This window comes from Micromonospora sp. NPDC047527 (assembly GCF_040643015.1).
GTDB lineage: Bacteria > Actinomycetota > Actinomycetes > Mycobacteriales > Micromonosporaceae > Micromonospora.
This window is the reverse complement of sequence record NZ_JBEYTK010000011.1, coordinates 98,230-155,226: the sequence shown is the minus strand read 5'-3', so window position 1 is coordinate 155,226 and position 56,997 is coordinate 98,230. Positions and strand designations below refer to the sequence as shown.

Sequence of the window (56,997 nt, the reverse complement as noted above, 5' to 3'; positions counted from 1 at the left end):
GAGCGAGGCCGGCCGGTCGCTGTCGGGCTGACCTGGGTGTCCACAACGCACACGCTCGGTATCCACAGGGGTGACGGTGCGGGTTCCCCCGCCAGCGGCCGGGCCATATGATGGCACCCGGCTCTGGGGAGGGGTCGCCGCGAGGCGCACGCCACCTGCCATGACTCAGGAGAGGCAGCCGGCTGTGGCCAGCATCGACGACGCCGAGCGGACCGACGCCCCACGTTCCCGGTCCCGGCTGCGCGGTGGGTTGGTGACGGTCGGCACGGTGACCGCGCTGCTGGCCGCCATGGGGCTGACCGTCCTCGGGTTGGGTGCGGCGGACAACGCGGTGGCCAACTACGACGCGAGTTCCTGGCTGTGGAGCGCGGCGCGCAGCGAGCTGGCCCGGGTCAACGGGGTGACCGCCCGGGTGGACACGCGTACCGAACTTCCTGGTGCCCGCCGGCATCCGATGCAGGTCACCCAGACCGATCGGCTGTTGATCCTGCGTGACCTGCAGACCGGGCAGGTCAGCTCACTGGATCTGGCCACCCTGCAACTCACCGCGACCACCCCGACCACCCCTGGCCTGGGCGTGAGCGTCGCCCTGCACGAGGACGCGGCGTTCGTCGTCGACGCCGTGCAGGGGATCGTGCGTCAGCTCGATCCACGGTCGTTGAGCCCGGTCGGCGAGCCGGTGCGCTATCCCCCGGGCATCACCGGCGGCACGTTCGACGGCGAGGGTCGACTCTGGATCGCGGTGCCCAGCGAGGGCACCGTGTCGGCGATCACCGCCGCGAAGCTGCCGTCCGCGCCGGCCTCGGCCGCGCCGGCGAACGGCGGGCTCCGCCCGGAGCGGGTCGAGACGTACGACGTGGCCGATGCCAGCCACGAGCTGGTGGTCTCCACCCTGGATGACGGGGTGGCGGTGCTGGACCGTACGGCCGGGAGGCTGGTGCGGGTGCAGCGCGGTGAGGTCCGCCGGACGCCGTTGACACTGCCCGGCCCGGCGGCGCTGCCGGCCCGCACGTCGGGCCCGCGCGTGCCGGTGACGGTGCCCGCCGAGCGGCGGGTGCTGGTGGTGGGTGAGGCCGGTGAGGAGCAGGCGTTCACGGTGCCGGGCGGCGGTGATCGGCTCAGCCCGGCGGTGGCCTGGGCGGACCGGTTCTACTGCGCGGACGAGGCCACCGGCACCATCTACTCCTTCGACGCGGGCGGTCAACTGGTCGACACCGTCCAGGGCAAGACGACCGGGCCGTTGGAGCTGGAGGTGCGCGAGAACCACCTCTTCATCAACTCGCCCGACTCGGCGACCGCCCGGGTGGTGGACGACAAGCACCAGGTGCGCGAGGTCAACAAGTACGCCAACGACGTGCTGGGCGGCGACCCGCCGCCGGCTCCACCGCCGCCGCCTCCGCCGAAGAAGCCCCAGGTGAGCAAGCCGGGTGCGCCGCGCAGTGTCACCGCCGCCGCCGGCAACGCTCAGGCCCGGGTGAGCTGGCGGCCGGCCGCCGCGAACGGCGCCGAGATCATCAGGTACGTGGTGCAGGGCGCCGGTCAGCGCCTGGAGGTGGGCGCCAACCAGCGTGCGGTGGAGGTCAAGGGCCTGACCAACGGCGAGACGTACCGGTTCGCGGTGCACGCCGTCAACGCCAAGGGCGACGGTCCGGCGCGCAACAGCAACCCGGTGACCCCGACCGCCGCGGTGCCCGACCCGCCGGCGAGCGTCACCGCGCAGGAGCGACCGGACGGCACGGTGCTGGTCAAGTGGCCGGCCGCGAACGGGCAGGGCAACAAGATCGCCAAGTACACGGTGGCGGCCAGTTCGGCGGGGACGAACGCGCCGGCCGGTGAGTCGACCAAGACGGAGCTGGTGGTGCCCGCCGGGGAGTTGGAGTTCGGCACCCAGTACGCGTTCACGGTGGTGGCCGTCAACGACAAGGGCGCTGGTTCGGCGGCGTCCCCGGTGAGCAACACGGTTGTGCCGTTCGCGGCGCCCGGCCGCCCGCTCGACCTGCGGGCCGCCACGGTCGCCGACCAGCCGGGCGCGGTGACCGTGCAGTGGTCGCCGGCCGAGGCGAACGGCCGTCCGGTGACGAAGTACCTGGTGGACGTCGGCGGCAAGGCGAGCGAGGTGACCGACACCCGCACGACCGTCACCGGGCTGGGCGACGGTCAGAACGTCACGGTGAAGGTGAAGGCGGTCAACGAGGCGGGGCCCGGCCCGGAGGCGACCGCCACGGCCCGGACGGTCGCCGCGCCACGGGTGACGGTGACCGGCTCGTCGGCGACCGCCACGTCGGCGACTGTGACGTTCACGGTGGACGCGGGCGGTGGGAAGGCCACCTGCTCGGTGAGTACACCGGGTGAGCCGGCGACGGCGGGCGCGTGCTCCAGCATCACGGTGTCGGGGCTGACGCCGGGCACGGCGTACACGTTCACGGTGACCGCCACGAACGCCGCTGGCAACGGCACCGCGAGGAAGGCCCAGCCGACCGACCCGCTGTACGGCATCGCGACCTGTCGCAACGGCGCGTCCGGGCCGGAGTCGACCTACTGCGACCGGGACGTGAGCGGTCGCAACGGCAACGAGGTCTTCTCGGTCCCCCGGCAGGACAACGACAGGCAGGTGGGCTGGGCGAGGCCGGGCACGCGCCTGGAGGCGTACTGCAAGAAGTCGGGCGAAGAGGTGTACGCCTACATCTACAACAGCGAGAAGCGCAGCACCTGGTGGGTGCAGGTCAACTACGAGGGGAAGAACTACATTCCCTGGGCCTGGCTCAACCTGGAGGGCGGCGACAACATCAACGTCCTGCCCACCTGCTAGACCTGTCAGGCAAGGAGCACCGCCGACCGTGAACACCCACGAGCCGCTCACCCAGCCGGAGGTGCAGGGTTTCGCCGCCCTGGCCGCCCGGTTGGCCGAGAACGTCAACGCGGTGGTGCTCGGCAAGCCGCAGGTGGTTCGGCTGGCGTTGACCGCGCTGTTCGCTCAGGGCCATGTGCTGTTGGAGGACGTGCCGGGGGTCGGTAAGACGACCCTGGCGCGGGCGATCGCGGCCACGGTGAAGGGTGAGTGGCGGCGGATCCAGTTCACTCCCGACCTGCTGCCCTCGGACGTGTCCGGGGTGACGATCTTCAACCAGGCGAGCAGGGACTTCGAGTTCCATCCGGGGCCGGTCTTCGCCAACATCGTCATCGCCGACGAGATCAACCGGGCGTCGCCGAAGACCCAGTCGGCGCTGCTGGAGGTGATGGAGGAACGCACGGTCACCGTGGACGGGGTGCGGCATCCGGTGCCATCGCCCTTCCTGGTGGTGGCCACCCAGAACCCGGTGGAGATGGACGGCACCTACCGGCTGCCCGAGGCGCAACTGGACCGGTTCCTGGTGAAGCTCTCCGTCGGCTACCCGGACGAGGCGGTCGAGGTGGAGGTGCTGCGCGGTGCGACCGTACGCTCCCCCGAGGCGCTCGCGCCGGTCACCGACACCGCCACCGTCGGGGAGATGGTCCGGATGGCGCGGCGGGTGCACATCGCGGAGCCGCTCTACGCGTACGCGGTCCGGCTGGCCGCCGCCACCCGTACCCACCCGCAGGTGCGGGTCGGGGTCAGCCCTCGGGGCGTGATCGCGTTGACCCGTGCGGCGTGCGCGTACGCGCTGATCGACGGTCGGGGTTGGATCATGCCGGAGGACCTGAAGGCGCTCGCCGAAGCGGTGTTCGCGCATCGGCTGCTGCTCACTCCGGACGCCCAGGTGCGCGGGATGACCGCCGGGGAGGTGCTGCGCCAGGCCATCGCCTCGGTGCCGGTGCCGCTGCCGTCGGGGCAGCCCGCACCGGTGCAGGGTTGACCGGCAGAACCGCCATGGGGATCACCGCCCGGGGGGTCGGGCTGCTCGTCGCCGCCGTCGTTCTGCTGGGGGTGGGCTTTCGGTTCGCGTACCCCGAGTTGGCGGTGTTGGGCGCGGCGGCCGGCGCGGCCGTGGGCTACGCGGCGCTGACCGCGGCGTGGCGGCCCCGGCTGCTGGTGACGCGTAGCGCCGACCCGGACCGGGTGGCGCGCGGCGAGCCGGCGAGTATGACGTTGACCGTCCGCAACGCCGGGCGGCTGCGCTCGGCGAACCTGCTGGCCGAGGACCGGTGCGGCGAGCGCACGGTGCCGGTGCCGGTGCTGCGGCTGCGACCTGGCCGGGACACCGAGGTCCGCTACGACGTGCCGACCCACCGTCGTGGGGTGGTGCCGGTGGGGCCGCTGCGGGTGACCCGGCGGGATCCGCTGGGGTTGGTGGCGCTGGCCCGCCCGTACGGCGAGACGACGCCGGTCTGGGTGCACCCCCGGATCCACCCGCTGACGGCGGTACCCACCGGTGCGGGGCGCAGCCTCGACGGCCGGGTGGACGGGGTGCCGCACGGGTCGATCACCTTCAACTCGCTGCGGGAGTACGTGGTCGGTGACGAGTTGCGGCGGGTGCACTGGCGCACCAGCGCCCGGGTCGGCGAGCTGATGGTGCGTGAGAACGTGGACACCAGCCTGCCCCGGTTGGTCGTACTCCTGGACAACCGTGCCGTCGCCCACCCGCAGGTGGTGGACGGGGTGGCGGAGTCGTTCGAGTCGGCGTGCGAGGCGGCGGCCTCGGTCGTCACCGCGGCGCACCGCGCGGACCTGCCGGTGCTGCTGCTCCTGGTCGGCGCGGAGCCGGAGCGCGGCGACCCGGGCGGGGCCGCCGGGCCGGCGCTGGGGCCACTGGACCGGCTCGCCGCCGCTGAGCTGTCCGGCGACGGCGACGCGTTGCGGGCGACCACCACCCGGTTGCGGCAGGACCGGCTCGGCGACACGTTGATCTTCCTGACCGGGCCGGCGGGCCGGGGCGAGTTGGGGCACGTCGGGGCGCTGCGCGGCGCGTACCCGTCGGTGGTGGTCGGGGTGTTCGGCGCGACCGAGCCGACGGCGACCGGCGCGACCGGCCTGGTGGTGGTCGACGCGGCGGACGGCGCGCAGTTCGCCGCCGAGTGGGACGGGGTGCGCCGGTGGTGACGGGCGTGGGCCAGCAGCGGCTCGGCGGCGCGGGCACCGTCGGCCCGGCGGGCCCGGCGGCCCCGGAACCGGACCCGCCGCTCGACGGCTCGACACCTTCGGGTGCCGGCAGGGTCGGGCGGGCGCTGCGGGCGGCTGTCGTCCCGCTGGCGCTGATCGGGCTGACCGCGCTCGCCGGGGTGGTGCTCGGCCGGGTGTACGCGGGCGAACTGCTGACCTGGCTGGTCGCCGGTGCCGCAGCGGGGTCGGTGCTGGTCAGCGTGGCCGCCCGGCGGCTGCCGTCCTGGCTTGTCGCACCGGTGTCGGTGGCCGCGATGGCCGGTTGGACGCTGTGGTCGCTGCGGCTGGCCGCCGCCCACGCCGACCTGCCCGGCGGCCTGCTGGAGGTGAGCGCGGACGCGGCGCGCAACGGCATCCCCCGGTTGCTCACCGCGATGATTCCGGTGGAGCCCAGCCCGGACACGGTGCTGGTGCCGGTGGTGGCGGCCTGGCTGGCGGGCCTGGCCGGCGCGGAGGTGGCGTTGCGCACCGGTCGGGTGCTGCTGGGCTACCTGCCGGCGGCGGGGCTCTACGCCGCCGCCCTCTACGTGGTCGGCCCGAACGCCGAACCGGCGATCGGCGCGACGCTGGCGTTCGTCGCGGTCGCGGCGGTCGGCCTGGCGGCGTCGACGGGCGCGGCGCCGGCCGGCGGCGATCCGGTCGCCGGCCTCGCCCCCGGGGTACGTGCCGCGGTACGGCTCCGGCTGACCGCGACGGCGGCGCTCGGCGTGGCCCTGGTTATCGGGCTGATCGCGCTGCTCGGCCCGGTGATCGCCGGCCAGGTCGACGGCCGGCCGGTGGATCCACGCCGGTACGTGGAGCCTCCACAGGTGGAGACGCTCGACGAGAACCCGCTGATCCGGATCTCCGGCTGGGCGCTGCACCCGGAGCAGAAGCTCCTCGACGTGAGCACGGTGCGCGACGGCACCCCGACCGGCGGCGGTTCACCGAGCGCGGCCGGCACCGCGCCGGGCGACGGGACCGACGACCCGGCCCAGGCGAACGACACCGGCCGCAGCATTCGGATCCGGTTGGCGGTGCTCAGCGACTACGACGGGGTGACCTGGCGGGTCGGCGCGACGTACCGCAACGCCGGTCGGATCCTGCCGGCCACGGCACCGGCGCGGGACAGCACGGTGGAGACCGTGCGGCAGCAGATCACCGTTGCCGAGCTGAGCGGCGGGCTGCTACCCGCCGTGGCGACGCCTCGGGAGGTCAGCGGCGCGCGGGTGGCGTACGACCCGGAGACCGGGACGCTGATCCGGCCGGAGGGGCTGACCCCGGGGTTGCGGTACACGGTGACGTCGGCCCGGGAGCGCCCGGACGTCAACCTGCTGGCCACGGCGAACGTGCCAGCCGGCGAGGAGGTGGCCCGGGTGCTGCGGGTCGCCGACGGGGCACCCGACCCGCTGCGCCGGCTCGCCACGCAGCTCGCCGAGGAGAACGGCGCCCCGTACGCGCGGGCCACGGCGATCGAGCAGTTCCTGGCCGAGCACTACCGGGTGGTGGCGGACGCGCCGAGCGGGCACGCGTACCCGAATCTGGGTTTCTTCCTCTTCGGGCCGCGCAACGGCGGTGGGCAGGAGGGCACCTCGGAGCAGTTCGCGGCGGCGTTCGCGGTGCTCGGGCGGCTCTCCGGGCTGCCGACCCGGGTGGTGGTGGGCTTCGAGTCCAGCGGGCAGGGGCCGGTGCGGGCCGGTGACGCGTACGCCTGGCCGGAGGTGCTGTTCGACGGGCTGGGTTGGGTGGCGTTCGACCCGCTGCCCCGCCCGGACAACGAGCCGAGGCCGGTGGAGGAGGACTTCCGCCCGACGCCGGATGATCCGCCTCCGTCGGAGGCGCCGGCACCCACGGTGGAGCCGACCGCGTCGCCGGAGCCGGTGGCCGCCCCCGACGGGCCGGACGGGCGCGGCGTGTCCACCCCGGTGCTGGTCGCCGGTGGCAGCGGCGGCCTGCTGCTGGTGGTCGGTGCGCTGCTGCTCACCCTGCTGGCGATGCGCCGCTCGCTGACCCGGGCCCGACTCGGCCGGGGTGACCCCGGCGAGCGCATCGCCGGCGCCTGGCGGGAGGTCACCGACGCGCTACGGCTGGCCGGCCGACCGGTCGGCGACGACCTGGCGGCGACCGAGGTGGCGGACCAGGCTCGGCAGGCTCTGCTCGACGCCCGCAGCAGACAATCCGGCGGGAGTGTCCCCGGGGTCGACGACCTGGCCGCCCTGCTCAACCAGGTGGCCTTCGCGCCCGACGCCGCCACCGCCGCCCAGGCCGACCGTGCCGGTGCGGCGGCCACCACCTACGTGGACGGGTTGCGCGCCGCCCGCCCCTGGTGGCGACGGCTGCTCTGGTCCATCCACCCCGGCCCGCTGCGCCGCCGCTGACCCGGCGCCGATATTCACGCCTGAATCGGCTTGACCCTGACGCTGCGTCAACCCTCCATGCTGGCTGCCATGAGCATTCCGGCAACAACCAGTCAGGGCCAGAGACCCGCGATCCACGTGCAGGGGCTGGAGAAGTCGTACAAGGAGCTGCGTGTGCTGCGCGGCGTGGACCTCGCCGTGGCGCGGGGCAGCATCTTCGCCCTGCTCGGCTCGAACGGCGCCGGCAAGACCACGGTGGTGAAGATCCTGTCCACGCTCCTCAGGGCCGACGCCGGGACCGCCCTGGTCAACGGCTTCGATGTCGCCACGCAGGCCGCCGAGGTGCGCGAGTCGGTCAGTCTCACCGGCCAGTTCGCGGCGGTCGACGAGATCCTCAGCGGGCGGGAGAACCTCGTCCTGATCGCCCGGTTGAGGCACCTCAGGGACCCGGGCGTCATCGCGGACGACCTGCTGCGGCGCTTCTCGCTGACCGAGGCGGGCGCCCGGCGGGTGGCGACGTACTCCGGTGGCATGCGCCGCCGCCTGGACATCGCGATGAGTCTCATCGGGAACCCGCCGGTGATCTTCCTTGACGAGCCGACGACCGGGCTGGACCCAGAGGCGCGCATCGAGGTGTGGCAGGCCGTCAGGGAACTCGCCGAGGGCGGCACGACCGTGCTGCTCACCACGCAGTACCTCGACGAGGCCGAGCAGCTCGCCGACCAGATCGCGATCCTCCACGAGGGCCGGATCATCGTCGACGGCACCCTCGACGAGCTCAAGCGGCTCCTCCCGCCCGCCGAGGTCGAGTACGTCGAAAAGCAGCCGACCCTGGAGGACGTCTTCCTCACCCTCGTTGGTGCCAGAGCAGACAAGGAACAACGATGAACAAGCACTTCCTCGGCGACACCGCCGTCCTGCTGGGTCGTTCGCTGCGGCACATCAGCCGCAGCCCTGACACCATCATCACCACGGCGGTCATGCCGATCGCCTTCCTGCTCCTGTTCGTGTACGTCTTCGGCGGCGCGATCCAGACCGGGACCGACTCGTACGTGAACTACCTGCTGCCCGGCATCCTGCTGATCACGATCGCCTCGGGCATCTCCTACACCGCGTTCCGGCTCTTCCTGGACATGCAGGGCGGGATCTTCGAGCGCTTCCAGTCCATGCCGATCGCCCGACCGGCCGTGCTGTGGGCCCACGTCCTGACCTCACTGGTCGCCAACGTGATCTCGCTCGTGGTGGTCGTCCTCGTTGCCCTGGCCATGGGCTTCCGCTCGGGCGCCGGAGTGCTCGCCTGGCTGGCGGTCGGCGGCATCCTCATCCTGTTCACCCTGGCGCTGACCTGGATCGCCGTGATCCCGGGCCTCAGCGCGAAGTCGGTCGACGGCGCGAGCGCGTTCTCCTACCCGCTCATCTTCCTGCCGTTCGTCAGCTCGGCCTTCGTGCCCACCGACACCATGCCCGGCCCGGTACGCGCCTTTGCCGAGCACCAGCCGGTGACCTCGATCGTCAACGCGATCCGCGACCTGTTCACCGAGCAACCGGTCGGTGCCGACATCTGGACCGCCCTCGCCTGGTGCGTCGGCATCCTCGTCGTCGCGTACGTGTTCGCCACCGTCTCCTACCGCCGCAGAATCTCCTGAGGTGATGCGGGTCGGGTCGCGAGGAATTGAGGGCAGGATCAGAGCATGCTGACGATCGGTCAACTGGCCGCGTACGCGGGCGTCACGGTGCGGGCGGTGCGGCACTATCACCAGGTCGGGCTCCTGCCCGAGCCGGAGCGGGACGCGTCGGGTTATCGGCGCTACGGCGCGAGTGCGGTCGTGTCCCTCATCAAGATCCGTACCCTCGCCAACGCCGGCGTGCCGCTGTCCCAGATCGGTCGGATGCTGGAGGCCGACGCGGCGGCCTTCACCGAAGCGGTCCAGCGGATCGACAGCCACCTGCTCGACGAGATCGAACGGCTCGAAACCAGCCGCAAGCAGATCGCGCAGCTCACCGCCGGGGACAGTCTGGCGCTCCCGCCGCAGGTGGTCTCATACCTCGATCGGCTCCGGGACATCGGGGCGTCGAAGCGGATGGTGGAGGCTGAGCGGGACGGGTGGATCCTCGTCGCGGCCCGCTGGCCCGATGGCGTCGTCGAGTGGATGCCGTCGAAGCTCGCGCAGCTCGACGACCCGCAGGTCGTCCGGCTCTATCGGGTCCTGTCGGAGATCTTCGACAGCGACGCGGGCGGGGACGCGCTACTGGAGGAGGCCGCCGACATCATGGCCGCCCTCGCCGAGCAGGCCCACAGGTCCGGCGACGTCCTCGACGACGAGGCGCAGGGCGATCTGCCTGACCTTCTGGACGCGCTCGCCGTCGAGACCGACCCGCGAGCGGAGCGACTGCGGGACCTGATGCGCGAGCGTGGCTGGTCCGATTGGACCCGGATGGAGCGGCTGGCAGAGCCGCCCGCCTAGGACCAGGTCAGGCGGTCAGGCGGCGGACGAGCTTGCGCAGGCCGGCCTGCCAGCCGTCCGGGTCCTCGGCGCGGCGGCGCGCGTAGTCGGCGACCTCCGGGTGCGGCAGGATCAGGAACCGCTCCTCGGCCAGCCCGGCGATGGCCGCGTCGGCGACCTGGTCGGGGGTGAGCACCGCGCCGGACGCCTCGATCACCCGGGCGCCGAGGTGGCCGTCGCGGATCCCGTCGGCGAGCATCGGGGTGTCCACGCCCTGCGGGCAGAGCGCGCTGACCCGGATGCCCCGGTCCCGGTAGGTGATGGCCAGCCACTCGGCGAACCCCACCGAGGCGTGCTTCGTCGCGGTGTACGCGGCGTCGCCGACCGCGGTCAGCACGCCCGCCGCCGAGCAGGTGTGCAGCAGGTGCCCGCCGCCGCGGGCGAGCATCCCCGGCAGCACCGCCCGCGTCGAGTAGACGTGGGCGAGGACGTTGACCCGCCACGCCCGGTCCCAGGCGGCGTCGTCGACCTCCACTCCCCCGCCGGTGGTCACTCCGGCATTGGCGCAGAACAAGTCGATCCGGCCGAAGCGGCGCTCGGTGTCGTCGACCAGTGCGCGCACCTGTGCCTCGTCGGTCACGTCGAGGGCGGTGGCGTGCGCGACCGGGCCGATGCCGTCGGCCACCGCCTGGGCCGCGTCGGCGTTCAGGTCGGCGATGACCACGGCGGCGGCGCCCTCGGCGGCGAACCGGCGGGACAGGGCCGCCCCGATGCCGCCGGCGCCGCCGGTGACCACCACGATCCGGTCGGTGAGGTTCACGCGGACGCTCCTGAGGGCTCGGTGCCGAGCTGGGCGATGAGGGTGGTCAGTGCGGCGACGCCGCCGGCGGTCACCTCCGGGGTGGGCAGCAGCGCGAAGATCGGCACGTCCACCCCGGCGTCGGCGTAGGACTGCACCTGGGCGCGGCACCGCTCGGGTGAGCCGTGCAGCACCAGCGCGTCGACCACCTCGTCGGGCACGGCCGCGCTGGCCCCGCGCCGGTCACCGGCGGCCCACGCGTCCCACATCGGCGCCAGCACCTGGTCGCGGCCGAGCCAGCGGTGGAACTCGGCGTACGCTCCGACGGTGAGGTAGCTGGTGATCAGCCGGCGGCCGAGCGTGCGGGCGTACGCGGCGTCCTCGGTGGGGCAGACGAAGATCCGGGCGGCGACCTCGAACCCGGGACGGCGCTCGCCCAGCTCGGCGAGGGCGCGGGGCACGTCGTCGGCGCTGAGCCAGTTGAGGATGACCCCGTCGGCCTCCGCGCGGGCCAGCCGGAGCATCCCCGGGCGCAGCGCGGCGAGCAGGATCGGCGGCGGCACGGCCGGCGGCCGTTCGAGGGTGAACCGCCGCACGGTGAAGGTGTCGTAGACCTCGTCCACCGTCTCGCCCCGCAGCGCGGCGCGCAGGAAACGCAGGACGTCCCGGGTACGCCGGAACGGCTCGTCGAACCGCACCGCGTTCCAGTCCCGCACGAGCACCGGCGAGGACGCGCCGATGCCGAGCGAGAACCGGCCGGGCGCGGCCTCGGCCAGCGCCGAGGCGCTCATCGCGAGCAGTCCGGGGCCGCGGGTGAAGACCGGGGTGATCGCGGTGCCCAGCCGCAGCCGGGGCTGCCAGGCCGCCGCGAGCGCCAGCGGGGTGAACGCGTCGGCCCCGGCGACCTCGGAGGACCAGACGTCGGTGAACCCGGCGCGGTCGAGCGTCGCGTAGACCGCGCCGTGGTCGGCCAGCGGGATCCCGCCCATCGGCACCGTCATGCCCCATCGATTCGTCACCGATCGATCGTGCCCGTTGACGGGGCCCGCGAGCAAGATCCCCGTCCTGGGCAGAATCGCCGGTTCCGGGGATCGACAGTCGTCGGCATCCCCGCGACGGCACGTTCCGAGCCGTCCGCGCGGGGCGGTGCGTGGTCGGCTCGGCCGGCTAATCTCGGCGGGTGACCTTCTCCCTCGTCGCCCGCTCCGCCGACGGTCGCCTGCACGGTGTGGTCGTGGCCAGCAAGTTCCTCGCCGCCGGGGCACTCGTGCCGGCCGCCGAGGCCGAGGTCGGCGCGCTTGCCACCCAGGCACACGTCAACCTCGCCTACCGCCCACAGGGGTTGACCCTGCTGCGCACCGGGGTGGCCGCCGCCGACGTGGTGGCCGGGCTGGTCGCCGCCGACGGCGACCGTGCACACCGTCAGCTCGGTGTGGTGGGGGCCAGCGGTCCGGGCGCGACCTGGACCGGCCCGGCCTGTCATCCCTGGGCCGGCGGGCGGGCCGGCGACGGCTGGGCGGCGCAGGGCAACATCCTCACCGGCCCGGAGGTCGTCGACGCGCTGGCCGACGCGTGGCTCGCCGGGTCGGCGCTGCCGTTCGCCGAGCGGCTGGTCGCCGCGCTGCGCGCCGGTGACGAGGCCGGCGGCGACCGGCGCGGCCGGCAGAGCGCCGGCCTGCTGGTGGTCGAGCGCGGCGGGGGGTACGCCGGCACCAGCGACGTGCTGGTCGACCTGCGGGTGGACGACCACCCGGAGCCGGTCGCCGAACTGGGCCGGCTGCTCGCCGTGCACACCCTGCTGTTCAGCCGGCCCGACCCGGCGACCCTGCTCGACCTGAGCGGCGCGGTCGCCGAGGAGGTGGCGGCGTTGCTCACCGCGTTGGGTCACCCGGTGGCCGCCGACGGGCCGGAGGAGGCGCTGTTCTCCTGGGCCGCGGTGGAGAACCTGGAGGAGCGGCTGGTCCCGGGGCGCATCGACCCGGTGGTGTTGACGCACCTGCGTGGCGTCGCCCCGCACGTGCCCGCGCCCCGTCCGGCGAGCTGATCCGCCGGCGACCACGCCGAAACACGGTCCCCCGGTCGGCTCAGCCCTTGACCCGGGGCACCAGCCGGTGCACGACGGTGAGCACCAGCGCCATGACCACCGCCATCGTGCCGGCGATGCCGGCGGCGCTGCCCGCGTACGCGACGAAGAGTGGCCGACGGCTCAGCTCGGTCGGCCAGGTGTCGCGCAGGCCCACCAGCCACGCCAGGGCGAGCCCGCAGGCGATCAGGGCCAGCACGCCGGCCATGCCGAGCACCGCGCTGGCGACCCGGTGCGCGTCGCCGGGGGCAACCTCGGCCTGTTCCCGCTGGGTGATCAGCAGCACCAGCCCGGCCAGCGCCGCCCAGACGCCCACCACCAGGTACGCGGCGACCGCGTCGCTGGGTCGGTGCCAGCCGGCGGAGAGGGTGGCGACCCCGGCGGCGGCGGCGTAGGCCGCGCCGATGAACGCGCCGGCGGCCCGTACCTTGCGGGGCAGGACCAGCATCAGCGCGACCGCCACCGACGCGGCCACGGCGGTGTGCCCACTGGGGAGGCTGTTGCCCACCCCGGCGCGCTCCGGGTCGACGCCGTAGTCCGGGCGAGCCAGCCCGTACTTGAGCAGTTGGGTGGAGACGTTCGCGCCCGCGATGAGCAGGGTGGCGGTGACGGCCAGGGCGATCCGCCCCCGGATGAGCGCGATGAAGCCGATCATCGCGGTGGCGGCCAGCAGGGACACCACCGACATCGCGTTGAGCAGATGGTCCACCGGGCCGTCGATGCGATCCTGACCGATCTGGTTGCCGGTCAAGGCGACCGTGTCGACCCACTGGCCGATCCCGGTGTGTACGGCCACGCGCCAGACGGCGAGGAAGGCGGCCGCCTGGACGAGGGCCAGTACGACCAACCAGACCGCGGTCCAACCCCGTGCCGTCGCGCGCATCCGCACACCGTAGCGGCCGGAGCGGGCCGGTCGGCTGGTGGCCCACCGCCTGTTGACGGTTAGGTTGGGACGGGGATGAGGAGGTTGCCGTGGACGGCACACCGGAGCGGCAGTCCGGCCAGGTCAGGCCCGACCCCGACCGGCGGGAGGCAGCCGAGCCCGACGGGGTGGCGCCGGCCGAGTCGTTGGCGGATCTGCTGGGCGGGCGGCGCGGAGCCATCGACGCGACCCTGCCGCCGGTGGCGTTCGCGGTGGGCTGGCTGATCGGCGGCGAGTCGCTGTGGGCCGGGGTCGGCGCGGCGCTGGCTGTCGGCGCGGTGGTGGCGGGCGCACGGCTGCGGCGGGGTGACCGGCCCCGTTCGGTGCTGATCGGGCTGCTCGCGGTCTGCGTCGCGGCACTGGTCGCGGTCCGTACCGGCCGGGCCGAGAACTTCTTCCTGATCCAGTTGCTGTCGAACGCGGCGAGCGCCCTCGCGTGGGCGGTCAGCATCGTGGTGCGCTGGCCGCTGCTCGGGGTGGTGGCCGGCGCGGCGCTGGGTCAGCGTGCTCGCTGGCGGCGGGACCCGGCGCTGCTGCGCGGGTACGGCCGGGCCAGTTGGGTGTGGACGGCGACCTACGTGCTGCGGTTGGCGGTGTTCGTGCCGCTGTACCTGGGCGGGCAGGTCCTCGCGCTCGTGGTGGCCCGGGTCGCGTTGACCTGGCCGCTGGTGGCGGCGGCGTTGGCGGTGAGCTGGGTGGTGCTGCGCCGGTCGTTGCCGGCGGGGCACCCGGGGCCGCGTCACCCGGTCACCGAGGGCCCGGAGGCTCCGCGCGGTGGGCCGGGGCGGGGCTGAAACCCGGCGGCAGCAGCACTCGCGGGCAGAAAAGTGGAGAGGCCGCCACGGGGGGAGCGGCCTCTCCGGTCAGGTACGTTACTCCGTCGTAGCCGTGGGTGTGATCCCGCGTCGGCCCGAATTTCTGGGCTTTTTCGCGGCAACCTCCACTCCGGGCGGTGGGGTGGGCCGGCCGATCCGCTGCGTTGGCCAGATGACCGGCCCACCCCGGCCTGACCGTGGGTGTCAGGCCGTCCGCCGGCCGGGTTCCGTCGTTCCCCCGAACCCGGCCGAACCCCGGGGTGGGCAGGGCACGTCCACCCACCCCGGGTCGTTGTCAGCCGTTCGGGAACAGGCTCCCGTAGTCGGCGTACGCCATGGCGACGTCGGCCTGTGCCCAGAACCGGTGGTAGTTGAAGCTGGGCTCCGCACCACCGTCCAGGTACGCCTGCACCTTGGGCCAGTCCGGGTCGTTCTTGTAGAAGGACCGGATGTCGAGGAAGCTCTTGCCGGCGGCGATGGTGTCGCCGTTGGGCATCTTCCCGGTCCAGCCCGGCGGGACGTAGAGGCCCTGCCCGCTGGCCGCGTCGTAGGTGTCGTCGAAGCGCCGGTAGTCGCCACGCTTCTCGGTGGTGGAGACACCCTTGGCGTCGCTGGCGGCGTGGAGCGCGTCGAGCAGACCCTTGGCGGTCGTCTTGGCCGCCGTGTCACCCGACTTGGCCGCGTACGCGATCAGGGTCCGGGCGTAGGCGGCGGCGACGCCGACGTCCTGGCCCTTGACGGTGACCTCGACGTGCAGGTTGGAGTTGGGCTGCGGGTTGCTCGGGTTCCAGGTGGTCGGCTGGCCGGTCCACTTCATGTCCGACGGGATCGACCAGTTGGTGCCGACGGTGGTGTTGGCGATCGCCCACGGCACCCACTTGTCCAGCAGCGCCTTGGCCTTCGCGTTGCCGGTCTGCAGGTACAGCTCGGCGATCCGCTGCATCGACCAGGCCTGCATGCCGAACCACTGGTTGGACGGCGGGTCGTTGTAGACCGGGTCGACGTCGTAGAACATGCCGTAGAAGGTGCTGGTGCCGGCCGGCGGCTGGCCGTAGTTGCCGCCCCAGCTGTTGGTCGCGCCGCCGGCGATGCCGCCCTCGGCGGACTGCAGCCAGGTGTAGAACTCCAGCTGCCGCTCCAAGCTCTTGGTCCAGTCGGTGACCGCGGTCGGCGACTGCGGCTTGAGCTCCGGGGTGTTGGTCAGCGCCCAGGCCGCGAACGGGTTCTGGTAGCCGAAGTGGTTGTGGCTGGAGCCGATCCGCCAGGACCAGTTCTGGCTGGTCTCGTACGCGCCACCCCAGGCGTAGTACCAGGACATGAGGTAGTGCGCGGAGTCCTTGCCGCTGCCGGCGGGGCAGGCGCTCGCCCCGACGCAGTTGCCGATCTTCTTGAAGTACTTGTCGAACATCGAGTAGCGCAGGTAGTCGCCCATCTTGGCGGCCTTCGCCACGGTGGCCGCGACGTCGGCCTGCTTGCCCTGCGCCTTGGCCCAGGTCAGCGCCCAGTACGCGGCCTGCACGGCGCGAGCGTCGGCGTCCGGCGCGTTGGTGTACTTCCACTGCTTGGCCGGAGCGGCAGACTCCTTGACGAACAGGTCGAGGTAGCCGTACTGGCCGCCTGCGGTGAAGGTGTCGCAGGACGGCTGCGGGATCGTCTCCCAGACCGATTCCTGCGTGCCCCGCTGGAAGGTGTTGATGTACGCCGGCCGGGTGGTCTTGTCGCCGCAGCGACCGAAGCCGTACGTGTTGTCCACGTCGATCAGCCAGTGCATGCCGTAGATGTCACCGGTGCCGTAGGTGGACTGCAGCTCGCCGCGCAGCGGGTCCTGGCCGACCGACACGTTCGCCTCCAGGGCGGACGGGTACTGGCTGGGCAGGTCGTGCTCGGCGGCGTACTGGGCGGTGCCCGCCGCGCCCGCGGTGGCCTGGTCGGCGTGGCTCGGGATGATGTACTTCTCCATCACGGTCCAGGCGTTGTTGAACGGCGCCCAGTTCTGGGTGACCCGCCCGTAGTTCGCCTCCAGCCAGAGCCAGAAGCTGAACGCCTCCGAGGTGGTTTCGTGCCCGTGGTCGGGCGCCTCGACGATCAGCGTCTCCACCGAGTGGTACGGCACGCCCTCGGGGCTGAAGTAGCCCGAGTTCTTGATCTTGCCGTACTGCTCGAGGAAGCGGGCGATGTAGGTGTTGTCGCCGCCCGGGGTGTCGTTGTCGATCTCGGTGGCGGTGACCGCCAGCGGGGCGAGACCGGTGGCGGAGGCGGTGATGGTGGCGGTGCCGCCGACGGTGTCGGCGTCCTCCGCCGCGGCGACCGTGACGGTGACCCCGGTGTTCCAGTTGCTGGGAGTCAGCGTGACGGTGGCCGGCGAGACCGTGACGTCGGTGTCGCCGGTGCGGGTGAGGGTGACCGGCACGTTGGCCGTCGGCGCGGCGCTGAGCTTCAGGTTGAAGGTGGCGGTGCCACCCTCGCTGACGCTCACCGCGGACGGGGTGGCGACCAGCGTCGGGCCGGTGGCGGCGGTGACCGTGAACGCCTTTTCGTCGACCGCGACGCCGTTGGCGTTGTCGTACGCCTTGGCCTGGACCGTGTAGCTGCCGGCCGGGAGGTCTTCCTGGGTGTAGGCGTACGGAGCGGTGGTGTCGGTGTTGATCAGCAGGCCGTTGCGGTAGAACTCGACCTTGCTGATCGTCCCGTCCGGGTCGCTGGCGGTGGCGGTCAGCGGCACGTCGGCCGGCGCGGTGAACGGCCCGGTCGGCAGGCTGAGGGAGACCGTCGGCGGCTGGTTGGCCGGGGTGCCGTTGCAGGGGGTGCCGTTGAGGGTGAAGGAGGTGGGCTTCGGGTTGCTCCCCGAGTGGGCGCCGTTGAAGCCGATGGTGGTGGAGGCCCCGGTGCCCAGGTTGCCGTTCCACGACTCGTTGGTCGCGGTGACCTCACTGCCGGACTGGCTGTATCTGGCCGACCAGCCCTGGGTCACGCGCTGACCGCTGTTCGGGAAGGTCCACTTGAGCGTCCAGGCGGTGACCGGGTCGCCGAGGTTCTTGATCGTCACGTTCGCGGTGAAGCCGTTGTTCCAGTCGTTTGTCGCATAGACCACGTCGCAGGCCGGTGCGGCCTGCGCGGCGCCGGCCGGCAGGGTCACCCCGCCGACGGCGAGCGCGGCGGCGGCGAGGATCGCCACTCGGCGGCGTCGTGCCAGTTGTCTCATGTGCGCGGTGTCTCCTCGGACCAGGCCGGGATGGTCCCGGCGAGGCGCCTGCCCGCGGGTGTGGTGGTGCGCGGGGGATTCGAGGCGCCGGGATGGTGGTCGCCCCGGGCCCGGCCGGGGGTGCGGCGGTGCGGCCCGCGCGGGAGGGGGTCCCGCCGGCTGCGATCGGGTGCCGCGACCGGTGTTGATGCTGCCGGCTGCCCTCGGCGGACCCACGCCACGCGATCTGGCTCTGTCGCGTTGAATCGACAGTGTGCCATGGAAGCGCTCCCACAACAAGCGCGCGGCGGGGAGGATCAGCCACTTGTTTCGATCTCGTTTTGGGTCTTTCACAAAGGCGTGACGGGCGTTACAGTCGCAACATCGGTCGATGGGAGCGCTTCCATCGACAAAGGTTCCAACTAGAAGATCACCGGGGTTGTCCTTGTGGCGAGCCCGGGGAACCCGAAGGCCGACGGCGGGCCAGCCCGGACACCGCCGTCAGCCATCATCCCGTCACTGGGAAGGGAGGTGGAACCAGAGCCACTCGCGTGGCCCGGCTCCCGCGCGACACGCACGGCAGGACCCAACATCCGCCCGTGCGTGTGCAGTTACGGTGGGGACGGGGGTTGCCCTCCCCCGTCCCCACACTAAACCCCCGTACACGATGGGAAAAGAGGCCGACGGGACAGGCGCGACACGCCGCCCGGTCGGCCTCGTTCGCTGTCCGGGGCTCACCTCCGCCTCAACCCGGCAGCACCCGCCCGTCAGGACGGCCGGCTGCCCGGGCCGGCCTCCCCTGGCCTATCATGGGAGCGCTCCCGAATCTCGGCGGTGGCCCCGTATCCACGAGGAGAATCCATGTCGATACCCACTGGGCCTGGCCCGCTGCGCTTCCCCCGCGACTTCGGCTGGGGGGCGGCCACCTCCGCCTTCCAGATCGAGGGCGCCGCCAAGGAGGACGGCCGAGGCGAATCGGTCTGGGACACGTTCAGCCGCGTCCCCGGGCGAACCCGAAACGGCGACACCGGCGACGTGGCCGCCGACCACTATCACCGGTACGCCGAAGACCTCGACCTGATGCGCGACCTCGGGCTGCGCAGCTACCGCTTCTCCATCTCCTGGCCGCGCATCCAGCCCGACGGCACCGGCGCGCCCAACCAGCGCGGGCTGGACTTCTACCGCCGTCTGATCGACGGCCTGCATGAGCGCGGCATCGCACCGATGGCGACCCTGTTCCACTGGGACCTGCCGCAGGCGTTGCAGGACGCCGACGGCTGGGAGTCACGCGACACCGCCCACCGCTTCGCCGACTACGCCGACGCGGTCTTCTCCGCCCTCGGCGACCGGGTGCCCGTCTGGCTCACCATCAACGAGCCCAAAACCGTGGTGCAGAACGGCTACCTCATCGGCCACCACGCGCCCGGCCGGCAGGACCCGGACGCCGCCTACCTGGTCGCCCACCACCTGCAACTCGCCCACGGCCTGGCGGTCCGCGCGCTACGCGCCACCACCAGCACCGGCCGGATCGGCCCCGCGCTCAACCTGCACCCCTGCTACCCCGCCGACGACTCCCCCGAGGCGGCCGCCGCCGCCCAGCTCTACGACGGCTACGAGAACCGCCTCTACCTCGACTCCCTGCTCAAGGGCAGCTACCCGCAGGACGTGCTGGCCGACCTGGGCTCCCGCAGCCGGATGGTCCGTGGCATCCGCGACGGCGACCTGGCGGTGATCTCCTCGCCGGTCGACCTGCTGGCCGTGCAGTACTACACGCCGATCTACGTCACCGCCGACGGGCGCAGCGAGCAGCGCTGGCCGACCACCGAGGCCGAATGGCAGCAGATCTACCCCGACGGGATGTACGACATCCTGACCCGGGTCACCCGTGACTACGGCCCGATCCCGCTCACCGTCACCGAGAACGGCCTGCCGACCCCGGACACCCTGGCCACCGACGGCACCGTCGACGACGCCGGCCGGATCACCTTCCTGCGCGACCACCTGGCCGCCGCCCACCGCGCCCTCGCCGACGGGGTCCCGCTGGAGAGCTTCCACGTCTGGTCCCTGTTGGACAACTTCGAGTGGGCCGAGGGGTACGACCAGCGCTGGGGTCTGGTCTATGTGGACTACCCGACCCAGCGGCGCGTGCTCAAGCGCAGCGCCCACTGGTACCGCTCCGTCATCGCCGAGGGCGGCTTCTGAGCGGGCCGCCCGGACGGCCGGGCCCGGACGGCTCGGCTCCGGTGAGCCGGTGACCGTCCGGGTCACGCCCGGACCGCTCAGCGGGGCAGCGCCTGCTGCAACTCCGCCCGCAGCGCGGGGGTGAGCATCTCCCCCGCCTGCTTCGCGAGCCGGGCCATCTCGTAGCCCACCACGCCGATGTCCGCGTCCCCGGCGGCCAGCGTGGCCAGGATCGACCCGTCGCGCACCTGCATCACCAGGAAATAGCCTCGGCCCATCTCGACCACCGTCTGCTTGACGATGTCGCCGTCGAACAGCTGCGCCGCACCGGCGGTGATGCTCATCAGCCCGGAGGTCACCGCGGCGAGCTTGTCCGCGTTGTCGCGCGGCAGGTGATCGGAGATCGCGACCAGCAACCCGTCGGAGGAGACCACCACCGCGTGCGCCACGCCGGGCACCCGCTCCGCGAACGCGCTCACCAACCAGCTCAGGTCCCGCGCCTCCTGACTCAAGGTTGTCACTGTCGTCGTCCCCCTTCGTCGTGCCCCCAGGAGGGTGACACGGGTATCTCGGTGGTGTCCTCGGCCTCGGCACGCCGTACCCCGCTGTAGAGCCGGGAAAGCATGCCGCCGACAGCCGACGGGTCCAGGTCGACGCGCGCCGGCGCCGACGTCGGCTGGGCCGAACGGGTGACCGCCGAGAGCTGCGCCATCGGCACCCGCATCGGCAGACCCCGCTCGTTCGTGCCGGCGGTCACCGGCGTGGCGGGCGGCACGGCCGGCCCGGGGACCGTCGGCCCGACCGGACCCTGCCGGGACCACCAGCCGCTGTCCGAGGCGTCGGCTTGGACGCCCGCAGGGGCCAGCACGTCCTCGGCGCGCACCGGCACCGGGCGGGCCTGCCGCGGCACGGCGGCTGCCGGCGGGCGACCGGCCACCGGCAGGTCCAACGGCGCGACGGCCGGCCCGCGCGGGCCGGCCGGCCGCAAGTCCCCGCCCGTTCGCTGCGCTCCGACGCCCCGCGCGGTGCTCGCCGCCAGCATCCGTGCCGGCATCGGCGGACCCAGCTCCACCGCGCCGGCCGGAGCCAGCAGGGTGGCGGGCAGCACCAGCCGGGCGACCAGGCCGCCCTGACCGCCGTCGAGCTGCACGCGTACGCCCAGCCGGGCGGCCAGGTGGCTGACCACGAACAGGCCCATCCGCTCGACCGCCGCGACGTTCGCGGCTGGCGGGCTGGCCAGCACCGCGTTCGCCTCGGCCAGAGCCGCCGGGGTCATGCCGAGGCCGTTGTCGACGATCTCGATCAGCGCGGCCGACGCCTCGACCCGGGCGGTCACCATCACGACGGTGTCCGGACGGGAGAAGGCGGTCGCGTTCTCCAGCAGCTCAGCCAGCATGTGCACCAGCTCACCGACCGCGTGCCCGACCACGTTGACGTCACCCACCGGCTCCAGGCGAACCCGCTGGTACTGCTCGATCTCGGCGGCGGCGGCCAGCAGCACGGAGCCGAGACCGACCGGGCGATTCCACCGGCGGGTGGAGTCCGTGCCGGCCAGCACCAGCAGGCTTTCGTCGTTACGGCGCATCCGGGCGGCCAGGTGGTCGAGCTTGAACAGGTTCTCCAACTGCTCCGGGTCGCTCTCCTCGCGCTCCAGATCGTCCAGCAGCTCCAGCTGGCGTTCCACCAGCACCTGGCTGCGTCGGGCCAGGTTGACGAACATCCCGTTGACGTTGCGCCGCATCCGCGCCTGCTCGACGGCGACGGTGACCGCGCTGCGGTGCACCGCGACGAACGCCTCGGCCAGCTCGCCGATCTCGTCGAGCGAGCGCACCACCGCTGGCGGGACCTCGATGTCGGTCACCCCGCCGGTGACGGTCCGCAGCCGGTCCAGCGCGTCCGGCAGCTCGATCTGCGCGATCCGCAGCGCCTGACTACGCAGCAGCCGCATCGACCGGGCGACCGACCGGCCGACGAGCAGCGAGATCAACAGGGCGGCCAGCAGCACCGTGACGATTCCGCCGACGACCAGCAGGGTGGCCCGCAGCTGGCCGGAGCTGGCGTCGTCGGCCTGCCGTACGGCGTCGTCGAGCACCCCCGCCTCGAGCTGCCGCAGCAACTCCTGGCGTTGCTGGCTGGCCGACCACCACTGCTCCGACGGCAGCAGTTCCGGTGCCGCGTCACCGACCGGCAGGCTGCGCTCCTCCAGCTGGGTGGCGACCACGAACATCGGGTTCACCGAGGTCTCGTCGTACCGGCGGATCTGGTCGTTGGTGGCGGCCACCCGGAACGCGCCCAGCGCGGTCAGCTGCTGGGCGCGCAGGTCGCTGAGCAGCACCCGGTCCTCGGTGCCGTACCGGCCGGCGCGGCCAGCGGCGTAGAGCTGGGCCCGGACCCGGGACGACAGCTCCTTGACCCGGGCCAGCTGGACGTAGCGCAGCACCGCGTCGCTCAACGCCGGATTTTCCTGACCTGGCGTCGGCTCGTCGAGCAGATCGAGCAGCGCGTCGATGGCCCGGTGGTAGTTGCTCAGGACGGTGTCGTTGCTCAGCACCGCCGGCGGGATGGCCACCCGGATGTTGACCACCTGTTCGTACGCCTCCAGCGCCTCGGAGAAGGCGACCCGCCAGGACGCGTCGGCGTTGGCGAGCGGCTCGGCGGCGCGACGCAGATCCTCGACGGCCCGGTCGGCGGCCGACTGCAACGGCCTCAGGGCGGTGGCCGCGGCCTCCCGGTCGCCACCCCGGCGCAGCTCACTCAGCTCACCCGCCGAACGGTCGCGCTCCTGCTGGAGCTGGTGCACCACGGCGGTGATCTGCCGGCCGATGCCGACCTGCCGGGCGAAGTCGTTGAGCGCGGTCGTCTGTCCGACAAGGGCGCTGGTCTGCACGCTGGCCAGCACCAGGAACGCCACCGACGGCACCACCAGGACGGTGGCCAGCTTGGTGCTCATCCGCCAGTCGCGCAGCCGGAACGGCGAGCGACGTCGATGCGGAATGACCCGGACGTCGAAGCGGCGTCGGCGATGGTTCGACACGTCGCCCTTCGCCGGGTCCGGACCTACCGCCACCCTGCCTCCTCCATCGTGCCGCGTCCACCGCGACCCGGGGAGCGCAGTCCATCCAACCAGGCTCGGGAGCGCTGTCAACGGTCCGGGCAGGGCGAAAGTTCAGGAAGGATACTGGGGGTCCGACCGTCCTGTCGTCGTCGGCAGGACCAGCTCATCCGTCCGGCCGATGTCGGCGAGCTCCGCCGCGTCACCGAAGCGGCCCAGCGCCACCAGAGCCGCACCGGTGGCGCCGACCTCGGGGTTGCGTTGGTGCGACACCGGTCGCGGCGCGAGCGTGGTGGCGAACGCCTGGCGCCACCACACCGAGGCAGCCACCGCGCCACCGCCCAGCACCACGTCGACCGGACTGTCGATCGTGGACTCCAACACCGCGAGGTCGTCGGCGACCAGCTCACAGAGCCCTTGCATGAGGCCGGCCAGGATGTCCACCGCTGTGGTGCTGAAGCTCAGCCCACGCAGCTCGCCCGTGCCGGCCGGTGCGAGCCCGGGCGCCCGGTCGCCGCCGAAGCGCGGATCGGTCGGCCGACCACCGCCGGGCGGCACCAGCGCCAGCGCCGCGTCCAGCTCGTCGCCCCGCGGCAACCTCAACTCCCGGTCGGCCCAGGCGAACAGGTTGCCGCCGCTGGAGTACGCCGCCCCGGTCACCACGTGGTCGTGGTCAACCCGGTAACGCCAGAGCCGTTCGGGCAGCCGGGGCATGGGCTCGCCGGCCGGGATCCGCTGCATCAGGCGTACGGCGGCGGAGGTGCCGACGGTGATCGCGGCCCGGCTCGGGTCGACGCAGCCCGAGCCGACGTTCGACGCCCCGCCGTCGCCGACCGGCGGTGACCAGCGGGCCTCGGTCAGTTGCGGCCAGCGTCGAGCCCAGTCGGGCCGGAGTCGGCCGTGCCAGCTCAGCTCCACCAGGGACGGCAGCTCACCGGGTCGCGCGCCGGCCATCGTCAGCGCCTCCTCGTCCCAGCGCAGGCTGCCCAGGTCCAGCAGGCCGGTGCCGGAGGCCTGGGAGACCGACATGGGTGCCGCCTCCAGCAGCTCGCCCAGGACGTACTCGGGCAGGCCGACGAACCGGCTGATCGAGGTGCCGGAATGCTCCCGCAGCCAGGGCAGGCGCACCGACCAGTAGGAGCGGTGCCACCAGCAGCCGGTGCGCTGGTGGAAGTCGTCCGGGTCGGTCGGGCCCGCTGCGCCGTCGGCCGGCGTCGGTCGCGTGTCGAGCCAGGTCACCACCGGGCCGAGCGGGCTGCCGTCGCGGCCCAGCGGAAGCACCGAGTGCCACTGCGCCGAGATCGCCACCAGGTGTACGTCCCGCAGGTGCCCCGCCTCGGCCAGCTCGTCCAGGCACTCGACGAGCAGGCTCAGGTAGTCGGGCCCGGACAGCGTGCCGGTGCCGTCGTCGCCGAGGGCGAGGGCGACCTTCCGCCGAGCCAGCGCGCCGGGCAGCGGTTGGGCATCGCTGCCCAGCACCAGCCCGCGTACCGATGAGGTGCCCAGGTCGAGCGCGAGAATGTTCATCGCCGGTCAAGTTACCCGCTGCCGGCCGGGCGGGAACGGCGGTCCGGCCGGGCACACCGGTAGGGCCGAACGGGTTCCAGGCCCGCCCGTGACCGCGTAGGGTGGTCGCATGCTCGCGCACCTGACCTGCTGGTGGCCCGCCAACCTGGCGGCCACCCCCCGCGCGTAGCTTCAATCACGCGGCCGCCATCGAGGCGGCCGCCGGAACTCCCGGCCCGGATGGCCGCCCCCGCTGGCGGCGCCCGGCCTACGGAGATTCTGATGACCCACCTGACCGACCTGCTCGCCGCCGTCACCAGCGGTGCCGACCCCGGCCCCTTCGCGCTGGTGCGCCGCGAGGGCGCCGACGAGCTGGAGCTGTTCACCGGTCCGGTCGGCACCGTCGACCGGCTGGCGGACATCCCGCTGCCGCCCGGTACGCCCGGTGCGCGGACGCTTGCCGTGGTGCCGTACCGGCAGATCGCCGAACGCGGCTTCGCCTGCGTCGACGACGGCGCTCCGCTGGAGTGCCTCCAGGTCCGCGAGCACCGGCGGATCCCCCTGGCCGAGGCGCTGGCCGCGCTGCCCGACGAGCCGGTCCGCACCATGGACGCCGCGTTCGACGTCACCGACGACGAGTACGCCCAGATCGTGCAACGGGTGCTCGCCGAGGAGATCGGCCGGGGCGAGGGCGCCAACTTCGTCATCCACCGCACCCTGCACGCCACCGTGCAGGGTGCGCCGCTGGTGGCCGCGCTCGCCGCGCTGCGCCGGCTGCTGGTCGCCGAACGCGGCGCGTACTGGACGTTCGTGGTGCACACCGGCACCCGGACCCTGGTCGGCGCCAGCCCGGAACGGCACGTCAGCGTCGACGACGGGCTCGTGATGATGAACCCGATCAGCGGCACCTTCCGGCCTGACGGCGGCGCACCGGACACCGCGGCGCTGCTGCGTTTCCTCGCCGACCCCAAGGAGGTCGAGGAGCTGTACATGGTGCTCGACGAGGAACTGAAGATGATGGCCACCGTCGCCGAGCACGGCGGCCAGGTGATCGGCCCGTACCTCAAGGAGATGTCGCACCTGGCGCACACCGAGTATCTGCTGGCCGGGCGGGGCACCCGCGACGTGCGGGAGGTGCTGCGGGAGACGATGTTCGCGCCGACCGTCACGGGCAGCCCGATGGAGAACGCCTGCCGGGTGATCGCGCGGCACGAGGGTCGCGGCCGGGGCTACTACGCGGGGGTGTTGGCCCTGCTCGGCCACGACGAGGCAGGCCAGCAGACGCTGGACGCGCCGATCCTGATCCGGACCGCCGAGATCTCGCCCACCGGACGGCTGCGGGTGCCGGTCGGCGCGACCCTGGTCCGGCACTCGACGGCGGCCGGCGAGGTGGCCGAGACGCACGCCAAGGCGGCCGGGGTGCTGGCCGCGCTCGGTCTCGGCCCGGCGGCGCCCGTCGGCGACCGCGGGCCCGTCGCGCGACTGGCCGACGATCCGGCGGTACGCGCCGCGCTCGCCGCGCGCAACGCGCCGCTGGCCCGGTTCTGGCTGGACCAGCGGGCGCCGGACGCGCCAGGGCTGCCCGGTCTGGCGGGCCGCCGGGCGTTGATCGTCGACGCCGAGGACACCTTCACCGGCATGCTGGCCCACCAACTGGGCGCGTTGGGTCTCGCGGTTACGCTGCGGCCGTGGCATGCCGTGGGGCCGGTCGACACCTACGACCTGGTGGTGGCCGGGCCGGGGCCGGGTGACCCGGGCAGCCCGGACGAGCCGAAGATGGTGGCGTTGCGGGGGTTGCTGGCCGGGCTGCTGGCGAGCGGGCGGCCGACCCTCGCGGTCTGCCTGGGGCACCAGGTGCTGGCCGGGCTGTTGGGCCTGCCGCTGCACCGCCGCCAGGCGCCCTATCAGGGGTTGCAGCGGGAGGTGTCGCTGTTCGGCCAGACCCGCCGGGTGGGTTTCTACTCGACGTTCACCGCCCGTGCCGACATCGACCACCTGGACACCGCGTACGGGACGGTGGAGTTGGCCCGGGAGGCCAGCGACGGCGCCGTGCACGCCCTGCGCGGGCGCGGCTTCGCCGGGGTGCAGTTCCACCCGGAGTCGGTGCTCAGCCCGGACGGGCTCGCCGTGCTGGCCGAGCTACTGGCCGACCTGCTGCCGGCTGCCCCGGCGGGCATAGCCACCACCGTACGGGGGTAGGGCTGCGGGGGCCGGTGGTGCGAGCGGGCTGAGAGCCCCCGCCCGCGCCACCGGTCTCCCGCCACGGCTGCGCGGCCCCGCCGGTGTCACCGGGTCAGCCCGCCATGCCCTGCTTCAACGCCGCGCCGATCAGCACCGCCCGGCGGGCGGTGAGAGCGCAGGCGCCCAGCGCCACCGCGTCCGGGGCGATCTCACCGTTGTTGCTGGTGTGCGAGGCGCCGTACGGGTTGCCGGCGATGAACTGGCTGGAGTCGGTGTACCCGGGGGCGACCACGACCCCACCCCAGTGGTAGAAGACGTTGAAGAGCGAGGTCAGCGTGGTCTCCTGCCCGCCGTGCGAGGTCGCCGTGGAGGTGAAGGCGGAGTAGACCTTGTTGGCAAGCGCGCCCTGCGCCCAGAGCGGTCCGGTGGTGTCGATGAACTGCTTCAACTGGGCGGCGACCATGCCGTACCGGGTCGGCGCACCCATGATCACCACGTCGGCCCAGGACAGGTCGTCGATCATCGCCTCGGGCACGTCCTGGGTCTCCAGGTGGTGCGCCTGCCAGCCGGAGTTGGAGCGGATCGCCTCGTCCGGTGCCAGCTCCCGCACCTTGCGCAGGCGCACCTCGGCACCGGCTTCCCCGGCGGCCTCGCACGCGGCCTGCGCCATCTGGTACGTGATGCCGGTGGCGCTGTAGTAGATCACCGCTACCTTCGTCTGGGCAGCCATCAGATGTGTCTCCTTCGTCGCGGATCAACTCCCGCGACTACCCCTGCTTTCCCGAGACAAACGAGGTCCCGGCCCATCGGGCCTCCAGGCTCCGCTGGTCAGTGGACCAGCGCCGCCATCAGCCGGTCCAGCTCGGCCGCCGGGTCGGCCGTGAGCCCGGTGTGCACCGGCCCGGTCTGGATCATCGTGCTGCGGGGTGCGGCAAGCCAGTGGAACCGTTCGCCGAGCCGCATCCGGGTCGCCGGCCCGTCACCGGAGCAGGTCCGGTCCCAGGAGCCGAGCACCGCGGCCACGGCCGGCAGGTCGACGTCGGGGGCCAACGCGCGGACCCGGTCGGCGTCCAGGTGCGTCCGCGCGGCCAGGAAGTCGCGCTGCTGGCAGTAGAGCAGCACCCCGACGTTGATCTGCTCGCCGCGCTCGATGCGCGGCACCAGCCGGATGACGGCGTACTCGAAGGGGTGTCTCACGCGCCGCTCCCCGCCGGTAGCCAGTCCGCCGTACGGGCGACCCGGCGCGACAGGTGCGCCACGTACGCCTCCCGAGCCACGTCGGCCGAGTCGAAGTCGGCCGCGGTCAGCCACTCCGGGGGCACCAGCGCCAGCACCTCGGCGAGCAGATCCGGGGTGACCCGGGGCGCCAGCTCGGCGTCGGCCTCGGCGACCCGGTCGGCGTACGGCGCCAGCACGTGATCCTCGGCCCGGTAGGGCCGGTGCACGGCGGCTTCGGCCGTTGGCCAGTTGTGGTGGAAGTACAGCGCGGCGCCATGGTCGATCAGCCACAGCTCCCGGTGCCAGATCAGCAGGTTCGGGTTGCGCCAGCTCCGGTCGACGTTCTGCACGTACGCGTCGAACCAGAGCACCCGGGAGGCCAGCAGCGGGTCCACGGGGTGCGCGACCGGGTCGAAGCCCAACGCGCCGGGGAGGAAGTCCATCCCCAGGTTGGCGCCGCCACTGTTGCGCAGCAGCTCCTGCACCTCCTGGTCGGGCTCGGCCCGCCCGATCACCGGGTCGACGTCGAGGACCACCAGTGACGGGACCCGCAGTTCCAACCGGCGGGCCAGCTCGCCGCAGATCACCTCGGCGACGAGCGCCTTCGGGCCCTGCCCGGCCCCTCGGAACTTCGCCACGTACGTGCCGAGGTCGTCGGCCTCCACCACGCCCGGCAGCGAGCCACCCTCGCGCAGCGGGGTGACGTAACGGATCGCGGCGACCTGACGGAGCACGCCGCCCACCCTACTGTGACGGCCGCTCGGCCACCCGAGGTGCCGTCAGTCGAGCTTGTCGCGCAGGTCGTCGACCTGCTGCTGAAGGCGGTTCACCGCGCCCTCGTTGTTGACGAAGGTGGTGATGCCCGCGGCGAGGCCCAGACCGATCAGCACCGCCAGGATGCTCAGCACGAGGCCGCCGATGGCCACTCCCCGACCGGTCACCCCGGGCCGCCGGCTCATCTTCAGGCCGACGATGCCGAGGATGACGCCGATGATGCCGAGGATCAGCCCGATCCAGGCGAGGATCGCGGTCAGCACGCTGAGCAGGCCAGCCACCCCGAAGACCAGGGCGAAGGTGGCGGCGGCGCTGGTCTTGGCGTTGGTGGACGCGGGCGCCCGATGTGTCCGGGACCCGGCCGGTGCGCCGGCACCCCGGGCCGGCTCGCTTGCGGCAGTCATGGGACTCCCCTCCGTACGCGCGGTGCGCGTACTTCCGGCGGGCGCATTCCCACTGCTTCGGCCGCTAAGCCCTCGTCGCTGACCTTCGCGAGGCCAGTGGGTGGCACGCGGGTGTCGGTGGGTGGGCCTAGGCTGCGCCCGAAGACCGAGAGGGGTGCGATGACAGCCGACCTCAGCGCGGCCGACGCGCTGGCGCTGCGGATGACCAGCCTGCTGCTGCGCCCGCATCCGAGCACCCGACCCGGCTCCGTCGCCGAGGTGGTCGAGTGGTTCGGCGCGATGCAGGCACAGGACCTGGCCAGCGGCCTGTGGTCGCTGGGTGCCCGACTGCCGGGCCACACCATGGTCGACGTGCAGGCAGCCCTGGAGCGCCGCGAGGCCCTGCGCACCTGGCCGATGCGCGGCACCGTGCACCTCGTCCCACCCGCCGACGCCCGCTGGATGCTGGAGCTCACCGGCACCCGCTCGCTGGCCGGCGCGGCGACCCGCCGGGCCCAGCTGGGGCTCACCGAGGACGAGACGGAGCGGGCCGTTGACGTCCTCGGCACCGCGTTGGCCGGCGGCGGCCGGCTCACCCGGGCGCAGTGCCTGGCGACCCTCCGCGCGGCCGGCGTGGCGACCGACGGCCAGCGGGGATACCACCTTCTCTGGTACGCGAGTGTGCGCGGGGTGACCTGCGTGGCACCGAACGTCGGCACCGAGCAGACCTTCGCCCTGCTCGACGAGTGGGCACCCGAGCCACGCCGACCGGAGCGGGACGAGGCGCTGGCCCTGCTCGCCCACCGCTACGTTCGCGGGCACGGGCCGGTCACCGACCGCGAGTTCGCCGGCTGGAGTGGCCTCACCCTGACCGACGCGCGGCGCGGCCTTGCCGCCGCCGACGGGCTGAGCACGGTACGCGTCGACGGCGAGCCGATGTACGTCGACGCGGCGCTGGTCGACACCCCACTCAGCCCGGTCGACGACATGCTCGTGCTGCCCGGCTTCGACGAATACCTGCTCGGCTACCGGGACCGCACCCTGATGCTCGATCCCGCGCACCAGGCGGCCGTGGTGCCGGGCAACAACGGCGTCTTCCAGGCCACCGTGGTGCGCGCCGGCCGGGTGGTGGGCGTCTGGAAGCGCAAGGTCGGCCGGGCTGCGGTCACCATCACGATCCAACCGCTGACGGCTCTCGACGCCGCCGCGCAGGCCCGGGTGGAGCAGGCGCTGGGCCGGTACGCGGGCTTCCTCGGGCTGCCTCCCCGCTTCGACTGGCGGCCCTGACCGCCGCTCGCCGCGAACACGTCGACGACGGGGCCGGCAGGTTCCCCCGCCGGCCCCACCACGATGGACACTCCTATTCGGCCAGGGCGCCGGCCGCCCGACCCTCGTGCAGGGTGAGGTTGCGACCGTTGGACGGGTCGAACAGGTGGATCTTCTCCAGGTTGAACCAGACCCGGTGCGACTGCCCCTCGGCGACCGCCGACTCGGCGGACAGCCGGGTCACCAGGTTGCCGCCGGCACCGGCGAAGTCGGCCGCGCCCGCGTCGGCGGCCAACTCCTCCAGCTCGGCGGCGGTGGCCTTCTCACCCTCGACGGTGAAGTAGACGTACTTGTCCGAGCCCATCGACTCGACGATGTCCACCGGCGCCTCGAACTCCAGGCCCCGGCGGCGGGTGTCGTCGTCGACCAGTGCGGCGTCCTCGAAGTGCTCGGGGCGGATGCCGAGGATCAGCTCGCGCGGCGCGTCGGCCGCCTCCAGCTCGCGGCGTACCCGGTCGCCGAGCGGCACGTCGCCCAGTGCGGTGTGCAGCCCGCCGTCCCGCACGGCGGCGTGCAGGAAGTTCATCGACGGCGAGCCGATGAAGCCGGCCACGAAGAGGTTGCGCGGGTGGTCGTAGAGCTCCTGCGGCGGCCCGACCTGCTGCACCGCTCCCCCGCGCATGATCACGACCCGGTCGCCGAGGGTCATCGCCTCGGTCTGGTCGTGGGTGACGTAGACGGTGGTGGTGCCGAGCTGCTTCTGCAACCGGGACACCACCGTACGCATCTGCACCCGCAGCTTGGCGTCGAGGTTGGACAGCGGCTCGTCCATCAGGAACGCCTTCGGCTGGCGGACGATCGCCCGGCCCATCGCCACCCGCTGCCGCTGCCCGCCGGAGAGGTTGGCCGGCTTGCGGTCCAGCAGCGGGGTCAACTCCAGCACCTTCGCCGCCTCGTCGACCTTGGAGTTGATCGTCTCCTTGTCGAGCTTCGCCAGCCGCAGCGGGAACGCCATGTTCTCCCGCACGGTCATGTTCGGATACAGCGCGTACGACTGGAACACCATGGCGATGTCCCGGTCCCGGGGGGCCTTGTCGTTGACCCGCTGGCCGGCGATGCGCAGCTCACCGGAGCTGATGTCCTCCAGGCCCGCGATCATGTTGAGGGTGGTGGACTTGCCGCAGCCCGAGGGTCCGACCAGGATCACGAACTCGCCGTCGGCGATCTCCAGGTCGACGTCCTGCACGGCGACGGTCCCGTCCGGGAAACTCTTGCTCACCTTGTCGAGCACGATGTCAGCCATGACTACTCACCTATCCCTTGACTGCGCCGGAGGTCAGACCGGACACGATGCGGCGCTGGAAGAAGAGGACGAACAGGATGATCGGAACGGTGATCACCACGGCGGCGGCGCAGATCGCCCCGGTGGGGTCCTCGAACTGCGACTCGCCGGTGAAGAACGACAGGGCGACCGGCACCGTACGGGCGCGTTCGGTGGAGGTCAGCGTGATCGCGAACAGGAAGTCGTTCCAGCAGAAGATGAAGACCAGGATCGCCGTGGTGAACAGGCCGGGCGCGGCCAGCGGGGCGATGACCCGCCGGAACGCCTGCGCCTGGGTGGCGCCGTCCATCTTCGCCGCCTTCTCCAGATCCCACGGGATCTGCTTGAAGAACGCCGACAACGTGTAGATCGCCAGCGGCAGCGCGAACGTGATGTACGGCAGGATCAGCCCGGGCCAGGTGTCGAAGAGGCCGAGTTGCCGCTCGATCTCGAACAGCGGCGACACCAGCGACACCTGCGGGAACATGGCGATCAGCAGCGAGACGCCGACCAGCAGCTTCTTGCCTGGGAAGTCCAGCCGGCTGATCGCGTACGCGGCCATCGCGCCGAGCACCACGGCGATCAGCGTGGCGATCAGGGCGATGCCGATGGAGTTCACCAGCGCCCGGACGAACTGGTCGGTGTCGAAGATCGACTTGTAGTTGTCCAGCGTCCACTCGCGCGGAATGAACTTGCCGTCGGTCAGGGTGGCCGGCGTCTTGAACGACAGCGACGCGATCCACAGCACCGGGACCAGCGCGAAGACGATCACGAGGACGTCGAGCAGGCCCCAACGCAGCTTCGCCCGGGTGGTGGTTGCGGTACCGGTGGCCATGTCAGCGCCTCTCCCCGTCGTCGCTGCCCGGGGCAGCGGTGCCGAACAGCTTCACGAAGACGAACGCGATGATCGCCACGGTGATGAAGATCAGCACCGACATCGTCGAGCCGATGCCGAGGTTCAGACCCCGGATCAGGTTGTTGTAGGCGAGCATCGACACCGACGAGGTCTCATTGCCGCCGGCGGTCAACACGAAGATGTTGTCGAAGACCCGGAACGCGTCCAGGGTGCGGAACAGCAGCGCCACGAGGATCGCCGGCTTCATCACCGGCAGCATCACCTTGGTGAACCGCTGCCACGCGGTCGCGCCGTCGGTGGAGGCGGCCTTGAGCAGGTCCTCCGGCACCAGCGCCAACCCGGCCATCAGCAGCAGCGCCATGAACGGGGTGGTCTTCCAGATCTCCGCCAGCATGATGATCGCCAGGGAACTGGCCCGCTCGGTCAGTGGAGCCCCGTCGCTGAACAGGTTGGCCAGGTAGCCGGTGCCGGGCGTCCAGGCGTACCGCCAGGAGAACGCCGCGACCACGGTGACGATCCCGTACGGGATGAGCGCCGAGGTCCGCACCAGGCCACGGCCGACCAGGGTGCGGTGCATGATGATCGCCAGCCCCATGCCGAGCACCAGCTCGACGGCCACGGTGACCACCGTGATCAGCATGGTCACCCCGAACGCGGTCCACCAGAACTCGTTGGTGAGCACGGTGACGTAGTTCTCCAGGCCGATGAACTCGCGCTGGTCGGGGAAGCGCAGGTCGAAGCGCTGCAACGACAGCCAGACCGAATAGATGATCGGGTACGCGGTCACCGCGACCATGACAAACGCGGCGGGCGCGCAGAGCAACCAACCGAGCTTGCGTTCGGCCTTCTTGTTCTCGCTCAGTGGCGGCTTACGGCGGCCGGCGCGCTGAGCGGGCACGGTGGGCCGCTGGCCGTCGGTCTGCTCGGGAGTTTCCGTGCTGGCGGGCCGGCTCATGGCAGGACGCCCTTCGAGTCGAGGGCATCGGAGATGGCGTCGCGCAGCTCGTCGGCCGTCTGTTGCGGGTCGATCGCCGACGGCGGCGACAGGATCGCCGACATCACGGTGGAGATGCTCTGGTAGGCCGGGGTCAGCGGGCGGGTCGCCGGCTCCTTCAGCTCCTCCAGGATGGTGTCCTTCATCGGGTACGCCTCGACCATCTCCGGATCGTCGAAGACCGCCTCGATGGTCGGTGGCACCCCGTCGTTGATGGCGGAGAACTTCTGGTGCTCGGGGCTGCGCAGGCACCGGGCCGCCTCGAATGACAACTCCGGGTGCTTGGAGTACGAGCTGACGGCCAGGTTGAACCCGCCGATGGTGACCCGACTCGGGGTGTTCTCGTCGATGCCGGGCATCCGCGCCCAGCCGACCTGCTTGGCCAGCTCCGGGTTGGCCTCCTGGAGCGCCGGATAGACGAACGGCCAGTTGACCTGGAAGGCGCCGTTGCCGGACTGGAACTCCAGCCGGACCGGGTCCTCGGTGGCGTTGCTGAAGGACGGCGACGTCACGCCGGACGTGGCGAGGCGTCGCAACTGCTCCAGCGCCCGCACGGTGCCCTCGTCCATCACGGCCTGCTTGCCGTCGTCGCTGAGGATCTTTCCGCCGGCGCTCTCGGCCATCGTGTTGTAGAGCACGACCAGACCCTCGTACTGGGCGCCCATGGTGAGCACCTGGTGGGGCTTGCCCTGGTCCTTGAGCTGCTGGGCCGCATCGATCATCTGATCCCAGGTCGTCGGCGGCTGCGGCACCAGGTCCTTGCGGTACCAGAGCAGCTGGACGTTGGTGTTCTTCGGCGCGGCGTACAGCTTGTCCTCGTAGCGGGCGGTGTCCAGCGGCCCGGCGAGGGTGCCCTGCTCGACCTCGGCCTTGTCCTGGCCGGTCCACTCACGGATCCACTTGGCGCTGGCGAACTCCTGGGTCCAGGTGACGTCCAGCCCGAGCACGTCCATGCCGCTGTCCTCGGCGGCCAGCCGTCGCACCATCTGCACCCGCTGGTCATCGGCCTGCCGGGGCAGCACCCGGTAGGCGATCTTGTACCGCCCCTGCGCCTGCGCGTTGCAGTCGTCGACGACCTTCTGCAGGTTCTGCTCGGGCGAGTAGTACAGGTTGATCGTCGGTGGGCCACCATCGTCACCGGAACCGCAGGCGGCCAGCGGCGCGACCAGCGCCAGCGCGGCTGCCGCCGCTCCGAGCCGAACAATCGGCCGACGCCGCCGCCGGGCCGTTTCGGGGTCCGTCATCGCCCTCCCCCTCTCTTCGGCGAAAGACCGGGGAGGGGCATCCGCGCCCCGGTGCACGGCGAGACTTCCGAGCCCTGGAGCTGCGGAAACGCCCCGACTCGGATGCTCTGTGCGGCTACACTGCCCCACCCGCGAAGTCACGAAACCTGCCTGCGCGCTGCCGTTGCACCGACCCGGCCGGATGAGTGAGGGCACCGCAGTATGACAGGCGTAAGCTGCGCGTATGACAGAGCCGCAGCGTCGCTTCACGATCTCCGTCCCCCCGGATGTGAGTCAGATCCTGGAGAGCCAGGGCCACCGCATGGCCAGCGCTTACGTCACCGAGTCGGTGCGCCGCCGCAGGCGGGTGGAGCAGCACAAGGAGTTGTTGCTCGCGGCCGGCATTCACGTCACTGAGCAGGGTGTCGCCGAGGCTCGGGCCCGCCGCCTGGGTGTGGAAGCCGAGTGGCCCCCGGAGCGGTTCGAAGCCGAACGCGCCAAGATCCGCGCCGCCATGGAGGCCGAGATAAACGGCGATGACACTGCTCCCCGCGCTGACGCCGGATGACCTCGGAGACGAAGCCTCCAGTCCGGCTGATCCTGGACCGGTCAGCTCTGCTGGGATACGCGGTCCTCCGGACGGTGCACGTGGGCGAGCCCGTCCACGAGGTGATTGAGGACGGGGTGCGGTTCGGTGTGCCGGTGGTGGCAGCCGCCGAAGCGCTGAACATGGCGACCGGCAAGGACCTGGCCCTGCTGCACCAACTACTGGCCCTGCCCGCCTGCGCACTGCTGCCGGAGCGGGCGCAGGACCTGCCGGAGCTGACCTTTTGGCAGCGCAGGACCCACCGCTTCGACCTGGCCGCTGCCGCCGTGGCGGGTCTGACCCACGACGCCGCGGTGCTCACCGGCGAGGGGCCCGGGTACTCCGAAGGGGTGCCGCTGATCCACTTCCCCGGATGAACTCCGGTGTGCCGCACGAGGAGGGGTACGAGCGGAGTCAGCCCCGGGCCCGCGCCCAGGAGAGGAAGCGCTCGGTCATCCGGGCCGGCGGGTGGTCGGGGTGGAGCTGGGTGAGCTGGTTCGTCGCCTCATGCATCAGGGTGCCGAGGTAGATCAGCAGCGCCGTCCGGCTGCCCCGGTACTCGGTCAACAGTGCGAGCATCACCGCCACCGCATCGCGTGCTGGTGGTCGCTCCACCACGTGACAGTGCTCCGCACATCGACCTCCTCGGGTGGTGGGGGGCGGGGCCGCTCCCACACGGGGGAACGGGAGCGACCCCGGGGCAGGGCCCGCCGCCGCCAATTCCGGCCACCAGCGGACCCGCCACTGGTGACAGTCTGGGGTGACACGACTACCGTCGATACGTGCTCAGGGCATCCGTGCAGCTCAACGGCCCAGGTGAGCAGCCCTGGCGGACACGCCGATCCACAGTGAGCGGAGTTTGGGGAATTGATGGGGACCGTCACCGACTACGTGCTGGAGGAGCTGCGTCTGCTCCGGGCGGGGTCCGGGCTCAGCCAGGATGACTTCGGCAGGGGTATCGGCTATTCGGGTTCGCACGTCAGCTCTGTGGAGACCGGCGGACGACCACCCACGAAGGAGTACATGCGGGCGGTCGACGCCCAGCACGAGACCGGCGGGCGCTTCCTGCGCATGTTGGAGAGGTTGGCCCAACTCGACGCCGAGCCGGCCTGGCTGCGCGAGTGGATCGAGTTCGAACGCGAGGCCACAACGCTGCGCTGGTTCGAGCTGTCGTACGTGCCGGGCCTCCTACAGACCGAGCGGTACGCCCGCGCCACGCTGGCCGGCGGAGCACCGCCTCGTCCAGGACGTCGACCGCATCGTCGCCTCCCGGCTGGAGCGGCAGTCGATCCTGCACCGCCCGCGCCCGCCGCAGCTCATCGCCGTCCTGGACGAGGCGGTGCTCCGCCGGCCGGTGCTCGATCAGCCAGGGCTGATGGTCGAGCAGTGTGAGCACCTGGCCCAACTGGCGGCAGCGGAGCATATCCAGGTGCACATCGTGCCTGCGGATGCTGGGATGTACCTGGGGCTGGCAGGCCAGTTCATCATCGCCGAGCTGCCCGATGGAACGCGGGTAGCCCACGCCGACAACCAGCTGACCGCGCAGATCATCGATGCGCCAGCGGACGTCGCTAAGCTGGCGAAGACGTGGGAGATCGTGCGGAACGAGGCGCTCCCCCGCCGGCAGTCAATCGAGCTGATCAAGGAAGTGGCGAAGTCATGGACATGATGACCCCGCAGTGGCGGAAGTCGACCAGGTCCGGCGGCAACGGTGGGTCCTGCGTCGAGGTCGCCGACAACCTGCCGAACGTGGTGCTGGTACGGGACACGAAGGACCGGGACGGCGGCACCCTGCACGTCGATCCGGCGGCCTGGAGGGCCTTCGTCGGGTACGCCAAGCGGCACTGACCACAACCGAGTAGAAGGCCCCGCCCGGGGGCCTTCTACTCGCATCCCCAGGCTCGATCACGCCCTACCGGCCCGGGAGTCGGACAACAGCGGCCGGAGTTTCAGCTTGCTACCACCGCTTTCTGGGTTCCCGGCTGGGCGTCGGGGCGGGCGAGCAGGATCGCGGCACCCGCGAGCATCACCCCGGCGATGGTCAGGGCGAGAACCTGCCAAGTTGGCCCGAACGGGTAATAGCGGCCGGGGTTGAACGCGCTGTGCACGGTGAAGACCGGGCCGACCTCGCCGTAATCTCGGAATGCCCGCAGCACGTTGCCGTACAGGGCGACTACCGGCAGAGCGAGCGCGATCAGCGCTACGGCCCAGAGCCCGGCGGAGGCGCGCCGCCGTCCGGCCGACGCCTCCACGATCTGGTACGCGAAGGCCGCTGCGATCAGCCACCCCACGACAAGTCCGATCAGGATGCCCGCCACGATCAGGGGTAGGAACAAGGACGTGCTCTGCGCCCAGCCGTCGAGGTGGACAGAGCCGTGCTCGGCGCTGACATAGCCCCGCACCTGGAGTGTCTGCCCGTTCGACCTGGCGCTGAACGTCGAGTTGCGCATCGGAAGGTCGACGAAGGATTTGGTGTCAGGGTTGAACGCGACCGCTTGGCCGCCGAGTGGCGTGACGTCGGAGACTGACCAGCCATCAGCTGAGAACCGCTGCCGGGCCTGCTCAGCGTCCCAGGTGGCATCGACTTCGGTAGTCGTCGAGATCGACTCCTCCAGCCAGGGTGACGCGACGCGCAGCTGGATGGAATCGTTGGCGGCACCGCTGGCCCGCTGGGCCAGGCTCGCGATCGTGGCGTCGTCGGGCAGGTCCGCGAACGTCTGGGAACCTGCCCACGACCCGACGGCCCCACCGAACGCGCCCATCGTCAGGGCGAGGAGGACCGCCGCGATCACCGCGAGCGGCTGGCGGGTGGGGAGCCGGAGCCGCTGGCGCAGGCCGCTGGCGAGCAGGTGCAGGGCCTCCCCAGGCCGAGGGCGGCGCTGCCCGGGTGCCGCCATCTCAAGGAGCGTGGTGATCATCTCGGTGCCGTACCGGCGCCGGTGCCGGCCAGGGTACGCAAGCAGCAGCTTGCGGTAGTGGCGTTCGAGACTGCGGTCGTCGGCCGACCACGTGGCGGCGGTCATGCGATCACCGCCCCGAAGCCCAGGGCGCCACCGAGGCGCTTGCTCAGCTGGTCATCGGCCGCCGTGGCATGCCGACGCAGTCGCTCGGCCTGGGCTTGCAGGGCCGCTGCTCCCGCCTCATTGAGCCGGTAGTAGCGACGAAGTCGCCCGTCGACGGCCTCCTCCCGGTCAACCTCGATCAGGCGTTGCTCGACCAAACGGTCGAGCGCGCCGTAGAGGGTGCCCGGCCGCAGCTTCACGTCGCCCGCCGACAACTCTTCCACCGCCTGCACTACCCCATAGCCGTGCAACGGCTGGGCGGCCAGAGCGGTGAGGATGAGAAAGGTCGATTCATGCATGCGCCGATACTATGTGCGGCGTTATATAACGTCAACGATCCTATCCAGGGGGCGTCAACCCAGCACCTTCTGCCCGGACACATCCCCCCCGACCAGGCATGCTGGAACCATGCTGGCCCGTTTCAAGGATCTCTGTCTGGACGCCTCCGCCCCGCGCTCGCTGGGCACCTTCTGGGCGCGGGTGCTCGACGGGGAGCTGGCCGACGCTGGCGGCGACGACACCCGGGTCGACCCCCGGTCCGCCCGCTCCGACGCCGAGTCGATCTGGGTGAACGAGGTGCCCGAACCGCGGGCCGGCAAGACCCGCGTACACCTGGATCTGCGGTTGCCTGATGCGGACCCGGCGGCGCTGCTCGCGGCCGGCGCCCGGCTGGTCCGCGAACCGGCCGGCGACGCAGCCTGGTGGGTCCTGGACGACCCGGAGGGCAACGCGTTCTGCGCGTTCGGAGCCCACGAGGACACTCGACCGGGTCCGTTCGCACTGGTCGTGGCCTCGACCGACCCGGCCGCCCAGGCGACCTGGTGGGCCGGCGTGCTCGGCGGCACCGTCAAGCACGGCTCGGGCAGCGCCTCGGTGGTCGGCGCGGCCGGGTTCCCCTGGGAGCGATGGGTGTTCGACGGGGTGCCCGAGCCCAAGACGGTCAAGAACCGGATGCACTGGGACGTCGAGTTGGTCGAGCCGGAACCGATGGCGCTGATCGCGGCCGGGGCGACGCTGCTGCACGAGCCGCTGGACGAGGCGCACTGGTGGTGGGTGCTGGCCGACCCGGAGGGCAACGAGTTCTGCGCCTTCGCGCCACGGCCCATCGGGTGAGCGGCCGACTACCCAGCGCGGGCAGCGTCGACTAGCGTTTTCCCTAGCGCCGCAGCCGGCGCGTTCGCCGCCGCCGTCGACACGCCTCGGCCGACCCCAGCCTGCCCGATCGGTTGGTTATCGCGGGAACATCCCACCGCCGCCGCACCGGTTCGGCAGGATCGTCCCAACGAGGAGGTGCCGTCGTGCAGGACACCCGCGCTCTCGCCCTGACATTCGAGGTGAGCGGCCTGCCACCGGTCAAGACCGAAGCGTTGTCCATCTTCGCCGCCGGGCATCGGCAGGCGACGAGGGTCCGCACCCTGCTCCAGGCCGCCCTGCAAGCGGCCCAGCGCACCGGCTGGACGCCGTTGCCCGGGCCGATCGAGGTGGACCTGGTCCTTCGTTGCCCTCCCGGGCACCGTACGGCCGATGCCAGCACCCTGCTCGGCGGCGTCTGCGCCGTGTTGCAGGACAAGAAGCGCGTGTCGAACATCGGCCTGGCGCACCTGGGCGTCCTGGTGGACGTCGCGCTCTACGACGACGACCGGCAGATCCGCCGTTTGTCGTACCAGGAGGAGCCGGCGGAGGAATTCTCGTACCAGGTGCGGGTCACCGCCGTACCAACCGGCGTTTGACCGACGGCCGCGGTGGGGTATCGCGGACGCCGACGAAGGGAGCACCGATGTCGGAGCCACATGTCACGCTCGACCCACGCGGGCTCGACAGCGTGCAGCAGAAGTTGCGCGGGCCGCTGGAGGACCAGCTGACCTCGGCGCTCCAGGCGGCCACCGACCGGGTCCGCGCCGGCTACGCCGGCGAACCGGTCGAGCAGGTCTGCCAGCGGCTCCTGGACGAGACCCGCTCCGGGCTGCATCCCGACATCGCGGCCGGCTTCAACCCGGACATGAACGAGTTCTGCCGGGTGGCCGTGGCGATCGTTCGCGGCGGCGCGACCTCCTGAGCCCGGCGCCGATGCCCGTCAGCGCGTACGGACGGTGTCGCCGAACGTCGGGCCGAGCGGGGCGTGGTCAGGGCCGGGTCCGCAACTACCCGGCCCTGACCCCCGGCGGACCGGCAGGAAGCGGACAGCTCCGGCACCCGTCGCGGACGTGGCACGACGCCTCGCGGCTCGACGGAGAGAGCCGACCGCTGCGCACTCAGCTCCACGGTGCTCACCCGCCGGCCGCCGGTACGCCCCCGGCACACCCCAAAGGACCGTGAGCGCCGGCCCAGGCTAGGCGGGCCGCGACGGCCGGCCAAGCGATGCCGGGCCACGGGTGGCGTGACTGATCTCAAGGGGGAAAAGCGGCACGTCGGCGTAACGCACCCATGATCGCTGGCGCTGTTCGGGCTCCGGGGCCGACCTGGTCGCGCAGCCGGCGGATCGGTCAGAAGTGCCGTAGCAGGTCGCGGAACTCCGCCAGCCGCAGCACGCCGGAATCGGTCGGGTCCAGTTCGTCGTCCTCCAGCACCCAGGTGTTCTCGTTCGGAATGAACACGGCGTTCAGTCCGGCCGCCCGGGCCGGCAGGATGTCCGACTTCGGGGAATTGCCGATCATCCACGCGCCGGCCGGGTCGAAGCCGTGCTCCCGGATCAGCCACCGGTACGTGTCGACCTTCTTCTCGGCGACGATGTGCGCGGCCCGGAAGTGGTGCAGCAGCCCGCACGCGTCCAGCTTGCGCTGCTGTTCCTCCCGCTCACCCTTGGTCAACAGAAGCAGCTCGTGCCGGCCGGCCAGCTCGTCGAGCGCCTCGGCCACACCGGGCATCAGCTCCACCCGGTGCTCCACCAGCGCCAGGGCCAGCCGGTCGATGTCCTGGCGCTCGGCGTCGGTGGCCGGCCGTTCGCGCAGCCGTGCCAGGCAGTCCCCCAGGCTGCGCAGGAAGACCTTGCTGCCGTACCCGTGCGCGACCGCGTTGGCCCGCTCGATGTCGTCGAGGATCGCCCGGATCTCCGCCCGGTCCAGGGTGGGGTGGTCGAGCCACCCGAGGAAGTCGTCGATCACCCGCTCGAAGACGACGTTGTTCTCCCAGAGGGTGTCGTCCGCGTCGAAGACCAGCACCTGCGCCTGCCGTCGAGCCATCGCGTCCGTCATGCCGCCACCTCCCGTGATGGACTCCGTTGACGATCCGGAACTCTAGGGCGTCATGACCAGCGGACCCAGCGACTTTCCGCCCGCCGTCACGGCCACCGCAGCAGCCTCTCCGCGATCATCACCTCCCGCTCCTCCTGCCCTTCGGGTCGCAGGCGGCCACCCCGGGTGAGCATCACCACGCCGTGCAGCAGACTCCAGCCCACCTCGGCGAGGGTGTCCGGGTCCCGCCCCTCGGCCAGCGGGGCGAGGGCCGCCCGCAGCTCGGCGAAGACCGCCCGCGGCGCGGCCGGCACACCATCCACGCCGAGGGCGAGGTCGGGGGTCATCGCGAGCATCGCGTCATAGACCTCCGGATTCGTGTACGCGAAGTCGAGGTACGCGGTCGCGACGGCCGGCCAGGCCCCCTCGGGACTGCCGGTGGCTTCCGCGTGCGCCTCCGCCAGATCGGCGGCCAGGTCGACGAGGGCGCATGCGGCGACGGCGGCGAGCAGCGCCTCCAGATCCGCGAAGTGCCGGTAGACCTCCCCGAGGTCGATCGCTGCCCGCTCGGCGAGCCTCCGGGTGCTCATCTCCGCCCAGCCCTCGGCCTCGGCCAACTCCCGCGCGAGCCCGACGATCAGGTCACGCCGGGCCTCTTCGGTGGCGCCTTCGGTGGGTGCGGACACGCCCACGAGCGTAAGTCGGCGAGACGGTGCGTGGTGGTGCGGTGACGGATTGGTGACTGGTGTCGTGGCGTCGCCGACGGGTTGTCAGTGTGGGCTACCCGGGGGCCGGGACGGCGTGCTCGGCGGTTCGGCTGACCTGCTCCCAGCCCGCCCAGGTGTCCATCCGGCGGCGTGAGATGTCGAACGCCAGGTCGTACACCATGCTGCCGAGCAGGAGCCGCAGCGGCGGCTCGTCGCTGTCGACCAGTTTCAGCAGCGCCTCGGCGGCCAGCCGGGGGTCACTGTCGATCGAGCCTTCGGTCCACTGCCGCTCCAGTTCGGTGCGCAGTGGACGGTATTCCTCCATCGGGCTGGTGGAGGTCATGCTGGTGTAGAGGTCGGTCCAGTAGCCGCCGGGCTGCACGATGCTGACCGTGATGCCGAAGGTCGCCGCCTCCATCGCCAGCGCCTCGCTCATGCCCTCCAGCGCGAACTTGCTCGCGCTGTACATTCCGGTGCTCGGGAAGCCACCGAGTGCGGCGATGCTGGAGATCTGCACGATGTGGCCGGCCCGCCGGGCGCGCAGGTGCGGCAGCGCGGCCTGGCTGACCCAGAGCGCGCCGAACACATTCACCTCGAACTGGGCCCGCGCCTGGGCCTCGGTGAACTCTTCGAGCATGCCCAGGGACATGGCGCCGGCGTTGTTGACGACGATGTCGAGCTGTCCGAAGTGCTCGACCGCGGTGGCCACGGCGGCGAAGACCGCCGCGCGGTCGGTCACGTCGAGCGGCAGGGCGAGCAGTCGGTCACCGTGGCGCTCGTCGAAGTCGCCTGCGGCGACCGTGCGGGCGGCAGCGACCACTCGGTCACCGCGTTCGAGCGCGGCGGTGGTGAAGGCGCGGCCCAGACCGCGGCTGGCGCCGGTGATGAACCAGGTACGTGGTGCGCGCACGGTCGATCTCCATCCCTCAACAGAGACGAGACGGTCCGTCTCGCTACGGATGAGGTTAGGGCGCCTCTGACGCACCAGTCAAGACGATACGGTCCGTCTCGTGTCTGCTATCGTCGCCGCATGTCGACGCAGCACCGAGCCGCGCCCAACGCGGCTCGCCGGAAAGAAGCCTCGCGGCAGGCCATCCTGACGGCGGCGTTCGACCTGCTCCGGGAGGTCGGGTACGCCAAACTCAGCATCGAGGGCATCGCCTCGCGCGCCGGCGTCGGCAAGCAGACCATCTACCGCTGGTGGCCGTCCAAGGGCGCCGTCATCTTCGACGCCTTTCTCCTGCTCAGCGCCAGCGAGGGCGAGCCGCCGGTCCTGCCCGACACCGGCGACCTGGAAGCCGACCTGAGCACGGTGCTACGCGCCACCGTCGACGAGCTGAACGATCCCCGTTACGACCAGCCGATGCGGGCGTTGGCCACCGAGATCGCGCACGATCCCGACCTGGCCGCCGTCTACGTCGAACGGTTGGACGGGCCGTTGAAGGAAGCCAAGCGGCAACGGCTGCGCAGTGCTCAGCGGGCGGGGCAACTCGCCGAGGACCTCGACCTCGACGTGGCCGTGGAGATGATCTGGGGGCCCCTGCTCAACCGCTGGCTGCACCGGGGCGGGCCGCTCACCGCCGAGTACGCCGACCGTGTCGTCACCACAGCCCTCAACGGCTTGCGCCCCCGCCAGCCCGACCGCTGAACCGACCCCGCCACCCTCACGGTCAGCCCAGGCCGCGCTGCCGGGCGAGCAACTCGACGGCGTCCTTCGCCTCCCGCAAACCGACACCGGTCGCCTCGCGGTACGCCTTGATGGCCTGGATCTTGCGGCCGGCGAGAAGCTCTTGCAGGACCGCTCCGGGGGCCTCGGGCTCCGGCTCGCGGATGTCGAGGTGCGCCATGATCAGATCCAGCTTGCGCTCGACGACGGCGAGCCTGCGAGCCAGCTGATCCGCGTCGGAACGACGACCACCGCCGGCGACCAGGAACACGAGCACGAGCGACAACACGACGGCGATTGGCACGGTCCACTCCATAACGCGCCATTGAACACGGGCGAGGGTCCTGACACCACGCCCGCCTACGACAGCACCTCGATGGTCACGACAGGTTCCTCTCCCGTACGGCGATGAGCAGCCGGTCCACGGCTTCCCGGTCGGGCTGCGCCGGCAGCGCGGTGGTGGCGGCGGCGTCGGCAAGCTCGGCGAACAGGTCCGCCGCCCAGGCGGTGACCGCGTCCCACTCCAGCTCACCGCGGCGCACCGCGAGCAGCCGGTCGCGCAGGTGCCGCACGTCGACCAGGACCTCCCCGGTACGCAGCACATGCGCCCCGGCGACCAGCAGCCGGATCATGTGCATCGCCTGCTTGTGATTCGTCTCCCCGGTGCGCTGCCGGCGGGCCGCCACCCGGTTGAGCTGGTCCCGGGCATAACCGCCGTACGTCTCGGCGACCCGGCGCGACAGGAACACCCGCCGCGCCGCCAGCAACTCTTCCCCGTCCGCGGTGATCGTCTCGATCAGCGGGGACCAGAGCACCTCCAGAACCGTCGGGTTGCCCTGCAAAGCGAGCACGCAGAAGCGCTCGAACTCCCAGGAGAACTGCTCCACCGCCGGCCCGTCGAGGTGGGTGGGCGGCTTGTCCAGGTGCCAGAAGGCGCGGGTCGGCGCCGCGTACACACCACGCCGGTCGTAGTCGGAATCCGGGCCGTGCAGCCCATACGCCCGCGACCCGACCACAACGGCGAGGACGTTACGCCGCTCGACAAGATCGATCACGTCCGACAACGCTACTCAAGCCCCGCCCGGCACGCGTGATCTTTTCCGGGCCGGGCCGGGCCGGTGCCGCGCCGTCTGTGACACCAAGCAGCCGTGGGCCGCCTCATCCGGCGATCTGTCACAGCGAGCGGGCCGGCGGTGTCTCGTGTTCGACCCGAGACGGAGGAATCCCATGAACCTGGCTCTGTGGATCGCGGCCGGACTGTTGGCCGCGATCGCCCTGCTCGGCGGCGTCACCAAGACGTTCGTACCCAAGCAGAAGTTGGCGGCGACCAACGGCGGAGGGTGGACCGACGACGCCAGCGTGGGCTTAGTCAAGACCCTCGGGGTCCTCGAACTCCTGGCTGCGGTCGGCCTGATCCTGCCCGCCGTGCTGGACATCGCACCGGTGCTGGTGCCGGTGACCGCCATCTGCTGGGTCCTGCTGATGGTCGGCGCGATGATCACCCACCTGCGCCACGGCGAAGCGAAGTTCATCGTGTTGAATCTGGTCTACCTCGCTGTGGCCGCCTTCGTGGCCTGGGGTCGACTCGGGCCCGAGCCATTCGGCGGCTGACCACCGAAACGGCACCCCAGCATGATCGCGCTCGATCCAGGATCTAGTCGCTTCCCGCACCGGGGACACCACTACAACAAGGATCGAGCGCGATCGAGGACCCGCCGTCCGGTACATCGGCCTGGTCACCGCCTGACCACCGCCACCCCCGCGCTCACGCCCCGCGCCCCGCGCAGGGGCGGGGCTGGGCTGGGCTGGGCTGGGCTGGGTTAGCGGCGCAGGGTGAGGATCAGGTCGGCCACCAGGGCCGTCCAGCCGGTCTGGTGCCAGGCGCCCAGGCCGGCCCCGTTGTCGCCGTGGAAGTACTCCGGGAAGGCGATCAGGTCCCGCCAGTCCGGGTGGGTCTGGAACAGGCGCGCCGCGCCGTAGATCGGCCGGCGGCCCCAGTCGTCCTGGGTGAAGAGCGAGATCAGCCGGGCCGAGAGGTCGTCGGCGATCTCGTCCAGCGACCGCTTCACCCCGGAGCGGGTCGGATACTCCACCTGGAGGTCGTCGCCGAAGAACGCCGCGTAGTCGCGCAGCGCGCTGATCAGCAGGAAGTTCGTCGGCATCCAGATCGGGCCGCGCCAGTTCGAGTTGCCGCCGAACAGTCCGCTTGTCGACTCGGCCGGCTCGTAGCCGACGGAGAACTCCTGCCCGCCCAGGGTGACCGAGAACGGCTTGTCCAGGTGCGCGCGGGACAGCGTACGCAGGCCGAACTCCGACAGGAACTCGTCGCTGTCGAGCATCCGGGCGAGCAGTCGAACCACCTGTTCCGGGCCGACCATGGACAGCAGCCGCTGCTGCCGCCCATCCGGGCCGAGCCGGCGGGTGCCGATCACCTGGGCGTACTCCGGCCGGTTGGTGAGGAACCAGCGCAACCGCGCGCCCAACTCCGGCAACCGGTGCAGGGTCTTGGCGGTGAGCCGGGTGGTGGCGGCCAGCGGCAGCAGCCCGACCACCGAGCGGACCTTCAGCGGCACCTTCGTGCCGTCGGCGAGGCGCAGCACGTCGTAGAAGAAGGCGTCCTCGTCGTCCCAGAGCCCCTGCTCGTACGCGGCGGCGGCGATGTACGCGAAGTGCTCGAAGAACTTGGTAGCGGTGTCCACCCAGGTGCGGTCGTGTTCGGCGAGCACGATCGCGATGTCCAGCAGGTTGAGGGCGTACATGGCCATCCAGCCGGTGCCGTCGGACTGCTCCAGCACACCGGCCACCGGCAGCGCCGCCGAGCGGTCGAACGGCCCGACGTTGTCCAGCCCGAGGAAGCCGCCCTCGAAGACGTTGTTGCCGCCGGTGTCCTTGCGGTTGACCCACCAGGTGAAGTTGAGCAGCAGCTTGTGCATCACCCGGGCCAGGAACTCGTAGTCCCCGCCGCCGTCGATCTCGAACACCTTGAGCGCCGCCCAGGCGTGCACCGGCGGGTTCACATCGCCGAAGGCCCACTCGTACGCCGGGATCTGCCCGTTGGGGTGCAGGTACCACTCGCGCAGCAGGAGCAGAAGCTGCTCCTTGGCGAAGCCCGGGTCGACCCGGGCGATGCTCACGCAGTGGAAGGCGAGATCCCACGCGGCGTACCAGGGATATTCCCAGGGGTCGGGCATGGAGATCACGTCGAAGCTGGTCATGTGCCACCAGGCGCTGTTGCGCCCGTGTCGGCGGCCGGCGGGCGGCGGCGTGGAGCCCGGATCGCCGTCCAGCCAGCGCTTGACGTCGAAGTGGTAGAACTGCTTGCCCCACATCAGCCCGGCGATGGCCTGCCGGGCCACCAGTGCCTCGTCGGCGGTGGCGGCCGGCGGGATCACGCTGGCGAAGAAGCGGTTCGCCTCGGCCCGCCGCGCCCACACCACGGCCTCGAAGCCGTCGCGCAGGTCGGCCGGGGGCGGCGGGGCCGCCGCCGGTGGCGAGGCGGTACGGGTCAGCCGCAGCCGGATCTGGCGCTGCCCGCCGGCCGGCACGTCGAGGACGTAGTGCAGCGCCCCCTTGGTGCCCTCCCGGGCCGGGTTGACGGTGTCCGCGCCGTTGACCACGTGGTCGTTGATGCCGTCCTTCGGGTACGCCGAGCGGCCGGGCAGCCCCCAGAGCCGCTCGGCGTTGGTGTCGTTGTCGCAGAGCAGCGGCACCGGGCCGCCGTCGCCCTCCAGCAGCAGTTGGCCCAGCACCCGGTGCTCGCCGACGAGCCGGGTGCCGTCGCCGGTCAGCCGGGGGATCCGGTCACCGCCGGGCAGACCCCAGGCCCACGTGTTGCGGAACCACAGCGTGGGCAGCACGTGCAGGGTCGCCGCCCGGTCGCCCCGGTTGGCCACGGTCACCACCATGCACAGGTCGGTCGGCGACGCCTTGGCGTAGTCGACGGTCACCGCCCAGTACCGGTCCTGGTCGAAGATCCCGGTGTCCACCAACTCGTACTCGGTGTCGTCCCGGCCGCGCAGCGCGTTCACCGCGACGAGTTCGTCGTACGGGAAGGCGGCCTGCGGGTAGTGGTAGCGCCAGCGCATCCAGGAGTGCGTCGGAGTGCTGTCGAGATACCACCAGTACTCCTTGGCGTCCTCGCCGTGGTTGCCGCTGTCACCGCCCAGGCCGAACATCCGCTCCTTGAGGATGGGGTCCTTGCCGTTCCACAGCGCCAGGGCGAAGGCGAAGGTCTGCCGGTCGTCGCAGACGCCGGCCATCCCGTCTTCATTCCACCGGTAGGCTCTGGACCGCGCATGGTCGTGCGGGAAGTAGTCCCAGGCCGTACCGTGCTCGCTGTAGTCCTCCCGTACCGTCCCCCACGCCCGTTCGGACAGATAGGGACCCCATGCGCGCCAGTCCTGCTCCCCCGAGTCGGCCTGGGCGAGCCGGAGCCGCTCAGCGTCGGGTGGCGAGGCGTCGGAGGACGATCGGTCAGTGATCACGTACACATCCTTGACGCCGTCACGGTACTTGACCACAGCGGCCATTCTCGTCGTGGCGTGTTACACCTCGCCGCCGGTGGAGGAAAGTTGATCGACATTCGCTTCGGCCCGCAGGTCTGCGGCGATCTGGCAAGCGCCTCCAGCCGGGAGTGGCTGGTGCCCGACGGTCTCGGCGGGTACGCGATGGGCACGGTCTCCGGGCTGCGGACCCGCCGCTACCACGGTCTGCTGGTGGTGCCGGGTGAAACCCCGGCGTCCCGCCGAGTGGGACTGACCAGTCTCGATCCGGCGGTCACCCTGCCGTCGGGCGCGCGGGTTCGGCTCGGCGCGCACGAGTGGGCCTCCGGTGACGTCGACCCGCGCGGCTTCGAGTTGCTGGAACGCTTCGAGTTGGTCGACGGCCTGCCCCGGTGGCGGTGGCGGATCGGCGGCGTCGTGATCGAGCGGGAGTTGGCCATGCTGCCCGGCCGCTCCTGCGTGGCGGTGGTGCACCGGTTGATCGCCGGCGGGCCGGTCCGGCTGGAGCTCTCCGCCGCCTGCACCTGGCGCGACGCGCACGGCGAGCGGCGGGCCGACGGTCCGACGCCGCAGGTCGAGGCGGTGGCCGACGGCGCGGTGGTCGAGGGCGCGTACCGGCTCGCCGGCCCGGGCTGGGCACCGGAGGGGCAGTGGTGGCTGGGCGTGCACCACCGGGAGGAAGCCTCCCGGGGTCTACAGCCGGACGAGGACGTCTGGTACGCGGGGCGCTTCGTCGGCGAGTTGGAGCGACCCGGAGACACGGTCTCGGTACGGGCCTGGACCGCTCCACTCGACCTGGAGCCAATGTCGGCGGAGCAGATCGTGGCGACCGCCCGACGGCGCAACCGGCAGGTGGTGGCGACCGCGAAGCCTGCCGACGACGTGGAGGCCACCCTGGCGCTGGCCGCCGACGCGTTCGTGGTGCGAACCAACCACGCGGCGGTGGACGTGGTCGCCGGATACCCGTGGTTCGGCGCCTGGTCCCGGGACACGATGATCTCGTACGAGGGGTTGTTCCTCTGCACCAATCGCGCCGACCTGGGAAGGGCGCTGCTGCGGTCGTACGCGGCGACGCTCTCCGAGGGAATGCTCGCCAACACGGCCGACACCGGTCGGGTGGAGTACAACACGGTCGACGGCACTCTGTGGTTCCTGCACGCGGTGAGCCGGCACGTCACCGTCACCGGCGACACCGACCTCGGCGACGAATTGCTGCCCGCGCTGCGTGGGGTCGTCGACGCCCACGTGGCAGGCACCCGCTACGGCATCGCCGTCGACCCGGCCGACGGGCTGCTGAGCCAGGGTGCCCCCGGCACCGCGCTCACCTGGATGGACGCCCGCGTGTACGGGGTGCCGGTCACTCCGCGTACCGGCAAGCCGGTCGAGGTCAACGCGCTGTGGATCAACGGGCTGGCCGGGCTCGCCGAGCTGACCGAGCTGGCCGGGCGGGACGCGGCCGACCTGTGGCGGCGGCACGGGCAGGCGACCGCCTCGTTCCGGGAGCGCTTCCCGGCGCCGACCGGCTGGCTGCACGACGTGCTGGACGCGCCCGCGCCCGCGTACCCGCTGGGTGGTGCCGCCCTGCACGACGACGACGCGCTGCGCCCCAATCAGCTGCTGGCCTGGTCGCTGCCGTTCGCGCCGCTGGAGCCGGACGAGCCGACGCTGCGCCGGGTCGCGGCCGGGCTGCTCACCCCACTCGGACCGCGCAGTCTCGCCCCGGATTCGCCGGAGTTCGTGGGCCGGCACCGGGGTGGCCCGGCCGAGCGCGACGGCGGCTACCACCAGGGCACGGTGTGGCCGTGGCTGCTCGGCCCGTACGTGGACGCGTGCCGCAGGGGCAAGATGTCGGTCGCTGACGTATTGGTCAGTATTGAGGCTCATCTGACCGAATATGGGTTAGGCTCGGTAAGCGAGACAGCCGACGGCCTCGCGCCGCACGCCGCGACCGGCTGCCCGTTCCAGGCATGGTCGGTCGCCGAGCTGCTGCGGGTGCGCCGAAAGGGCCAGTAGCGCTTTACATGACCGCAACGGCGGTGTCTCCGCTGGTTATCTCGGTCCCGGCAGGATGGGGCCCGATCCAGACGCGACGGCGGCACCGGCTCGGTGCCGGTCGGCGCGCGCCCGGGGACAACTCAAAGGGGGCCGCCATGTCACCCGACGCCCACGTGATCGACATCCACCCCGCCAGACGCCTGCGGGTGCTGGTGCTCTCCTGGGAGTACCCGCCGGTGCTCGTCGGCGGCCTCGGCCGACACGTCCACGCCCTCTCCGTCGCGCTCGCCAACGCCGGCCACGACGTCACCGTCGTCACCCGCCACGCCGAGGGCGCACCCCTTGAGGAGTACGCCGACGGCGTCCGCGTCCTGCGCGCCCCCGAGGACCCCGTCACCTTCCCCCTCGCCACCAACAGCCTCCTGGCCTGGACCATGGCCTTCAACCACACCCTCACCCGCACCGCGCTGCGCGCCACCGAGGCCGGCACCTACGACGTCATCCACGCCCACGACTGGCTCGTCGCCCACACCGCCATCACCCTCTCCGAACACCTGGACCTGCCGCTGGTCACGACCATGCACGCCACCGAGGCGGGTCGGCACCAGGGCTGGCTGCCCGACGAGATGAACCGCACCATCCACGGCGTCGAGCACTGGCTCACCGGCTCCTCCACCCGGGTGATCACCTGCTCGGGTTACATGCGCGACCAGGTGGGCGCGCTCTTCGACGTACCGGCCGAGCAGGTCGACGTGGTGCCCAACGGGGTCGACGACCGGGCCTGGCGTGCCCGGCCGCGCGCGGTCGCGTCGGCCCGGGCCCGGTTCGCCGCGGACGGCCCCCTGGTCGGGTACGCCGGAAGGCTCGTCTACGAGAAGGGTGTGCAGCACCTCGTGCACGCGGTTCCCCGGCTGCGCGAGCGGCACCCCGGGCTGCGGGTGGTGATCGCCGGCGACGGTCCCTACCGCGCCGAGTTGGAGGCCGAGGCTCGCCGCCTGGCGCTCAACGCGACCGTCAGCTTCACCGGTTTCCTCGACGCCACCCAACTGCCGGCGGTGCTGGGCGCCACCGACGCGACAGTGGTTCCCAGCCTCTACGAACCGTTCGGCATGGTGGCGCTGGAGGCGGCGGCCGCTGGAGCACCACTGGCGGTGGCCCGCACCGGCGGTCTCGCCGAGATCGTCGAGCCCGGCGTGACGGGAGTGACGTTTCCGCACAGCGACCCGGACGCCCTCGCCGGCGCGGTCGGTCAACTCCTCGGCGACGAGGTCTTCGCCAGGCGGATGGCCCGACGCGCCCGCGCCATGGTCGGCGAGCGGTACGGCTGGGCCGCCATCGCGGCCCGCACCGCCAACAGCTACGCCACCGCCCGCCGCGAGCATGGTCCGCTGCAAGCCCGACGCGCCGTCGCCCGACTGGCGGGTGGCCGTAGCCGGATCGCCGTCCCGGAGGGCAATCTGCTCGCCGCCGTCGACCACGCCGCATGCTGAGTTCTACGTCAAATGACCTATAGGTGACTTCCGATCCGCTGGTTAGGGTGTAGCCCGGACAGCGGCTGAGGAGGAGCGTGCGCAGGTGCTGATCGCTGGTCGGTACCGGCTGCTCGACCTGGTGGGTCGCGGAGGCATGGGTCGGGTGTGGCGAGCCCGCGACGAGATGCTGCACCGCGACGTCGCCGTCAAGGAGGTCGTCCCGCCGACGTGGCTGACCGACCACGATCGGGCCGAGGTGCGCTCGCGCACCCTGCGGGAGGCGCGCACCGCGGCCCGGCTCAACCACCCCGCCGTGGTCCGGCTCTACGACGTCGTCCCGGTCGAGGGCAGCCCGTGGATCGTGATGGAGTACGTCCCCTCGCGCACCCTGCAGGACGTCCTCGACGGCGAAGGGCCGCTGGAGCCGGCCCGCGCCGCCCGAATCGGCCTGGCCCTGCTCGACGCGCTGCGGGCCGCGCACGCCGCCGGGGTGCTGCACCGCGACGTCAAACCGCAGAACGTGCTCATGGCCCACGACGGGCGGGTGATGCTCACCGACTTCGGGCTGGCCACCTTCGACGGCGGCGACGGCGCGATGACCCGCCCCGGAATGGTGGTCGGCTCCCCGCAGTACGTCGCCCCGGAGCGCGCCGCGGAAGGCGTGTCCACCGTGGCAGCCGACCTGTGGTCACTCGGCGCCACCCTGCACGCCGCTGTTGAGGGCCGCTCCCCGTACGCCCGCAGCAACGCGATGGCCACGCTCAGCGCGTTGGCCGCCGGTCCGCCGGACCCGGCACCGCACGCCGGGCCGCTCGCGCCGGTCCTCGCCGGGCTGCTGCGCCGCGACCCGCGCCAACGCCTCGGCCACGACGAGGCCCACGAGCTGCTCACCGCCGCCGCGACCGGCCGCACACCCCCGGCGCAGGCGGCCCCGGCGCAGGCGGCCCCGGCCGACTCGACGCCATGGCCGGAGGACGTGGCCGGCTGGGACCCCACCATCCCGTTGCCCGAGCCCGACGCATCCGGCGCCCGTCCGGCGGACACCAGCCCGGACGACACCCGTTCGGGCAAAACCAGCGCGGCCGACACCAGCCCGGCCGACACCCGCGCGGCCGATGCCCGGCCGGCCGACGCCGGCCCGGGTGGCGTGTCTCGGGCGGAGGTGGCCTCCCCCGCACCGGCCGCGATGCCCGCCCGATCGGGAGGGCGGTCCACGGCACGCCGGGCCACCCTCGTCGTCACCGCGCTGCTGGTAGCGGCCGCAGCCGGCATCGGCACCGCGCTGGCGTTCGACGGCGACGGCCCGAGCGACACCGCCGCCCAACCCACCGCGTCGACGCCGGACCATCTGCCCGGCGACCGCGACGGGCCGTACGGTGACGGGCCGCCGCCCGGGGACGCCCGGGGATGGCCCCTCCCGCCGCCGGACGGTCGGGACATCGCCCCTCCGCCATTTGCCTGCGTGCGCCCGGACATCGTCGGCGCGCCGGTGCCGGCCGCATCGCCGCCACGAGGCGAGCGGTTGCGGCCTCCGCCCGGCTGGGTCTGGCACGCCGACACCGCTGGCTTCCGGGTCTCCGTACCGGCGACCTGGCGCTACTCCCGCGACGGCGCCGCGGCCTGCTTCCAGGACCCGGCGACCGGCCGGGCCTTCAGCGTCACCGAGGGTGGCGCGTCCGACCCGCTGACCCGGCTGCGCGCGTTGCGCGACGCGGCGGCCACGGCCGGGGCCCTGGTGGGGTACGACGAGATTCGGCTCGCCCTCACCGGCGCGGGCGCGGAGTGGGAGTGCCGGTGGCGGACCCCGCACGGCGGAATGCTGCACGCACGGCAGCAGGTGGTCGGGACCAAACGCTGGACCCTGGGCTGGATCACCGACGACAGGGACTGGACGGCCGCCGGCGCGGACTGGACAACGGTGCGAAACAGTTTCCGACCACCCCCCTGACCTGCGCCGGACGGCCGTGGCTGAGCCCCTGTCCGACATGGATCGAGGCCGCTCAGCGGATGAGAAATCCCGCATCGGTGGTTATCGTGTAACTCGGGGTGACCGAGGGGGCGCGACCGTGCAGCAGTTGCTGATCGCGGGTCGGTACCGGCTGCTCGACCTGGTCGGCATCGGCGGGATGGGCCGGGTGTGGCTGGCCCGCGACGAGATGTTGCACCGCGACGTCGCGGTGAAGGAGGTCGTGCCGCCGTCCTGGCTGGCCGAGTCCGACCGCGCGGATCTACGGTTTCGGACGCTGCGCGAGGCCCGCACGGCCGCGCGGCTCAACCACCCCAATGTCGTACGCATCTACGACGTCGTGCACGACCGGGACAGCCCGTGGATCGTGATGGAGTACGTGCCGTCCCGGTCGGTGCAGCAGATCATCAGCGCCGAGGGTCCGTTGAGTCCGCAACGTACAGCGCGGATCGGGTTGGCGGTGCTCGCCGCGTTGCGGGCCGCGCACACCGCCGGTGTGCTGCACCGCGACGTCAAGCCGCACAACGTGCTGGTCGCCGACGACGGGCGGGTGGTGCTCACAGACTTCGGGCTGGCGACTTTCGACGGTGGCGACGGGGCGATGACCGGTCCGGGCATGGTCTTCGGCTCACCGCAGTTCGTCGCACCGGAGCGCGCCCGCGAAGGTGTGTCCGACCCGCGTACCGACCTGTGGTCGCTGGGCGCGACCCTCTACGCGACGGTCGAGGGGCAGTCCCCGTACGCCAGATCCAGCGCGATGGCGACGCTCAGCGCGCTGGCCGTCGAACCGCCGGACCCGATGCGCCGCGCCGGGCCGTTGCGTCCCGCCCTCACCGGCCTGTTGCAGCGCGACCCGTGGCGGCGGTTGACCGCCGCCGAGGTGGAGCCGCTGCTGCGCGCCGCCTCGGCGGGCCACGACCAGCCCACCGAACCGGCGCGCTCGGCGGCGGTGGCAGCCGTGCGCGACGCGGCCCGGTCCGCGTCCCCCACCTGGGTCGACCACCCGGATCAGGCCGATGACCCACCGACTCCGCCCGCCCGGCCGGCGGGCCGCCGGGGCGGTAGGCGCGGACAGTTGATCGCCCTGGCCGGGGCGTTCACGGCCACCGTCCTGCTCATCGCCGGAGGTGTCACGGCGGCACTGGTGAACCGCCACGACGAGCGGACGCCACCGTCGGGTTCCGGGGGCGGCGCGACCGCCACCCGACCTGTCGCGTTCGCCTGCGCGACGGTCCCGCCACCGGCGGCCACCCCGGTGCCGTCGGTGTCTCCGCCGGCCGACTCGCGGTACCGGCTGCGGGACGGCTGGACCTGGCACGACGACGCGGCTGGTTTTCGGATCGCGGCGCCGGTGGGCTGGGCTCGCTGGACGGAGGGGGCGGTGACCTGCTTCCGGGAGCCGAGCGGGGCGCGGGTGCTCAGCGTCGAGGCGGGGCCGACGCGGGTGGATCCGGTGGCGCACCTGCGGTCCGAGGAGATCCGGCTCGTCGGTGGCGACGCATTGCCGGGCTACCGGAAGGTGGACATCTCCGCGCTGGACGTCTTCGACGGCGGCGCGCTCTGGGAGTGCAGTTGGGAGAACGCCGCCAGCGAGCGGGTGCACAGCATCCGGTTCCTCGCCAACACCTCGCCCGGGCGCGCGTACACCGTCTCGTGGTTGACAAAAGAGTTCGACTGGCAGGTCAACGCGGCATACTTCGTGATGATCCGGCAGAGCTTCACACCCACCCCCTGACACTGTCCGTTGTAGACGGTTCGGCGGATGCCCCTGCGGCACGGACGCCGACTACAGTGGCGTAGCTTTGGCGCTCAAGATCCCTGGGGAGGGTGAGCCGAGATGATGGGACCGTCGCACGCGCTGTCCGGCGCGGCGGTATGGCTGGCCGGGTCCTGGGCGCTGGACCAGTTCGCCGACTACCAGCAGTCACCGCTGGCACTGGCGGTGGGCACCGCGGTGTGCGCGGGTGGCGCGCTCTTTCCCGACCTGGACCTGTCGGGCAAGGTGACCCGCAACCAGGGTGGTGCCACCGTGGCCCGCACGTTCGGGGTCTTCTCGCTCTTCGTCGCCGAGGTCATGGAGAAGATCTCCCTCGGCGTCTACTACGCGACGAAGCTCAGCAAGGATCCGCGCCGCAACAACGGGCACCGGACGCTGACCCACACCATCCCGTTCACGCTGCTGGTCGGCTGGGGCACCACCACGCTCTGCGCCGCGTACGGCAAGTGGGCGGTGATCACGATCCTGTTCTTCATGTTCGGCCTCGCCCTGCGCGGGCTGTTCGACCGTTGGGCCGAGCGGGCCGGCTGGGTGATCGTGACCCTCGCGTCGGCCGGCGCGGCCTGGTTCACCTTCGTCAACCTGCCCGGCGGGCGGGGCTACCCGCTGATCGGCACGGCCGTCGGGGTGGGCTGCTTCGTGCACATCCTCGGCGACATGATCACTAAAGCCGGGGTGCCGATCCTCTGGCCTATCCCGATCCGACGCCGCATGTGGACGATGATCGGCCTGCCGAACAGCATCGCGCTGCGTACCGGCAGCAAGGCCGAGGTGGTCGTGCTGCGCACCGTCCTGACCGTGGTGTCGGTGCTCGCCACCGCCGGCCTGATCGCCCCGTCGGTGCTCCAGCGGTTCAACATCGACTTATGACCGGCGCGGCACCATCGTCGCCTCCGGCACCACACGAGCGGGTGCCGGAGTCCTGACGCACGCTGCGGCTGCCCAAGCTGGCCGCCGCACACGTGCACTGTTGCCGCCCCCGCGCGCCTCGCGCCTCGCGCTCCGCCTCGCGTCCTCGCGTCCTCGCGTCCTCGCGTCCTCGCGTCCTCGCGTCCTCGCGTCCTCGCGTCCTCGCGTCCTCGCGTCCCGCGTCAAGATCGTGCTCGATCCTGGATCGAGTGGCCTCACCGACGCGCCGACACCACTCGATCCTGGATCGAGCACGATCTTGCGGGCGAGCGAGCCGGGCGGGTGGGCCGGCGGGCGGGCGAGCCGGCGGGCGGGCGAGCCGGCGAGCCGGCGGGCGGGCGAGCCGGCGGGCGGGCGAGCCGGCGGGCGGGCGAGCCGGCGGGCGGGCGAGCCGGCGGGCGGGCGAGCCGGCGGGCGGGCGAGCGAGCAAGCCGGGCGGGTGGGCGGAACGCGCAGGCCGGGCGGGCGAGCGGGCCGGGCGAGCGAGCAAGCCGGGCGGGCGAGCCGGGCGGGCAAGCCGGGCGGGGCGAGCAAGCCGGGCGGGCGGGGCGAGCCGTTCCTGGGCGGGCGGCC

The 56,997-nt window shown here is 72.2% G+C and carries 50 protein-coding genes and 1 pseudogene (1 of these 51 only partly in view); 27 read left to right on the top strand and 24 right to left on the bottom strand.

Features of this window, described 5'->3' with window-relative positions; genetic code table 11:
* The 8 genes from ABZ808_RS29330 to ABZ808_RS29295 form a co-directional block, all read left to right on the top strand.
* Window positions 1-2, top strand: partial view of a tetratricopeptide repeat protein gene (locus tag ABZ808_RS29330; protein ID WP_357012579.1) — a 2-nt sliver only. The gene continues 2,551 nt to the left of window position 1, outside the view; a 2-nt sliver of its 2,553-nt coding sequence is all that appears in the window; the start codon falls outside the window, past its left edge; only part of the stop codon is in view: it crosses the left edge, with 2 bases visible at window positions 1-2.
* A 158-nt stretch (window positions 3-160) separates the two neighbouring features.
* Window positions 161-2,809: a fibronectin type III domain-containing protein gene (locus ABZ808_RS29325; RefSeq protein WP_357012578.1), complete on the top strand. Its 2,649-nt coding sequence runs from the start codon at window positions 161-163 to the stop codon at window positions 2,807-2,809.
* Between the two features lie 28 nt (window positions 2,810-2,837).
* On the top strand, window positions 2,838-3,833 hold the full coding sequence (locus ABZ808_RS29320; protein ID WP_357012577.1) for a MoxR family ATPase: 996 nt from the start codon (window positions 2,838-2,840) through the stop codon (window positions 3,831-3,833).
* A gap of 14 nt (window positions 3,834-3,847) precedes the next feature.
* Window positions 3,848-5,017: a DUF58 domain-containing protein gene (locus ABZ808_RS29315; RefSeq protein ID WP_357012602.1), complete on the top strand. Its 1,170-nt coding sequence runs from the start codon at window positions 3,848-3,850 to the stop codon at window positions 5,015-5,017.
* Between the two features lie 125 nt (window positions 5,018-5,142).
* Window positions 5,143-7,434 carry a transglutaminaseTgpA domain-containing protein gene (locus tag ABZ808_RS29310; protein ID WP_357012600.1) on the top strand — a complete coding sequence of 764 codons (2,292 nt, stop codon included), beginning with the start codon at window positions 5,143-5,145 and terminating at the stop codon, window positions 7,432-7,434.
* A gap of 69 nt (window positions 7,435-7,503) precedes the next feature.
* The gene (locus ABZ808_RS29305; RefSeq protein ID WP_357012576.1) at window positions 7,504-8,301 is read left to right on the top strand and encodes an ATP-binding cassette domain-containing protein; all 798 of its coding nucleotides are present in this window, start codon (window positions 7,504-7,506) and stop codon (window positions 8,299-8,301) included.
* Window positions 8,298-9,059 carry an ABC transporter permease gene (locus ABZ808_RS29300; protein ID WP_357012574.1) on the top strand — a complete coding sequence of 254 codons (762 nt, stop codon included), beginning with the start codon at window positions 8,298-8,300 and terminating at the stop codon, window positions 9,057-9,059. Before ABZ808_RS29305 ends, ABZ808_RS29300 begins: the two co-directional genes overlap by 4 nt.
* Before the next feature lie 45 nt (window positions 9,060-9,104).
* Complete coding sequence (locus ABZ808_RS29295) at window positions 9,105-9,878, top strand: MerR family transcriptional regulator (RefSeq protein ID WP_357012572.1); 774 nt, start codon at window positions 9,105-9,107, stop codon at window positions 9,876-9,878.
* Between the two features lie 7 nt (window positions 9,879-9,885).
* Here ABZ808_RS29295 and ABZ808_RS29290 read toward each other — a convergent pair whose 3' ends face one another.
* Both ABZ808_RS29290 and ABZ808_RS29285 read right to left on the bottom strand, forming a co-directional pair.
* On the bottom strand, window positions 9,886-10,677 hold the full coding sequence (locus ABZ808_RS29290) for an SDR family oxidoreductase (protein WP_357012571.1): 792 nt from the start codon (window positions 10,675-10,677) through the stop codon (window positions 9,886-9,888).
* Window positions 10,674-11,657, bottom strand: coding sequence for an LLM class F420-dependent oxidoreductase (locus ABZ808_RS29285; protein ID WP_357012599.1), 984 nt, complete (start codon window positions 11,655-11,657; stop codon window positions 10,674-10,676). Before ABZ808_RS29285 ends, ABZ808_RS29290 begins: the two co-directional genes overlap by 4 nt.
* Before the next feature lie 179 nt (window positions 11,658-11,836).
* Between ABZ808_RS29285 and ABZ808_RS29280 the strand changes: the two genes are divergently transcribed.
* The gene (locus ABZ808_RS29280) at window positions 11,837-12,700 is read left to right on the top strand and encodes a DUF1028 domain-containing protein (RefSeq protein WP_357012569.1); all 864 of its coding nucleotides are present in this window, start codon (window positions 11,837-11,839) and stop codon (window positions 12,698-12,700) included.
* Between the two features lie 40 nt (window positions 12,701-12,740).
* On the opposite strand, the gene ABZ808_RS29275 is transcribed toward ABZ808_RS29280, so the two are convergent.
* A complete protein-coding gene (locus ABZ808_RS29275; protein ID WP_357012567.1) occupies window positions 12,741-13,628 on the bottom strand; it encodes a phosphatase PAP2 family protein in 888 nt (295 codons plus the stop codon).
* Window positions 13,629-13,789: 161 nt separating this feature from the next.
* On the opposite strand from ABZ808_RS29275, the gene ABZ808_RS29270 reads away from it, so the two are divergent.
* Entirely contained in the window at window positions 13,790-14,455 is a 666-nt protein-coding gene (locus tag ABZ808_RS29270) for a DUF3159 domain-containing protein (RefSeq protein ID WP_357012598.1), read from the top strand.
* 316 nt (window positions 14,456-14,771) lie between these two features.
* Here ABZ808_RS29270 and ABZ808_RS29265 read toward each other — a convergent pair whose 3' ends face one another.
* On the bottom strand, window positions 14,772-17,678 hold the full coding sequence (locus ABZ808_RS29265) for a glycoside hydrolase family 48 protein (protein WP_357012566.1): 2,907 nt from the start codon (window positions 17,676-17,678) through the stop codon (window positions 14,772-14,774).
* Window positions 17,679-18,518: 840 nt separating this feature from the next.
* On the opposite strand from ABZ808_RS29265, the gene ABZ808_RS29260 reads away from it, so the two are divergent.
* The gene (locus ABZ808_RS29260; protein ID WP_357012564.1) at window positions 18,519-19,859 is read left to right on the top strand and encodes a GH1 family beta-glucosidase; all 1,341 of its coding nucleotides are present in this window, start codon (window positions 18,519-18,521) and stop codon (window positions 19,857-19,859) included.
* A gap of 77 nt (window positions 19,860-19,936) precedes the next feature.
* On the opposite strand, the gene ABZ808_RS29255 is transcribed toward ABZ808_RS29260, so the two are convergent.
* The 3 genes from ABZ808_RS29255 to ABZ808_RS29245 all read right to left on the bottom strand — a co-directional run bounded on the left by ABZ808_RS29255 (window position 19,937) and on the right by ABZ808_RS29245 (window position 24,417).
* Window positions 19,937-20,350, bottom strand: a complete 414-nt coding sequence (locus ABZ808_RS29255; protein ID WP_357012597.1) for a roadblock/LC7 domain-containing protein — start codon at window positions 20,348-20,350, stop codon at window positions 19,937-19,939.
* A 5-nt stretch (window positions 20,351-20,355) separates the two neighbouring features.
* The gene (locus ABZ808_RS29250) at window positions 20,356-22,905 is read right to left on the bottom strand and encodes a nitrate- and nitrite sensing domain-containing protein (RefSeq protein WP_357012563.1); all 2,550 of its coding nucleotides are present in this window, start codon (window positions 22,903-22,905) and stop codon (window positions 20,356-20,358) included.
* Window positions 22,906-23,004: 99 nt separating this feature from the next.
* Complete coding sequence (locus ABZ808_RS29245; protein ID WP_357012562.1) at window positions 23,005-24,417, bottom strand: FGGY family carbohydrate kinase; 1,413 nt, start codon at window positions 24,415-24,417, stop codon at window positions 23,005-23,007.
* A 261-nt stretch (window positions 24,418-24,678) separates the two neighbouring features.
* On the opposite strand from ABZ808_RS29245, the gene ABZ808_RS29240 reads away from it, so the two are divergent.
* Window positions 24,679-26,595: an anthranilate synthase family protein gene (locus ABZ808_RS29240; RefSeq protein WP_357012561.1), complete on the top strand. Its 1,917-nt coding sequence runs from the start codon at window positions 24,679-24,681 to the stop codon at window positions 26,593-26,595.
* 94 nt (window positions 26,596-26,689) lie between these two features.
* Here ABZ808_RS29240 and wrbA read toward each other — a convergent pair whose 3' ends face one another.
* The 4 genes from wrbA to ABZ808_RS29220 all read right to left on the bottom strand — a co-directional run bounded on the left by wrbA (window position 26,690) and on the right by ABZ808_RS29220 (window position 28,973).
* Window positions 26,690-27,307, bottom strand: coding sequence for an NAD(P)H:quinone oxidoreductase (gene wrbA, locus ABZ808_RS29235; protein WP_357012559.1), 618 nt, complete (start codon window positions 27,305-27,307; stop codon window positions 26,690-26,692).
* A gap of 98 nt (window positions 27,308-27,405) precedes the next feature.
* Window positions 27,406-27,774, bottom strand: coding sequence for a DUF3037 domain-containing protein (locus ABZ808_RS29230; protein WP_357012557.1), 369 nt, complete (start codon window positions 27,772-27,774; stop codon window positions 27,406-27,408).
* Window positions 27,771-28,529: a HipA family kinase gene (locus ABZ808_RS29225; protein WP_357012556.1), complete on the bottom strand. Its 759-nt coding sequence runs from the start codon at window positions 28,527-28,529 to the stop codon at window positions 27,771-27,773. Before ABZ808_RS29225 ends, ABZ808_RS29230 begins: the two co-directional genes overlap by 4 nt.
* 45 nt (window positions 28,530-28,574) lie before the next feature.
* Window positions 28,575-28,973, bottom strand: coding sequence for a DUF4190 domain-containing protein (locus ABZ808_RS29220; protein WP_357012555.1), 399 nt, complete (start codon window positions 28,971-28,973; stop codon window positions 28,575-28,577).
* A gap of 159 nt (window positions 28,974-29,132) precedes the next feature.
* Between ABZ808_RS29220 and ABZ808_RS29215 the strand changes: the two genes are divergently transcribed.
* Complete coding sequence (locus ABZ808_RS29215; protein ID WP_357012554.1) at window positions 29,133-30,239, top strand: winged helix DNA-binding domain-containing protein; 1,107 nt, start codon at window positions 29,133-29,135, stop codon at window positions 30,237-30,239.
* 73 nt (window positions 30,240-30,312) lie between these two features.
* On the opposite strand, the gene ugpC is transcribed toward ABZ808_RS29215, so the two are convergent.
* Genes ugpC through ABZ808_RS29195 form a run of 4 tightly spaced genes read right to left on the bottom strand, consistent with a single transcriptional unit; the run spans window position 30,313 to window position 34,633 of the window.
* Entirely contained in the window at window positions 30,313-31,521 is a 1,209-nt protein-coding gene (ugpC, locus tag ABZ808_RS29210) for a sn-glycerol-3-phosphate ABC transporter ATP-binding protein UgpC (protein ID WP_357012553.1), read from the bottom strand.
* Window positions 31,522-31,531: 10 nt separating this feature from the next.
* The gene (locus ABZ808_RS29205; protein ID WP_357012552.1) at window positions 31,532-32,374 is read right to left on the bottom strand and encodes a carbohydrate ABC transporter permease; all 843 of its coding nucleotides are present in this window, start codon (window positions 32,372-32,374) and stop codon (window positions 31,532-31,534) included.
* A 1-nt stretch (window position 32,375) separates the two neighbouring features.
* Window positions 32,376-33,350 carry a sugar ABC transporter permease gene (locus ABZ808_RS29200; RefSeq protein WP_357012551.1) on the bottom strand — a complete coding sequence of 325 codons (975 nt, stop codon included), beginning with the start codon at window positions 33,348-33,350 and terminating at the stop codon, window positions 32,376-32,378.
* Complete coding sequence (locus tag ABZ808_RS29195) at window positions 33,347-34,633, bottom strand: ABC transporter substrate-binding protein (protein WP_357012550.1); 1,287 nt, start codon at window positions 34,631-34,633, stop codon at window positions 33,347-33,349. Before ABZ808_RS29195 ends, ABZ808_RS29200 begins: the two co-directional genes overlap by 4 nt.
* Window positions 34,634-34,856: 223 nt before the next feature.
* Between ABZ808_RS29195 and ABZ808_RS29190 the strand changes: the two genes are divergently transcribed.
* Both ABZ808_RS29190 and ABZ808_RS29185 read left to right on the top strand, forming a co-directional pair.
* Window positions 34,857-35,180, top strand: a complete 324-nt coding sequence (locus tag ABZ808_RS29190) for a hypothetical protein (protein ID WP_357012549.1) — start codon at window positions 34,857-34,859, stop codon at window positions 35,178-35,180.
* Window positions 35,177-35,575 (top strand): hypothetical protein, encoded by a 399-nt coding sequence (locus tag ABZ808_RS29185; protein WP_357012548.1) that lies wholly within the window; start codon window positions 35,177-35,179, stop codon window positions 35,573-35,575. Before ABZ808_RS29190 ends, ABZ808_RS29185 begins: the two co-directional genes overlap by 4 nt.
* A gap of 37 nt (window positions 35,576-35,612) precedes the next feature.
* Here ABZ808_RS29185 and ABZ808_RS29180 read toward each other — a convergent pair whose 3' ends face one another.
* Complete coding sequence (locus ABZ808_RS29180; RefSeq protein ID WP_357012547.1) at window positions 35,613-35,777, bottom strand: hypothetical protein; 165 nt, start codon at window positions 35,775-35,777, stop codon at window positions 35,613-35,615.
* A gap of 291 nt (window positions 35,778-36,068) precedes the next feature.
* Between ABZ808_RS29180 and ABZ808_RS29175 the strand changes: the two are divergent.
* A pseudogene (locus ABZ808_RS29175) lies at window positions 36,069-36,867 on the top strand (helix-turn-helix transcriptional regulator).
* Window positions 36,864-37,046 carry a DUF397 domain-containing protein gene (locus tag ABZ808_RS29170; protein ID WP_357012596.1) on the top strand — a complete coding sequence of 61 codons (183 nt, stop codon included), beginning with the start codon at window positions 36,864-36,866 and terminating at the stop codon, window positions 37,044-37,046. The pseudogene ABZ808_RS29175 and the gene ABZ808_RS29170 overlap by 4 nt, the downstream one beginning before the upstream one ends.
* 101 nt (window positions 37,047-37,147) lie before the next feature.
* Here the strand turns inward: ABZ808_RS29170 and ABZ808_RS29165 are convergent, their stop codons facing one another.
* Complete coding sequence (locus ABZ808_RS29165) at window positions 37,148-38,221, bottom strand: hypothetical protein (RefSeq protein WP_357012546.1); 1,074 nt, start codon at window positions 38,219-38,221, stop codon at window positions 37,148-37,150.
* Window positions 38,218-38,559, bottom strand: a complete 342-nt coding sequence (locus ABZ808_RS29160; RefSeq protein WP_357012545.1) for a PadR family transcriptional regulator — start codon at window positions 38,557-38,559, stop codon at window positions 38,218-38,220. The genes ABZ808_RS29165 and ABZ808_RS29160 overlap by 4 nt, the downstream gene beginning before the upstream one ends.
* A 109-nt stretch (window positions 38,560-38,668) precedes the next feature.
* On the opposite strand from ABZ808_RS29160, the gene ABZ808_RS29155 reads away from it, so the two are divergent.
* The 3 genes from ABZ808_RS29155 (at window position 38,669) to ABZ808_RS29145 (ending at window position 40,316) form a co-directional block, all read left to right on the top strand.
* Window positions 38,669-39,373: a VOC family protein gene (locus ABZ808_RS29155; protein ID WP_357012543.1), complete on the top strand. Its 705-nt coding sequence runs from the start codon at window positions 38,669-38,671 to the stop codon at window positions 39,371-39,373.
* Between the two features lie 185 nt (window positions 39,374-39,558).
* On the top strand, window positions 39,559-39,990 hold the full coding sequence (locus ABZ808_RS29150; RefSeq protein ID WP_357012541.1) for a hypothetical protein: 432 nt from the start codon (window positions 39,559-39,561) through the stop codon (window positions 39,988-39,990).
* Window positions 39,991-40,037: 47 nt separating this feature from the next.
* Window positions 40,038-40,316 carry a hypothetical protein gene (locus ABZ808_RS29145; protein ID WP_357012540.1) on the top strand — a complete coding sequence of 93 codons (279 nt, stop codon included), beginning with the start codon at window positions 40,038-40,040 and terminating at the stop codon, window positions 40,314-40,316.
* Between the two features lie 427 nt (window positions 40,317-40,743).
* Here ABZ808_RS29145 and ABZ808_RS29140 read toward each other — a convergent pair whose 3' ends face one another.
* The 3 genes from ABZ808_RS29140 to ABZ808_RS29130 form a co-directional block, all read right to left on the bottom strand.
* Window positions 40,744-41,451, bottom strand: a complete 708-nt coding sequence (locus ABZ808_RS29140; RefSeq protein WP_357012539.1) for an HAD family hydrolase — start codon at window positions 41,449-41,451, stop codon at window positions 40,744-40,746.
* Window positions 41,452-41,537: 86 nt separating this feature from the next.
* Complete coding sequence (locus ABZ808_RS29135) at window positions 41,538-42,116, bottom strand: WHG domain-containing protein (protein WP_357012537.1); 579 nt, start codon at window positions 42,114-42,116, stop codon at window positions 41,538-41,540.
* A 94-nt stretch (window positions 42,117-42,210) separates the two neighbouring features.
* A complete protein-coding gene (locus tag ABZ808_RS29130) occupies window positions 42,211-43,047 on the bottom strand; it encodes an SDR family NAD(P)-dependent oxidoreductase (protein WP_357012536.1) in 837 nt (278 codons plus the stop codon).
* Between the two features lie 120 nt (window positions 43,048-43,167).
* On the opposite strand from ABZ808_RS29130, the gene ABZ808_RS29125 reads away from it, so the two are divergent.
* Complete coding sequence (locus ABZ808_RS29125; RefSeq protein WP_357012535.1) at window positions 43,168-43,785, top strand: TetR/AcrR family transcriptional regulator; 618 nt, start codon at window positions 43,168-43,170, stop codon at window positions 43,783-43,785.
* A gap of 22 nt (window positions 43,786-43,807) precedes the next feature.
* Here ABZ808_RS29125 and ABZ808_RS29120 read toward each other — a convergent pair whose 3' ends face one another.
* Both ABZ808_RS29120 and ABZ808_RS29115 read right to left on the bottom strand, forming a co-directional pair.
* Window positions 43,808-44,119, bottom strand: a complete 312-nt coding sequence (locus ABZ808_RS29120) for a ribosomal protein L7/L12 (protein WP_357012534.1) — start codon at window positions 44,117-44,119, stop codon at window positions 43,808-43,810.
* Window positions 44,120-44,183: 64 nt separating this feature from the next.
* Complete coding sequence (locus ABZ808_RS29115) at window positions 44,184-44,858, bottom strand: nucleotidyltransferase domain-containing protein (protein WP_357012533.1); 675 nt, start codon at window positions 44,856-44,858, stop codon at window positions 44,184-44,186.
* 172 nt (window positions 44,859-45,030) lie between these two features.
* Here ABZ808_RS29115 and ABZ808_RS29110 point away from each other — a divergent pair, with 172 nt between their 5' ends.
* Complete coding sequence (locus ABZ808_RS29110; RefSeq protein WP_357012532.1) at window positions 45,031-45,414, top strand: DoxX family protein; 384 nt, start codon at window positions 45,031-45,033, stop codon at window positions 45,412-45,414.
* 209 nt (window positions 45,415-45,623) lie between these two features.
* Here the strand turns inward: ABZ808_RS29110 and ABZ808_RS29105 are convergent, their stop codons facing one another.
* Window positions 45,624-48,332: a glucosidase gene (locus ABZ808_RS29105; protein ID WP_357012531.1), complete on the bottom strand. Its 2,709-nt coding sequence runs from the start codon at window positions 48,330-48,332 to the stop codon at window positions 45,624-45,626.
* Window positions 48,333-48,374: 42 nt separating this feature from the next.
* Between ABZ808_RS29105 and ABZ808_RS29100 the strand changes: the two genes are divergently transcribed.
* From ABZ808_RS29100 to ABZ808_RS29080, 5 genes are all read left to right on the top strand, one after another.
* Entirely contained in the window at window positions 48,375-50,318 is a 1,944-nt protein-coding gene (locus tag ABZ808_RS29100; protein WP_357012530.1) for an amylo-alpha-1,6-glucosidase, read from the top strand.
* A gap of 137 nt (window positions 50,319-50,455) precedes the next feature.
* Window positions 50,456-51,790 (top strand): glycosyltransferase family 4 protein, encoded by a 1,335-nt coding sequence (locus ABZ808_RS29095; protein WP_357012529.1) that lies wholly within the window; start codon window positions 50,456-50,458, stop codon window positions 51,788-51,790.
* Between the two features lie 85 nt (window positions 51,791-51,875).
* A complete protein-coding gene (locus ABZ808_RS29090) occupies window positions 51,876-53,720 on the top strand; it encodes a serine/threonine-protein kinase (RefSeq protein ID WP_357012528.1) in 1,845 nt (614 codons plus the stop codon).
* A gap of 118 nt (window positions 53,721-53,838) precedes the next feature.
* Entirely contained in the window at window positions 53,839-55,473 is a 1,635-nt protein-coding gene (locus tag ABZ808_RS29085) for a serine/threonine-protein kinase (protein ID WP_357012527.1), read from the top strand.
* A gap of 102 nt (window positions 55,474-55,575) precedes the next feature.
* Complete coding sequence (locus ABZ808_RS29080; RefSeq protein ID WP_357012525.1) at window positions 55,576-56,385, top strand: metal-dependent hydrolase; 810 nt, start codon at window positions 55,576-55,578, stop codon at window positions 56,383-56,385.
* The last annotated feature ends 612 nt before the right edge of the window (window positions 56,386-56,997 follow it).

Coding starts and splice junctions, on each gene's coding strand:
- ABZ808_RS29325 (WP_357012578.1), top strand. CDS start 161: ATGACTCAGGAGAGGCAGCCGGCTGTGGCCAGCATCGACGACGCCGAG.
- ABZ808_RS29315 (WP_357012602.1), top strand. CDS start 3,848: ATGGGGATCACCGCCCGGGGGGTCGGGCTGCTCGTCGCCGCCGTCGTT.
- ABZ808_RS29305 (WP_357012576.1), top strand. CDS start 7,504: ATGAGCATTCCGGCAACAACCAGTCAGGGCCAGAGACCCGCGATCCAC.
- ABZ808_RS29300 (WP_357012574.1), top strand. CDS start 8,298: ATGAACAAGCACTTCCTCGGCGACACCGCCGTCCTGCTGGGTCGTTCG.
- ABZ808_RS29295 (WP_357012572.1), top strand. CDS start 9,105: ATGCTGACGATCGGTCAACTGGCCGCGTACGCGGGCGTCACGGTGCGG.
- ABZ808_RS29285 (WP_357012599.1), bottom strand. CDS start 11,657: ATGACGGTGCCGATGGGCGGGATCCCGCTGGCCGACCACGGCGCGGTC.
- ABZ808_RS29265 (WP_357012566.1), bottom strand. CDS start 17,678: ATGAGACAACTGGCACGACGCCGCCGAGTGGCGATCCTCGCCGCCGCC.
- ABZ808_RS29260 (WP_357012564.1), top strand. CDS start 18,519: ATGTCGATACCCACTGGGCCTGGCCCGCTGCGCTTCCCCCGCGACTTC.
- ABZ808_RS29245 (WP_357012562.1), bottom strand. CDS start 24,417: ATGAACATTCTCGCGCTCGACCTGGGCACCTCATCGGTACGCGGGCTG.
- ABZ808_RS29240 (WP_357012561.1), top strand. CDS start 24,679: ATGACCCACCTGACCGACCTGCTCGCCGCCGTCACCAGCGGTGCCGAC.
- wrbA (WP_357012559.1), bottom strand. CDS start 27,307: ATGGCTGCCCAGACGAAGGTAGCGGTGATCTACTACAGCGCCACCGGC.
- ABZ808_RS29220 (WP_357012555.1), bottom strand. CDS start 28,973: ATGACTGCCGCAAGCGAGCCGGCCCGGGGTGCCGGCGCACCGGCCGGG.
- ABZ808_RS29215 (WP_357012554.1), top strand. CDS start 29,133: ATGACAGCCGACCTCAGCGCGGCCGACGCGCTGGCGCTGCGGATGACC.
- ugpC (WP_357012553.1), bottom strand. CDS start 31,521: ATGGCTGACATCGTGCTCGACAAGGTGAGCAAGAGTTTCCCGGACGGG.
- ABZ808_RS29205 (WP_357012552.1), bottom strand. CDS start 32,374: ATGGCCACCGGTACCGCAACCACCACCCGGGCGAAGCTGCGTTGGGGC.
- ABZ808_RS29200 (WP_357012551.1), bottom strand. CDS start 33,350: ATGAGCCGGCCCGCCAGCACGGAAACTCCCGAGCAGACCGACGGCCAG.
- ABZ808_RS29195 (WP_357012550.1), bottom strand. CDS start 34,633: ATGACGGACCCCGAAACGGCCCGGCGGCGGCGTCGGCCGATTGTTCGG.
- ABZ808_RS29190 (WP_357012549.1), top strand. CDS start 34,857: ATGACAGAGCCGCAGCGTCGCTTCACGATCTCCGTCCCCCCGGATGTG.
- ABZ808_RS29185 (WP_357012548.1), top strand. CDS start 35,177: ATGACCTCGGAGACGAAGCCTCCAGTCCGGCTGATCCTGGACCGGTCA.
- ABZ808_RS29180 (WP_357012547.1), bottom strand. CDS start 35,777: ATGCTCGCACTGTTGACCGAGTACCGGGGCAGCCGGACGGCGCTGCTG.
- ABZ808_RS29170 (WP_357012596.1), top strand. CDS start 36,864: ATGATGACCCCGCAGTGGCGGAAGTCGACCAGGTCCGGCGGCAACGGT.
- ABZ808_RS29165 (WP_357012546.1), bottom strand. CDS start 38,221: ATGACCGCCGCCACGTGGTCGGCCGACGACCGCAGTCTCGAACGCCAC.
- ABZ808_RS29160 (WP_357012545.1), bottom strand. CDS start 38,559: ATGCATGAATCGACCTTTCTCATCCTCACCGCTCTGGCCGCCCAGCCG.
- ABZ808_RS29155 (WP_357012543.1), top strand. CDS start 38,669: ATGCTGGCCCGTTTCAAGGATCTCTGTCTGGACGCCTCCGCCCCGCGC.
- ABZ808_RS29145 (WP_357012540.1), top strand. CDS start 40,038: ATGTCGGAGCCACATGTCACGCTCGACCCACGCGGGCTCGACAGCGTG.
- ABZ808_RS29140 (WP_357012539.1), bottom strand. CDS start 41,451: ATGACGGACGCGATGGCTCGACGGCAGGCGCAGGTGCTGGTCTTCGAC.
- ABZ808_RS29125 (WP_357012535.1), top strand. CDS start 43,168: ATGTCGACGCAGCACCGAGCCGCGCCCAACGCGGCTCGCCGGAAAGAA.
- ABZ808_RS29120 (WP_357012534.1), bottom strand. CDS start 44,119: ATGGAGTGGACCGTGCCAATCGCCGTCGTGTTGTCGCTCGTGCTCGTG.
- ABZ808_RS29110 (WP_357012532.1), top strand. CDS start 45,031: ATGAACCTGGCTCTGTGGATCGCGGCCGGACTGTTGGCCGCGATCGCC.
- ABZ808_RS29105 (WP_357012531.1), bottom strand. CDS start 48,332: ATGGCCGCTGTGGTCAAGTACCGTGACGGCGTCAAGGATGTGTACGTG.
- ABZ808_RS29095 (WP_357012529.1), top strand. CDS start 50,456: ATGTCACCCGACGCCCACGTGATCGACATCCACCCCGCCAGACGCCTG.
- ABZ808_RS29080 (WP_357012525.1), top strand. CDS start 55,576: ATGATGGGACCGTCGCACGCGCTGTCCGGCGCGGCGGTATGGCTGGCC.